Source organism: Thiomicrospira sp. ALE5 (genome assembly GCF_900112445.1).
Classification (GTDB): Bacteria; Pseudomonadota; Gammaproteobacteria; order Thiomicrospirales; family Thiomicrospiraceae; genus Thiomicrospira.
The window spans coordinates 401486-459156 of the sequence record NZ_FOYY01000003.1 but is presented as its reverse complement, the minus strand read 5'-3'; the positions used below and the strand labels follow the sequence as shown (position 1 = coordinate 459156).

The window sequence follows — 57671 nt, the reverse complement described above, 5'->3', positions numbered from 1 at the left end:
TTAGTTGTCTTGCGCGCTGATCATTTAGTGGTTGGAGACTTTTCTGCCAAAAAATTAAACGCTGTAGTAAATAACTTTTTTGATGCCACCGTGTGCCGGGTTTAAAGACGTGGCGCAATGGGCGCAGTAAAACCCGTATTTGAGTGGCTTGGGGTTTAAATAGTAAACGAGGGAGTAGATAGGTTAATTTGAAGATGATTTGGCTTGCGATCAAACTGAACACCAATATCATCACTAGACTTATGGCTGGGTAATCGGGCAAGTTAAATGGCAAGGTGGTTAGTGACATGCCCGCTATTTAGGCCTCAGCTATCAATTTCGGAGTAAGTGACATAATTTCGATCATTTTCCCAGACACGTATTTGGTGCATCTTGAAGAGGTCTTGGTCAAGGCGTTTGGCTAGTTCATTAAACAAGTATTGTGCGATATTTTCTGCTGTCGGATTGGTGCGTTGAAAATGCGGGTGGTCATTTAAATAGCTATGATCAAGTTCGGCGATGACCTCTTTAGCATGATGCTTTACTTGTTTAAAATCAATGACCATACCAATGTCATTTAAAGTATGGCCAATTACAGATACTTCTATTTTCCAGTTATGACCATGAAGTTTTGCACAATCACCGTCGTAGCCAATTAGGCGATGAGCTGCGGCAAAGTCAAGTTGCGTGGTTAGAATAAAGTTTTTTTTCATGGTCTATCTTAGTGCCTGATTTGTAACTGAATATATGCTTAATTATAACGAATTTAGTGCTCACGTTCGCCAATAAATTGAATGATTTCAGCTAAAAAGCGCAGGTCATCGTTAATGGCTGGGTGGGTCTGTAGTTGGGATAAGTATTGAAAGGCTTGACTGATTAATTGGTCGCGCATGATTTTCGAATGCGCTAGACCAAGCAGGCCAGGGTAAGTGCTTTTGCCTAATTCAGAATCACGGCCTTGGGTTTTTCCTCGTTTTTCGGTGGGCGCCTCAATATCTAAAATATCATCTTGAATTTGAAACGCGAGCCCAATAGCGTCCCCCAAACCCACTAAGATAGGTTGTAAGTCCTCATAGTAAGGAGAGGTTATGGCGCCAAATAACAGGCTGACTTTGATCAATGCGCCCGTTTTAAGTTGATGCAGTTGGTTAAGCTGGTCTAGGTTTAAAGGCGTGTTTTCTCCTAGCATATCCAGCATTTGTCCTGCAATCATGCCTTGTGGTCCAGCTGCAGTTAAGAGCGTTTGAGTGGACAGTATTTTTTGGTCGCTAGACAGGTGATTTGATTCAAGCAATGTTTGCAATGCCAGGCCTTGAAGTGCATCACCTGCTAAAATTGCGGTAGCTTCACCAAATGCAACATGACAAGTCGGCTTTCCACGACGAAGTACGTCATTGTCCATGGCTGGTAAATCATCATGTACAAGCGAGTAGGCGTGAATAAATTCAATGGCCGTTGCACAATCAAGTAGTGCGTCATGATTGAGTGCCAGTGCGTCGCCAAGCGATAAGCAGAGTGCGGGTCTTAAACGCTTGCCTCCTTGAGCGCTGGCATAGTTCAATGCCTCTATTAATGGTGAAATTAAAATGTCTTGATCAGTAAATTGCGCTATCTTGACGTTTAGGTGTTGGTTTACCTTGGTTTGTATGCGCGTCAGTTGTTCATGTTGCATACTTAGCGTTTACCTTCACCGCTTACTTTGATGAGTAGTCGATCTAGCCAGCGTACAGGTAATAGGCGGCGTAAAATGTGGAATAGGTGTGTGGGTAAGGTGATAGCGTACTGGGCTTTAGGGCGTTTAGCTCTAAGTGCTTTAAGTGCTACTTTAGCGACCGCCTCGGCAGGCAGCGTAAATGGAGCGGGAGCGGTATTGGCCGTAAGGCGGGCTATCATGTTTTGATAGGTTTGTTCGTGTCTGCTAGGTTGGTCGGCGACCCATCGTATAAAGTTTTGATGGGCATTGTGTCTAAATTGACTCACAATTGGGCCGGGTTGGAGTAGTGCAATGTCTATCGGTTTTGATGCAAGTTCTATGCGCTGAGTGGCGGCCAGTCCTTCAAGTGCAAATTTACTGGCATTGTAGCAGCCTCGAAGACTCATGGGAGTAAAACCTAGCACCGAACTATTGTGTAATATGCGGCCATAGCCCTGTTTAAGCATTTGTTTGATGGCAAGTTGAGAAAGTTGGTGGGTGCCAAAAACATTGGTATGGAACTGCTCTTCTAGCGCAGCTCGACTGATGTCTTCTAGTGCACCAGGGATGCCAAAGCCGGCATTGTTGAATAAGCAATAAATTTGTCCACTTGCAATCTCCAGTGCTTGTTGCCAGGCCTGGTTGACACTATTTTGATCAGCGAGGTCTAATTGGACTAGGCCTGCAAAACCATAGGCTGCTAGTCTTTGTTGGTCATCTGTTTTGCGATAGGTTGCAATAACATGATAGCCATGCCGTTGAAGCAACTCAGCTGTTGCCAGTCCAATGCCTGAAGAGCAACCGGTGATTAACACGTATTCATAAGGCCTAATTGGCCGGCTCGATAGTGTGGGGTACATAGTTTTAAGGTTAAATTTATAATAGGAGCATAATACTAGCGGAAAAAACCAGCTGAAACAATGCGTTGATTTTCAAAGATGGCCGCAAGTGACCGATCAAATTATGTATAATAATGCGCTTAATTTTGGATTGACCATGACTCTACTAAAGCGATATTTTATTGCGGGTTTAATGGTGTTGCTGCCTCTGTGGATCACCTTCGAAGCAATATTATTTTTGATGGGTATTTTTGATCGCAGTTTGCGATTGATACCAGACCAGTATCAGCCTGAAGTGTTGTTAGGTTTCGCTATACCCGGTTTTGGGTTGATTGTGTCATTTGCTATCGTAGTGATGACCGGGATGCTGGTAGCCAATATCCTAGGAAGTCGCATTGTGAGTTGGTGGGAAAGGTTTCTATCTAAGATCCCGCTTGTAAGGTCTATTTACACAGCGGTTAAACAAATTGTTGAATCCTTTGTTGGTACAGGGCAAAAAACATTTCAACAGGTTTACCTGGTGGAATATCCGCGCAAAGGGCTGTGGACGCTTGGATTTAAAACCAGTGGTTTGATGGGGGAGGCGCAAACAAAAACAGGCGCGCCATCTGTTATCAACTTGTTTATACCAACCACCCCTAATCCCACATCAGGCTTTTTTATCATGGTCAATGAACAGGATATTGTTGAACTAGAAATGTCAGTGGATGATGCGTTAAAAATGTTGATTTCAGGTGGTGTCGTCGTCCCACCGTGGCAGCAAGTGCCGTCAGGGTCAGAGCAGCAGCAAGAATTAACGCTTGCTTCGCCAGATGAACGCGCGCTTGCTGGCGAGGGTTCAGCTGCAAAGTTTTAATAGAATGTATTTAAAAATCATATTTCGTTTAAGTTTTATAAATTGAAGGATAAACAATGCGTACACACTACTGTGGTCAGGTAACAGAAGCATTAATTGGTCAAACTGTCAGCGTGGCGGGTTGGGTTCATCGTCGTCGTGACCATGGTGGCGTTATTTTTATTGATTTACGCGATCGCGAAGGTTTGGTGCAAGTAGTCGTAGATCCGGATACCGCAGAAATCTTTGCTAAGGCTGAACATTTACGTTCTGAGTGTGTATTGCGTATCAGCGGGATTGTTCGCGCCCGTCCAAAAGGCACCGTGAATGCTAACTTAGCGTCTGGACAAATCGAGATGCTGGCAAAAGAACTGGATGTGCTCAGCATGGCAGAGCCGATTCCATTCCAGCTTGATGATAAGCAGGTGAGTGAAGAGGTACGCTTGAAGTATCGTTACATCGACTTGCGCCGTGATGAAATGCAAAAAACCTTAATGCTGCGTTATGCGGTAACCCGTTCAATGCGTAATTACTTGGATAATAACGGCTTTATTGATATGGAGACTCCTATTCTCACCAAGTCAACGCCTGAAGGTGCGCGTGATTATCTGGTGCCAAGCCGTACCCATGAACATAAGTTTTTTGCGCTACCACAATCGCCGCAATTGTTTAAGCAGTTGTTAATGATGTCTGGCTTTGATCGCTATTATCAAATTACCCGTTGTTTCCGTGATGAGGATTTACGCGCGGATCGTCAGCCGGAGTTTACTCAGTTAGATATCGAGACCTCGTTTATGGATGAAGACGGGGTGATGGGATTGATGGAAGGTTTGACCAAGACCATTTTTAAAGAAGGCATTGGCGTTGAATTTGATTATGATTTCCCACGAATGAGCTATGCGGATGCGGTGCAAAAGTATGGCATTGATCGTCCAGACTTACGCATTCCGCTTGAACTGGTGGATGTGGCAGATTTGTTACAAGATATCGAGTTTAAAGTATTTGCTGGACCGGCCAAAGATCCAAAAGGCCGTGTGGCGGCATTATATGTGCCGGGTGCGGGCGAGATGTCGCGTAAAGAAATTGATGATTACACCAAATTTGTCAGTGTTTATGGCGCCAAAGGTTTGGCTTACATTAAAGTGAATGATCTTGCCGCCGGTATTGATGGCTTGCAGTCGCCGATTGTGAAATTTTTCCCGGATCAAGTGATGCAGATTCTTGAGCGTGTGGGCGCTAAAAATGGTGATATTGTGTTCTTTGGTGCGGATAAAGCCAAAATAGTTAACGAAGCGCTGGGCGCATTGCGCGTTAAGATCGGTGAAGATCGTCAAATGTTCACCGATAAATGGAAACCAGTATGGGTAGTCGATTTCCCGATGTTTGAAGAAGATGAAAAAACCGCGCGCGTTGCGGCCATGCATCATCCATTTACGCAACCTAAAGCAACCACCGAAGAAATTTTAGCCTCAAAAAATCCAGGGAAAATGTTAGCGCGTGCCTATGACTTGGTGATTAACGGTATTGAAGTTGGTGGCGGTTCAGTGCGTATTCACGATACTAATATGCAGGCAGCCGTGTTTAAGCTGTTGGGAATTAGTGATGAGGATGCGGCGGAGAAGTTCGGCTTCTTATTAAATGCGCTGAAATACGGTTGCCCTCCGCATGCGGGTATGGCGTTTGGTTTAGATCGTTTGATTATGCTGATGGCTGATCGTGAATCGATTCGTGATGTGATTGCTTTCCCGAAAACACAGTCCGCGGCCTGCTTGTTGACCGAAGCACCAGGCCTGGTAGACTTGGCACAATTGCGTGAACTAAACATCCGTTTGAATAAAAAACTAACTGAGAATACAGCGGGTTAATGGCACAGTTAGCAACCGATATTCCACTCGAGCTAGTGGCACGCATTAATGAGCTTGCGGCCAATGCGCCGCGTTTAATGCCGATTAAGCAGACTGAAAAATCGGCTCTAATTGCGCGGATAAAAGTCTTATTAGCCAAGCACCGAGCTCAGTTAGTCGCACATTATTATGTGGATGCCGATTTGCAAGCCTTGGCTGAAGCAACAGGTGGTGTTGTTGCTGATTCGTTAGAAATGGCAAATTTTGGCGCGCAGTCAGACGCTGATGTATTGATTGTCTGTGGTGTGCGTTTTATGGGCGAAACGGCCAAAATGTTGAGTCCAGAAAAAACAGTGCTCATGCCTGATCTTAATGCGACCTGTTCATTAGATGTCGGCTGTCCAAGTGATGAATTTGCGCAGTTTTGTGCGCAGTATCCTGATCGCAAAGTGGTGGTGTATGCCAATACCAGTGTTGAGGTGAAAGCCTTGGCAGACTGGGTAGTGACTTCGGGTAATGCACTGGCGATTGCGCGTCATTTGAAGGCGCAGGGTGAGAAGATTATTTGGGCACCCGATCAGCATCTTGGTCACTGGATTGAGCAAGAAACCGGTATCAATATGATTCGCTGGATGGGGCATTGCATTGTTCATGATGAATTTAAGGCTTTTGAGCTTGAGCAGCTTAAACAGCAGTATCCAAAAGCGAAGTTGTTGGTTCATCCTGAATCTGCGGCGGCAGTGGTGGCTTTGGCCGATGTAGTCGGGTCAACGAAAGTGCTGATTAATGCCGTACAATCCATGCCGGATACGCAGTTTATTGTGGCGACCGATCAGGGGATTTTTTACAAGATGCAGCAGTTAGCGCCCAACAAACAATTAATTGTTGCGCCTACTGACTCAAAAGCGAAGCAATGTATTAGCTGCGCTAACTGTCCTTGGATGGGTATGAACGGATTGGAGAACCTAGCGACTGTTTTGGAGGCGTTAGATCAGGATGATCAGGTGCTGGCTCAGCATGAAATACGGCTTGATGAGCAAAAACGTCAACAGGCTTTGGTGGCATTAAACCGCATGCTTGCGTTCTCGCGTGAACAGGGTTTGGTAAACCCTACCCCAAATACTAATCGATAAAAAAGAGAGATAAGTATGGCAGGACATAGTAAATGGGCGAATATTAAACATCGTAAAGCCCGCCAAGATGCGAAAAAAGGCAAAATTTTTACTAAGCTAATTCGTGAGTTAGTGGTGGCCGCCAAAGCGGGTGGCCCTTATCCAGAAGATAATCCTCGCTTGCGTGCGGCAGTGGATAAAGCCTTGCGTGAAAATATGAAACGCGACACCATTGATAAAGCGATTGCACGGGGTGCGGGTAATCAAGAAGGGGACGACTACGAAGAGATTCGTTATGAGGGCTATGCCCCTGCCGGTGTAGCGGTGATGGTGGATTGTTTAACCGATAATCGCAATCGCACCGTGGGTGAAGTGCGACATGCCTTTACCAAACACGGTGGTAATTTAGGTACAGACGGTTCGGTGGCTTACATGTTTGCAAAACAAGGCTTGATTCAGTTTGAACCAGGCCTGGTTGAAGATGCCATTATGGAAGCGGCTATTGAGGCGGGTGCAGAAGATGTTAAGGCTGACACAGATGGCAGCATCGCTGTCGTAACCGCACCGGAGGACTTGCATAGTGTGGCGGACGCGTTAGCAAATGCCGGTTTTACGGCTGCACAGGTCGATGTAAATATGGAAGCGGATATTAAAGTCAGTTTAGACTTCGATGATGCTCAACGAGTGATGGCAATGATAGATATGTTAGAGGATTTGGACGATGTTCAGCAGGTCTATACCAACTTAGACATTTCTGATGAGGTGATGGCGCAGTTAATGGCCGCTGAATAATGCCAAGTAACCGGCCAAGTCATCGAATTTTGGGGATAGACCCTGGTTCACGCAAAACTGGGTTTGGCGTAATAGAATCCGGTCGATACCATCCAAAATATTTGGCTAGCGGGGTGATTCGAGTCGAAAAATTTGCTGGCACTGAACGTTTGACGCGTATTTTTCAATCAATTGGAGAATTGATCGAGCGTTATGACCCCCATTTTGTAGCGGTTGAAAAAGTCTTTGTTCATAAAAACCCGAGTTCGGCCATTAAGCTTGGGCAAGCGCGAGGTGTAATTCTATGCGCAGCGGCTTTGCAGTCTCGCGATATTATTGAATATACCCCAACACAAGTTAAAAGCACGATTGTTGGTCAGGGTCATGCTGGAAAAGATGCTGTGCAGTTTATGGTGAAGCAGTTATTACGTTTAACTGAAGTTCCGCAAGAAGATGCGGCCGATGCCTTAGCCTGTGCTTTGTGTCATGACCGCTATTTAACACTGGGAATTGATCCAGCGAGTTTGTCAAAAGGCACGCATTTTAAATAATGGCGTTATCCAACACCAAATAGGGTATGAAATGATCGGCTTTTTACATGGTACGCTTGTCGCAAAACAACCGCCTTTATTATTACTCGATGTCAATGGTGTGGGGTACGAATTAGAGGCGCCCATGTCTACCTTTTATGCACTACCGGAAGGGCAAGTGCAGGTCAAGGTATTGACGCATTTGCATGTGCGTGAAGATGCCATGCTCCTTTATGGTTTTGCAACAGACTCAGAACGTCAGTTATTTCGCGAGTTGGTCAAGGTGTCCGGTATAGGCACCAAAATGGCCCTTGCAGTCTTATCAACCTATTCTGTTCAAGATTTTAATCATTATATCCATACGGCTGACACGATAGCGCTTGCTAAGGTACCGGGTATTGGCAAAAAAACTGCTGAGCGAATGGTCATTGAAATGCGTGATCGGCTGCAAAAAGTCTTTGGCAGCAGTTTGCAAGCCACATCGCAGTCAGGTGATACAGCCTCTTCATATCAAGGCTCAAATTTAACCAAGCAATCGGCTATTGCAGCTTTGGTTTCTTTAGGGTATAAAGAAGCCCAGGCGGAATCCTGGGTTAATAAAACCTATGATGATTCGTTGTCACTTGAGCAGGTAATTAAGCAGGCGTTATTACAGGTTAGACTATGATTGAAACAGATCGCATTATAGGTAGCCAAGAACAGGACGACGATCTGTATGCAATGCCTAAAATTCGACCGCAGTTTATGCAGGACTATATTGGGCAAACGGCGGTACGAGAGCAGCTCAGTATGTTTATTGACGCGGCAAAAATGCGTCGTGAACATTTGGATCATGTCTTATTGTATGGCCCACCAGGCTTGGGTAAGACAACTCTGGCTAACATTGTTGCCCAAGAAATGGGCGCGACATTACGTCAAACATCGGGGCCTGTGCTGGATAAGCCTGGCGATTTAGCGGCTATATTAACGCGTTTAGAACCGCATGATGTATTGTTTGTTGATGAAATACATCGTTTGAGCCCAGTGGTGGAAGAAATTTTATATCCTGCCATGGAAGATTTTCAGTTGGATATTGTGATTGGGGATGGTCCGGCAGCCCATAGCGTAAAAATTGACTTACCGCCTTTTACATTAGTAGGTGCAACGACGCGAGCAGGCCTGCTAACTTCACCATTGCGTGATCGCTTTGGTATTGTGCAGCGACTTGAATTTTACAATGAAGCAGAGTTAACTCAGATCGTTTCGCGTTCAGCCAATATTTTGGGTGTAGCCTGTGAACAGCTGGGTGCGACAGAGGTAGCTAAACGGTCACGTGGAACGCCGCGTATCGCAAATCGTTTACTTAGACGGGTTCGTGATTTTGCACAGGTCGAAGGTAATGGTGTGATTACTCAAGCCATCGCCAGTGCCGCGTTAAATTTGCTTGAAGTTGATCCAATGGGATTGGACAAGATGGATCGACGACTATTAGAGAAAATCATCGCACATTTTGATGGTGGCCCTGTCGGTATTGAAAGTATGGCAGCGGCTGTAGGTGAAGAGCGTGGTACCATTGAAGACGTTATTGAACCTTATCTGGTACAGCAGGGATTTATGATTAGAACGCCAAGAGGCCGTGTTGCGACAACAAGGGCTTATCAACATCTTAATATTGCAGCAAAAGAAAAGGATTAGCTGAATGGGTGATCATTCGATTATTGATTTAATGTTAATGGCCAGTCCAATTGTACAATTGGTCATGGCCATTTTGGTATTCATGTCAATCTCTGCATGGGCGATTGCTTTAGCTAAGTCGCATCAAATGCGTAAAGCGAAGCGATGGATGACTGAGTTTGAAACGATTTTCTGGGATTCTGAGGACTTAGGCCAACTGTATCGCCAAGCTGCGCAAAAAGATCCTGCTGAATTAAAAGGGCTAGAGCGTTTATTTGAAGCCGGCTTTCAGGAGTTTGTGCGACTTAAAAACCAAGGTGTACAAGATGCCAATGATTTAATGTCGGCTAGCCACAGGGCGATGAAGATTGCGTTAGGTCGTGAAACGGAACGTCTTGAGCATCGTCTATCCTACTTAGCAACTGTGGGGTCATCTGCGCCTTATATAGGTTTATTTGGAACGGTAATTGGTGTTATTCATGCATTTCAAGCTCTAGGCGATTCACCTAGTATGACGCTGGCCGCTATTGCGCCAGGGATTGCAGAGGCGCTACTTGCGACTGGAATGGGGCTGTTTGCTGCGATACCTGCGGTTATTTACTATAATAGTCTAACTAATCGTGCCGATAGACTTTTGAGTGAGTATGAGCACTTTGCTGAAGAGTTTTTGGCTATCCTACAACGACAAGCTCATGCGAGCTAGAAGGAGCGGTCAGTGAACTCTAGTTTACGGTCCAGTCGTGATAAAAAACGTTTAATGGCGGAAATAAACGTCGTTCCTTACATTGATGTGACCTTGGTGTTGTTAATTATTTTTATGATAAGTGCACCATTAGTACATCAAGCGATCACTGTAGATCTACCTGGCACACCCGAAGTAGATCCATCGGTTGAATCTGTACAGCTCACGCCACCGTTTATCATCACGGTGACACGTGATGGTTTATACCATACCAGCGAAAATCCGAATGAGCACCTGACGGCGGCCGAATTGTCCCTGTTAGTTGCTGAGGTGGTTGCACGTAGTCAGTTAAATGAAGAGTTCTCCGTTATTATTGAAGGCGATCGTGAGGCACCCTACGGTCGGGTAGTTCATTTATTTGTATTGCTTAAAAATAATGCTGTGCCCAATGTATCGCTGATGACACAACCGGAGGAAGAGGCGTGATTGGTTTTATTAAGCGTCATCCTTATGCTGTTGGACTTGCGATTACTTTTCATGCAGTTATTGCTGTATTTTTAATCGGCAATTTCTGGTCTAAACCAATTGTTATTGCGGTAGAAGACGCTGGGCCAGCACTTATCGAACCGAAAGTGGCGCCTCAGATGCCCCTAACTACGATGACAGTGGATCAGGCATTAATTGATCAGCAGCTTGAACGCATTCGTGAGCAAGAGACGCAACGCCAGGCAGAACAAGCACGTCAATTAGCTGAAGCGCAAGAACGTGAACAACGTATTGCACAACTTCAACGCCAGCAAGAAGAGGAATCTCGTCGTGCAGACCAAGCTCGGCGTGAAGCGGAACAGGAACGCCAAAGGATTGCAGCCGAGCGTCAGCGTGCTGAAGCCGAGCAACGTCGCGCTGAAGAAGCGAGACGTGTTGCGGCACAAGCAGAGCAGCAACGTGCTAGAGCCGAGCAAGAGCGTGCTCGCGCTGAACAACAAGCGCGTGAAACGGCGCAACAAGCAGAACGCCAACGCCAGGCCGAAGAACGTCGGCTAGCTGAGTTGACTGAGCTGCAAAAACAAGCTGAAGCAGAGCGAGTAAGAGAAGAGCAACGTCAGCTTGAACTTGCTGAGCAAGCTCGTCAGCAAGAAGCAGAACGAGCACGGCAAGCCGCCATTGCTGAAGAAGAGGCGCGACAGCGAGAAGCCGCTAGGCAGCGAGAAATTAGGAATTTGCGTCAAAGTTATGTTTCCTCCATCACGGCTAAGGTGCGTGAAAATTGGCGAACACCTGCTGATATATCATCAGACGCTCAATGCGAGCTTGTCATAGTGCAAGAGCGAGATGGCAGCGTAGTGAGTGTCAGAACTGAGCGGTGTAATGCACCGGCAACGGAGCAGTTTAAACAAGCGGCCGAGCGTGCCGTATTACGTGCTTCTCCCTTGCCTCAAGCGCCTGTGCCAGAGGTTTATGAGCGTACTATTCGATTCGTGTTTAAACCCTAACATCCTAATAATTAATCAGAGGTACTGATTTATGCGTTATAACGCTGTGCGATATAAGTTTGCAAGCTGGACAGCAGGCCTGGTTATGTTAATGGCGAGCCAGTTTGTCCAAGCGAATTTGGTTATAGAAATTACCGAAGGTTTTGAAAACGCTATTCCCGTTGCGGTCGTGCCTTTTAATGTAGAGGGGCGTGGTGCAGCGCCACAGGATGTTGGAGAAATCATCCAGAATAACCTACGTCGTAGCGGGCGTTTTGCCCCGGTCGCTACCAACCGATTGCCACAGCGTCCAACAGCATTCGAGGCTGTTGTATTTGAGCAGTGGCAGCGTTTAGACGTTGATCATTTAATAATGGGGCAACTTATCTTACGTCCAGACGGTAGTTATGATATCGATGTGCGTTTAGTTGATGTATTACGTCGTCAACAGGTTCTTGCCAAACGTTACCAGCAAGTGCCAGCAAATCGTTTGAGACAAGCTGCGCACCAGATTTCTGATGAGTTATATCATGAATTAACGGGTGTTTGGGGGGCTTTTAATACTCGATTAGCCTATGTCACTGTCCGTGAAGAAGGTAATGAACGCAGCTATTCACTCGATGTGTCTGATTCAGATGGCCATAATCCTCGAACAGTATTGCGCAGCCGTATGCCGATTATGTCGCCACGCTGGTCGCCTGACGGTCGTCAGATTGCCTATGTATCTTTTGAGGCAGGTCGATCTATTATCGTGTTACAAAGTCTTGATGGCCGTTCTCGCGAAGTGATTGCAGAGTTTACAGGGATCAACAGTACACCTGTTTGGTCACCAGATGGGCGTCAATTAGCGATGACGCTGTCAAAAGATGGCAGTGCAAACTTGTATGTGATGAATATGGCTAATCGACAGTTGCGGCAATTAACCAATCACCCCGCCATTGATACTGAGCCAAGTTGGAGTCCTGACGGAGCTGCGCTCTATTTTAACTCCGATCGGCGAGGGCAACCTCAGATCTTTAAGTTAGACTTAGCAACGAATGTCATTACACGCGTGTCTTTTGAGGGGCGTTATAACGCCAGTCCAATGGTATCACCTAATGGGCGCCACCTTGCCATGGTACACGCAAATAACGGTTTTAATATTGGCATTATGGATCTTACTAATGGAGATTTTAGACAAGTAACCCGGACGAGCTTGGCTGAGTCGCCTAGCTTTGCTCCAAACAGTGATATGCTTGTTTATGCAACAAATAACAGGGGGCGTGGAGAATTAGCTGTTATTTCTGTTGATGGGCGCGCTTCACAAGTATTGCGTGTTCAAGACGGTCAAGTTCGAGAGCCTGCATGGGGGCCTTACCTGACACCGCCTCGAATGCAATAAATTTTAGCCTTTTTCAATTGGGACTTATAAATATGAATAGCGTAAAGTTACTTTCAATTTCACTTGTTGCATTTACGATGGTGGCGTGTACAACGCTTCCAGAAGTAGATTTATCTGATGAGCCAGCGCCTGTTGTAGCAGACGATAGACGTGATGGAGGGGGGCTATTAGAGAATCGAGGTATTGAAGTCGTACCTCTAGAAGGCGAGGCTGGCTTCGAGGCGTTGGATCTAACTGATGGTCAAATACCAGGCCTGCTGCCTGACGAAATTACTGCAGAGATGGAGCCGATTGTTTATTTTGGATTTGACCAATACTCGGTAGATGAATCTTCTATGGCGGTGTTACGTTATTATGCTGATGTGATGCTTAATGACCCAGGGTTAACAGTTAAGCTTGAAGGTCATACCGATGAGCGTGGCAGTCCAGCATATAATCTTGCGTTGGGCGAGCGACGAGCTATTGCCGTATTGGATGTCATGAAGGCCTATGGTATTGCAGAGAACAGATTGATGGCCATTTCATTTGGAGAAGAGCGTCCAGCTGTATTTGGTCAAAGTGAAGAAGCCTATTCCATGAACCGTCGCGTTGAATTGAATTTTAGATAGAGGTTGTTATGCATAAGTGGATAGTGGTAGTAGGTTTGATAACGCCAACTTGGGTGTTAGCCCAGACGTTGGATCAACGCGTTGAGCGCCTTGAACAGATTACTAACAATCCCATTACAATTCAATTAGGTCAACGCCTAGATTTTCAAGCTAATGAACTTGCTGAAATACAAGATCGTCTTGATCGTTTGTTGTTTCAAAATCAGCAGTTACAGCGCCAACTTGAACGCCACATCGAGCAGTCTAGTCAGAGATTAGCTGAACTCGAAACAAAATTAGAACTTGCTGGTTCAGTTGTTAAGAATCATGATAGGGTTGACGACAAGCGAATGTCTGCTGTCGAGGAGTGGGGGACTGACTTGGCCGTATCTGATTCTTCTTTAACGGATGACTCTGCTGATGTTAGGGAGGGTTTTGTTCTTGGGCAGCCTAGCCCAGTGGAATCGGGTGATTCAATGGGTGAGATGCCTTCTGCAACAGATTCAATGCAGCAGGAATACGATCAGGCTTTTGCGCTTTTAGGAACAGGCGACTATGAGGCGGCACAGCAAGCCTTAATGGCGTTTATTGAGCGTTATCCAAGTGAAAATTTAACCGCAGATGCGTATTATTGGTTGGGTGAATCTTGGTTGATTCAGCAAGACTTTGGCCAAGCGTTGCAAGCTTTTGAGGTGATTATTAACGACTTTAATGATCATTCTCGATTACAAAATGCACTATTACGTGGTGGTGATAGTTTAGTCGGGTTGAATAACCTAGACCAAGCGGTTGAGTTTTACAATCGTGTGCTTGAATCATTTCCGCAAAGCCGGACGGCACAGAGTGCTCAAGAACGCCTGACGCGCCTGCAGGTGCTAAACTAATGGCGACGGTAGATAAAACCGCCGTCATTTTGTTATCAGGTGGATTAGATTCTGTCACCTTGCTTGCACTAGCACGAAGTGAAGGCTACCAGTGTCATACGCTGAGCTTTGCTTATGGGCAACGTCATACGGCGGAACTGGCGGCGGCGGCAGACCTTTCAATGCAATATGGCGCAAAGTCACACCGAGTCGTGCCAATTGATTTAGGTAGCATTGGTGGTTCTGCTTTAACGGACCACAGTTTATCGGTGCCAGTTGACGGCGTAACCGATCAAATCCCCATTACCTATGTGCCTGCGCGTAATACAATATTTTTAGCCTATGCATTAGGGGTGTGTGAAGTTCTCGATGCCGATGCTTTATTTGTGGGTGTCAATGCCGTTGACTACTCAGGTTATCCTGATTGTCGACCAGAGTTTATTGATGCTTTTCAATCTCTTGCTAATTTAGCGACTAAAGCCGGTGTGGAAGGTCATGGCGTGGTAGTTCAAACCCCACTTATTGCGTTGTCAAAAGCCGAAATTATTAAACTTGGCGTTAGTTTGGGTGTGGATTACAGTCAAACAGTGTCTTGTTACAGTGCTGATGAGCAAGGACGTGCTTGTGGGTTATGTGATTCATGTCGGTTACGCAAGCAGGGTTTTTCTCAAGCAGGCCTGGATGATCCGACGCGATACCAAGCTTAATTCTTGTTAAGTAATTGATTTTTTGTGTCCTCTGGTTCTCGTATTTTTCATAATAAAAAAATGTCACAAAAAGTTAAGAAAAGGCTTGCGCTTCCTAGGTTGGAATGTATAATACGCACCATATCAACGAGGGTCGTTAGCTCAGTTGGTAGAGCAGTTGGCTTTTAACCAATTGGTCGAGCGTTCGAGTCGCTCACGACCCACCACATTTCAAGACCCTATCCATGTTTGGATAGGGTTTTTTTTTACTTCAAATTGTCATTTTTTTGTTATATTTCACATTTAGGCCGGACTTCCGTTTTCAGCAGGCTTCTGAGGGCATCATCCTATGTTAATTACCTTTACGGCGTTGTATTTATTTGTGGCTATTGTGATTGGTTTGTTAGCCGCAACTAAAGTCAAAAATATGGGCGATTACGTATCGGCCGGACGCAGTCTACCTATATGGATGGTAACGGCGATGGTGTTTGCAATCTGGTTTGGCGCTGAAACGGTGTTAGGGGTACCAGCAGAGTTTTTACAAGATGGGCTAGGCGGCATTATTGCCGATCCCTTTGGGGCCGCCTTGTGCTTAATATTGTTTGGGGTGTTTCTAGCGCGTAAACTCTATCGCATGAATCTGTTAACCCTTGGCGACTTTTATCGCATTCGCTTCAATCGTAATGTTGAGTTGATTGCATCAGTGGCGATTGCAGTGTCCTATTTGGGTTGGGTGTCGGCACAGATTATGGCGCTGGGTATTGTGTTTAATGTGCTGTCAGATGGTTCTATTAGTGTTTTTAACGGCATTTTAATTGGCACAGGTGTGGTACTCATTTACACATTATTCGGTGGTATGTGGTCCGTTGCGGTAACGACCTTTGTGCAGATGATTGTGATTGTACTAGGCCTGCTATTTATCGCTTGGTACTTGTCTGGAATGACTGGTGGGGTGATGCCGGTCATTGAGCATGCGGCTCAGGCTGAACGTTTTGTGTTTATGCCTGATTTAAATACCATTGCAATGCTGGCATTTATGTCAGCGTTGCTGACAATGGGCTTGGGCTCAATTGCTCAACAAGACGTGTTTCAACGTGCAAACACGGCAAAGAATGAATCGATTGCGGCCTGGGGTACCATTAGTGGCGGGTTGATTTATTTGGTGTTTGCTGCTGTGCCTATTTTCTTGGGTTATTCGGCGTTCTTAATTAATCCAGACTTGGTTAATCACTTTATGGCGATAGATGCCCAGTTAGTCTTGCCATATTTGGTGAAAGAACATTTACCCTTGTATGCACAGGTTATTTTTTATGGTGCCTTATTATCAGTGATTATGTCTACCGCCTCGGCAACCATGTTGGCGCCATCGGTGATTATTTCTGAGAACATCTTAAAAGACTTCATCAAAGGCTTAAGCGATCGTTATTTATTATTGCTAACCCGTGGTGTGGTGATTGCGTTTGCCTTGCTGGTCGCCATTTATACGCTTTGGTCGCTGGAACAAGAAACCTCTATTCATAAGATGGTTGAAAATGCCTACAAAGTCACCCTGGTGGTGGCATTTGTGCCTTTAGTAGCGGGTCTATATTGGAAGAAAGCCAGTAATGGCGGTGCGTTGTTAGGGATTGCTTTGGGTGTGGTCACTTGGTTAAGTTTAGAATATCTGTTCCCAGGCCTAGAAGAGAGCTTACCTGCGCACTTTATTGGTTTCTTTATGGCTATCGCGGGTATGATTTTGGGGTCCTATTTGTGGCCGAAAAAACCAACACCTGAAGCGGTTCAACCCGCGGATGATGTGACACCAATCTCCTCAGCTCAGCCTGGATGAGCGATTATAAAGTTGATGGATTTGCAGCCACATTAGAGCAAGTGGCGATTATTGAGGCCGCTATGGCAGGCAAAAGCTTTGCGGTGCCTGCCTTTGCTGGCACCAGTAAAACGGCGACGCTTAATGCGATAGCACAACATCAACCGTTTAAAAAAACCTTGTATCTCGCCTTTAACAAAGCGATAGCGCAAGAAGCCCAAGCCTTATTTCCTAATTGGGTGGAGTGTCGAACAGCGCATAGTCTAGCGTATCGTTATGTCGTGCAACCGAGTCAGCCTATGTTGCAAAAGCTGCGTGCCGGCGGCGGTTTTATTCCCTTTCAAGATATTGAAGCCTATGCTGAGAAGACAGCTAATTGGCCCACCTTTGGACGTAGTCGTTTTCAAATAAATCTAGCCATTAGTGAAACTCTGAGTGGTTTTTGCAATTCTGCGGATAGCGAACCCGATGCGTCTCATGCCCCTGAGTCGCTGCAAGAGTGGTTACGAACGCTTAAGCCACATGAGCAAAGCGCATTCTTAACCCCGCTGATTGCCAGTGTACGTGCGCTTGCTCAGGCCATGTTTGATGAAGCCCATCCTTGTGCAATTACCCATGATGGCTATTTGAAGCTGTTTCAGTTACGTCGTCCGCAATTAAGTTATCAGCTGTTATTTTTAGATGAAGCCCAGGATACCAATCAGGTGCTTAAAGCCTTGCTGACACAGCAACAGGCGCAAAAAATTTGGGTGGGTGATCAGCATCAGCAAATTTATACTTGGCGCAAAGCCAGCGCGAGTTTGTTAGGCGAGCCTAAACAGCATTATCCACTGACGCAATCCTTTCGTTTTGGGCAGCATATTGCCAAGCTAGCCAATTTACTGTTGCAACAAACGGGCGAGCAGCGTGAGTTAAAAGGCTTGGCTAAAGACTATCCTGTGAACACGCATTTTGATCCTTATGCCGCCTATACCGTGCTATGTCGTACCAATGCTAAGGTGTTTGAAGTGGCCGAGTTTTGTATTGAACGTAAAATTACCTTTGAAATTAATGGTGGATTGGATCAAGTCGCAAAATTGATTGAATCAGCGTTTGCACTCTATCGGGGTAAATTACAGCAGGTGAAGGTCAGTGATTTGGCGATTTTTACCAGTTGGCAAGAGTTTACTCAGGTGGCGGATGAGGCACAGAAAAATGAATGGAAAAATATTATTAAATTTGTAGAAACCCACCGAGAGCAAACGCTAGCGCGTATTGCACGTTTGCATCAACACTGTGCGTCGGGGTCACGCCAAGCATCACAGGTTTTTATTAGTACGGTGCACAAAGCAAAAGGCTTGGGCTTTGAGCAGGTGCTCTTAGCATCCGATTTTGAGGTGCCGGAGGTCGATGCGCCTGATTATCAAGAGCAACTGAATGTGCTTTATGTTGCGATTACGCGCGCTAAAAAAGTGCTTAAGTTACCCAAGGCACTCAACCAGTTTTTTGCTAAATTGGCTGAACAAGAAGCGACTCAGCCAAAATCCAGGGCTAAAAAGCTGGCTTAATCTTCAACAGATACCATCGGATAAGGGTGGGGTTCGATGGTCACCAGGCCTGTTGCTTCGCTTTGCAGTTGGCCAATTGCGGCTTCAAGTGATTTAACCGTAGCGACGGCGAGCACTTGTGTGCCGCTAAAGATATCAGCGGTGGCCGAGACGACTTCAAACTTATGTTTTTTCTCATTGTCGTCCATTAGACTTAACTCTGACCCCGGTTCAAGATCAACCAATTGGGCGAGCTTTAAGCGAAACATGCGTTTGCTGGGTTGGCTACGATAATGCAAGCGCGCAATAATTTCCTGCCCGGGATAACAGCCTTTTTTGAAATTGATTTGCTCAAGCTTATCAAGATTCAAAAACTGGGCAATAAATTGTCCAGACGTCTGGGCATTAACACTGGGAATGCCAGCTAAGATTTTTAGCAATCGCCAATCCAGAGAGTTGGTCGCTTCACCATTGCGTTTAAGTGCATCCCAGGCTTTTTGTGCTGTTGCAACGGGCGCAAAAATTTCATAACTATGATAGGGTCCGGGTACTTTAATCAAGGTTAGGTCGGGAAAGCCTTCATCTTTTGCTTGGGCCGTATTAAGCAATTTTTTCAATTTAACATCCAGGCGACGCTGAATTTCTAAATCGGCAAACTGGCCGGCATAGCCAATTTTGATCCAGTCTTGGCTGACATCGGTTAGGGTTACTTTAGAGCGCATAATAAACATTTGTAGACGTTTTTGGATGGTGTCCTTGAGGCTGCCATCAAAGCTTAGATAATAGTTGTCGCCCATTTTAAAAACTAACATGATTGCTAGAACCTGACCTTTTGGGTCACAGTAGGCGCTATAGCAGGCCTGGTCCTCGCTAACGAGTTTTATGTCATTGGTAAATTGACCATTTAAAAAACTGAGCGCGTCGTCGCCACTGACTTCAAGCAGCGCATCATGGGCAAGGCTGGTTAATGCCGGACCATGAGTTAGGATAGTCCGCTCTAGTTCAGGAAACTGTAATGCTGTAATCGCACCCTGTTCGTTTAGAGTGGCTTGTTGAGCGGTTAAAAAGGTCTGCCAGTCATTATTAATCATGTGTCTTCTCTATCTGCTTAAAGTTGGACGAAATTGGGTTATGATAACCCTATATGGGTTAATTGCTTATTTTCAAGTTTAGATAGCTAACAAGGTAAAACATTATGAGTCGCAACCAACAAGAATTTTTAACCTTTATGCTCGGGCCTGAGCAATACGCCATCAATATTTTGTGCGTGCAAGAAATTCGCGGATGGCATGAGCCTGATCCCTTACCCAATGTACCAGATTACGTGCGCGGGGTCATTGATTTGCGTGGAACCTTGGTGCCGGTGATTGATTTAAGAACAAAGTTTAAACTTGATGCGTCTTTTACTGTAACCACGGTGGTAATTGTTGTGCAAATGGGGCAGGGAGATGATGTCAGAACACTAGGATTGGTGGTGGATGCTGTGTCCGATGTTAAGACATTTGATACTGAAAACTTGCAACCCGCACCCGATATTTCATCCAATGTCGACCAGCAGTATATCCTTGGATTGACGAGTATTAAAGATCAGCAAGATAAGGCTAAGATGGTTATTTTGTTAAACCTAGAAAAGCTTATTGCGGAGAGTTTGCTAAATCAATTAGGACGAACAGCTTAAACGTAAACCTTTTTGTTGTAGGCTTGGTCTATTACTGTAGTCTTGCCATTGCGTTGAAACCTCAAAAGGGTTTTGCAAGGCTTGGCGTAAATCATCTACCCAATGGGTATCCCCAGATTCTGCTCGCTCAATCGCTTCTTGGGCAATATAGTTTCGTAAAATAAGCTGGGGATTGTTGTTTAAAATCAACATGTTGCGGTCATTTTCTGATGACGTTTCAAAGTCTAGTCTTGCTTGATAGTCCCGCCACCAGGCCTGGTAATCGCTGAGTTGACTGGCTTGTTGTGCTTCAAAATCTTGCGCCAATTCACGCCAAGTGCAGCTCCAATCTAGTCGGTGCTTATCCATCAAAACAATCAGTTTGGCGACTAATTCTTTGTCGCTTGGCTGAGTCTGAGTCAAGCCAAGTTTTTGGCGCATTAAATGGATGTAGTGGTTGTTATATTCACTGACATAGTCATTAATAATGGCGCTACGCGTAGCCTCACTTGGAATCAGGTTGGCAAAGCTGGCGGCTAAGACCTGACAATTCCATAAACCTATTTGCGGTTGTTCGTTGTAGGCATAGCGGCCTGCATGGTCAGAGTGATTACAAATGTAACCTATCTGACAATCATCTAAAAATCCGTAGGGGCCATAATCGAAGGTTTCGCCTAAGATTGAAAAGTTGTCGGTATTCATGACACCGTGATTAAAGCCAACGCTTTGCCATTTAGCAATAAGCTGGGCCGTGCTGACCACAATTTGGCGTAGTAATGCCGCATAGGGGTTGGGTGAATCAGCTAAATGAACAAAATGTTGGGCAATAACGTAATCAGCCAGTTGTTTACTGGCATCGGCACCAACTTCAGCGGCCCATTCAAAATGACCAAAGCGAATATGACTTGGGGTTAACCGTAGTAGCGCTGCACGGGCTTCCGGTCCTTCTCGCCACACGGTTTCTTGATTGCTCACCACGCTTAATGCGCGACTGGTTGGAATGCCAAGTCCGGCCATAGCCTCACTCGCCAAATATTCTCGAATACATGAGCGGAGGACTGCACGACCGTCACCGCCACGTGAAAAAGGCGTACGCCCCGCGCCTTTTAAATGCCAATCATAGGGAATATCATGTTGTTGTGATCCTTGTCCTAACAATAGGCCGCGACCATCACCTAAATCGGGGTTGTAGTATCCAAACTGATGTCCGGTGTATTTTTGTGCAATGGGCTCGTGCGAATCGTCAAGGATTCCACTGGCTAAATTAAGTAGGGTTTTGTCGTCGAAAGCGATGGCGTGTTGTGCAATCAGCGCTTCATTGCGGGCTATCCAGTGGGCGTCAACGAGCGGTTCAGGCTGACAGTGTCGAAAGAATGTTGAGCCTAGTTGGCAAAAGGGTTGTTGAAAGGGTGTAAAAGCTGACATGCTATTTCCGAGTGAATTAGTAGGTTATTGCATTATTGTAGAGTGAATAAGCCCATTTGCAAATAGCATGTTACCTTTTTATGTCTAGCACTCTATTTTTTATCATGTTTAAATAAGAGTACCTGGCCGTTAATGCAGTAGCGTAAATGGGTGGGGGCAGGGCCATCTTCAAACACATGACCCAAATGAATGCCGGTACTGGCACTGCGCACTTCCGTTCTAATCATGCCATGAGAGCGATCTTTTACGAGGCTCACCGCATTGGGCATTACGTCATAAAAACTGGGCCAGCCAGTGCCGCTATCAAATTTGGTATCACTATGGAACAAGGCTACGCCTGACAAAGGGTCAAGGAACCAGCCGCGCCGTTTTTCCGTTAAATAGGGGCCACAAAAAGGGCGTTCAGTACCTTGTGAAAAGGCGATATATTGTTGTTCCTCGGTTAATAGATACTGACCTAACCAGCGCCAAAATGCCTCATAGGGCGCATCATATGGGCCGGTAAATTCACCAACAGGGCGGCCATGGTGTTCAAACTGCAAAGTCAGTGGCGTGTCGGTTGCTGTGTTGCTTGCCGTATTGACGCGGCGTATCTCAAACGGCAAAGGATAGGTTTCAAGTATGGCGTGTAAAAAAGCCTCGGTAGTGTGATTTTTACTGGCGCCATAGATAACTAAACAGCTATTAGGATAAGGATTGAATCTTGTTGCAGAGGGATAGGCTACGCCAGTACCGCCTAACCCGCAATAGCCATTGGGGTTCTTTTGTAAATAGCGTTGGTGGTAAGTCTCGGCGGGGGTGTAGTGAGTTAATCGGGTGATTTCAGTGGTGATCTTAGGCAGGCCTGCTGCAGTCAAAGCCTGTTGATAGGTTGCCTTACTGGCCTCAGCAATCGGCAAGTCTTGGTCACTGGCGGTAAAAATGGCACTGCGGTAATTACTGCCGATATCGTTACCTTGACGATCTCCTTGGGTGGGGTTGTGACTTTCCCAAAATCGCGCTAATACGTGTTCAAGGGTAGTTTTTGCCGGGTCAAACCATACTTTAACCACTTCAACATGGTTTTTTAAATCACTTAATCCTAAGCGCAACTGGCGTTCATGAGCGAGAATCGCCTCATAGCTGGCGGTAATTTCACCATTTGCGTAGCCAGACTCCACATCCATGACGCCCTCAAGCGTCAACATTCTTTTTTCAGCACCCCAAAAGCATCCCATGCCCAGTACGACATAGGGATAGGCATTATCCAGTGAATTATTGCTCATTGTGTTTATCCCGTTTAGTTTTGGTTTAAATCTTTGATTTCATAGTGTCTATATAGTAGCGCGTTTGCCATGACAGGGCGTCGTGAAGATTTTGTAATACTTGTCTCTTAAAACAGTTTTTGGCACTGAGTTTGCTTAATAATCTACATTAGAATTTAGGTGAATAGCTATGTTTGACAATGTATTTGGAGTTCACGAGCAGGCGCTCAGATTGCGCCAACAGCGCACCGAGCTGCTAGCCAGTAATTTGGCCAATGCGGAGACCCCTCATTTTAAAGCACGTGACATTGATTTTCGTGCGGCCATGACAGGTGCCTTAGCAGATCAGAATACCATGGGAATGGCTAGAACACATGGAGCTCATATCGGAAGTGCTGATGGGGGTGCGTCAGGTTTAGTTCAATATCGCATGCCTACTCAGCCATCAATCGACGGTAATACGGTTGAGACTCATATTGAGCAAACATTGTTTACCGACAACGCTTTAATGTACCAAACAACACTTGAGTTTATTGATAATCGTATTCAGCGCATCAAAGGTGCGCTCAGAGGGGATTAAGGTCATGTCATTATTTAATACCATGTCTATTTCGGGTTCGGCGATGCATGCACAAACGGTGCGACTCAATACCATTGCCTCAAATATGGCGAATGTCGATAGTATCAGCAGCAATCAGGAAGACACGTTTCGATCAAAACAGCCTATTTTTGAAGCGGTGTTGCAAGGTGAGAGGGGGTTGCCAAAAGGCGGTGTAAGGGTGCTGGATATTACCGAAAACCCTCAGCCATTGGTAAAAGAGTATTTGCCCAATCATCCTATGGCTAATGAAGAAGGTTATATTTTCCGCCCCAATGTAAATGTAGTTGAAGAAATGGCAAACATGATGGCTGCATCGCGTAATTACGAAACCAATGTTGAGGTGCTTAATACCGTTAAACAGTTGGCGTTGCGTACCATTCAATTAGGAAAATAAGGAATAGATTATGAATACGCTACCGATTAGTACGGGTGTTAAAGAATCCTTGAGTACGCCGAGTAACGCGGGCGCATTTGCGCCAAGTCAGGAAATGGGTCAAAAAGAATTTTTAATGTTACTGACCACGCAGCTTATGAATCAAGACCCGACGCAACCTATGGATCCGACCGCGTTTGTCAGTGATTTAACCCAAATGAGCCAGCTAGAAGCCACAACAGAGTTAAACCGTTCTGTCATGGCGATGACAGCCGGCTTTCAAAACTTGCAATTAATGCAAGCCAGCAGCTTAATTGGCAAAAATGTTCAAGCGCAAGGTGAGGTGATGTCTCATACCGAAGGGCAAGCTAGTGGGATGCGTCTAAGCACTGATCAGAGTTTGAGTAATGTGCAGATTGTGATTACAGATAATCGCGGTGTGGTTCGACAGCTAGATTACCCTGGGTTATTGAATAGTGGTGAAACAGGGTTTAGTTGGGATGGTCTTGACAATAACGGCAGCATGGCACCCAGTAATAATTACCGTGTTGTGGCATTTGGTTTTGATGGTGATGGCGAGATTCAGCCGGTTAAAACGGTGTTAGGTACGCAGGTTCAGTCCGTTAGTGTTGAACCCGACGGCGATATGTTGTTAACCCTATCGACGGGTGAAAGGGTATCTATGAAGGCCGTTCGTGAAATTGGTGGCTAAGGCGGTTAGCCAAAGAATTCGTTTAGAGGAGAAGTATAATGGCGGTTTATTATTTCAATGCTTTGAGTGGTATCAATGCCATGTCGCAAGGTTTGTCAGTTGTTTCTAATAATTTGGCCAACTCACAGACAGTTGGTTTTAAGACCTCGCGTGCTGAATTTGCTGATTTGTTTTCAGGAGCGCAAAACTCACCTGGCAATGGGGTGTTGGTTAATAGAATTGTGCAAGATTTTGGTCAAGGCACCATTACGGCAACGGGTAGGGAATTAGACCTGGCTGTGGATGGGGAAGGTTTCTTTATTTTGGAAGATAGCAGTGGCCAATACAATAACTTATATACGAGAAATGGTTCATTTAAACTTGATAAAGATGGCTTTGTAACTGATCAAACCGGTAACAATTTACTTGGTTTTAACCTTAACCAAGCTTTGTCCACTGAAACCAATCCAGTATTTGAAACTGCGTTAAATCCAATCAACTTGGCCGATCTCAATAGAACACCAAGAGCAACGGATGAAATGACCTACAATATTAACCTTAATGGTCAGTCACTTCGTAATGTTGATCAAAATCTTCAATCAATTGACGATGATGATGATGACCATTCCGTAGGTGCAACAAATAACTTGCAACGCCTGCTAAATCCCACAGGTCCGGATGGTTCGTACCAAGGCTTTCCAGATTTTACTTACCCAACGACTATATTTGATAGTTTAGGTGGAGAGCATGTTCTTCAGGCCAATTTTTTTAAACGTGATGTTGTGCCTGAAGAAGTGAATGGCGTACCTAATTCGGAAGGACAAAAATACACTTCGTGGCTTGTTCAATACACAGTTGCTGATCGAGATGGAAATTTAACAGGTGAACTGGCCTCTACCAATGGCGATCCCTTAGGTGTAGGCGGCTTTAATGGCCAAGTCTATGAGCTACGTTTTGATACGAATGGTCAATATTTAGGCGCGTATCAACCTGTTGATTATGCTGCAGGAGACGACCCTGCAACAGCAGCAGGTGTTGCTGTGTTTGATGAGGATACACCGGTTGACACGCGTGATTTAGCATTAACCGCTGGTTGGGCAGCCGTTCAGGGTCAGCCCACTTTAAATTTTTTAATTAATCCGCTAAATGGTGCAACCGATCCTTTGGGAGGAGAGATTGTAGGTACGCCTGAAAACTTTCAAATCAGCGTCAATTTTAATGATATGACCCAGTTTGCGGGTGATAACTTACTGCGTGGTGTTACACAGAATGGTTTTAGAATCGGTGATTTGGTGGGAGTATCTATCGATTCAAATGGTACGATTGAAGCACGTTACTCAAACGGTCGAAATGTGGCGGTTGCTCAACTCGCCTTGGGTAATTTTAATGATTTAAACTCGCTTGAAAAACTCGGCGGTCAAATGTATGCCGAATCCTTTGCTTCGGGGCCAGTGCAAATCTCGCGTGCTGGAACCGGTACGGTTGGTAATGTTAGAGCGGGTGCACTTGAATTTTCCAACGTGGATGTGGCTGGTGAGCTGGTAAAAATGATTCAGTTACAACGCACCTATCAGGCCAGTGCGCAGGTCATTTCAACATCGCAGGAATTAAACAGAACAATTCTAAACCTCTAATTTTAGACTTGATTTTGTTGTTGGTAAGCCAGAGATCTATCTCTGGCTTTTTTATTGGCTGGTTTTTTAACGCTAAATCGGTCAAAATAGCGCGATTTTATTAGTAACCCTTGTTGAAGGTACTGTCATTGAAACGCCAAGATTTTTATTTTGAATTGCCCGATGAATTGATCGCACAGCAGCCAACAGCTGAACGTCATGCTAGTCGATTATTGGTGCTAGAAGGTGATAGGCTTCAGGATAAGCAGTTTGTTGATATTCTTGATTTTATTGAGCCGCATGACCTTTTAGTCTTCAATAACACTAAAGTCATTCCGGCACGGCTGTTTGGTCAAAAAGCGACCGGCGGGCAAATTGAGTTGCTTATTGAGCGCATCATTAACGATACCCAGGCTTTGTGTCATATTCGCTCATCTAAGTCGCCTAAAGCGGGTGCAAAGTTGTGGATAGAAAATGCGTTTGAAGTCGAGGTAGTGGGGCGCGAAGGGGCGTTGTTTTTAGTGGCGTTTGATCCTGCGAAAACACCACTTGAATGGGTCGAAGCGCATGGCCACATGCCACTGCCGCCTTATATTGAACGGCCGGATACTGACACTGATAAAAACCGTTATCAAACCGTCTATGCCGCCAGGCCTGGCGCGGTTGCCGCGCCCACAGCGGGTTTGCATTTTGATGAAGCCATACTTGCCGCAATCAAGGCTAAAGGGGCGGGCATAGGTTTTGTGACGTTGCACGTCGGCGCGGGCACCTTCAAGCCTGTACAAGTTGATGACATTAGCCAGCATACTATGCACTCGGAGTGGTTAGAAGTGCAACCAGGTCTGGTCGAACAGGTGAAGGCCGCACGAGCCAAGGGTGGGCGCGTGATTGCGGTAGGGACGACCTCGGTGCGGTGTTTGGAATCGGCGTCTAAAAATGGCCAACTTCAACCTTATACCGGCGATACCGATATTTTTATTAGCCCGGGCTATCAATTTCAGCAGGTGGATGTGCTGTTAACCAATTTTCATCTACCTGAATCAACACTGATTATGTTAGTGAGCGCTTTGGCTGGTTATCAACAAACCATGGCGGCCTATCGTCATGCCGTTGAACAGCGTTATCGTTTTTTTAGTTATGGTGATGCGATGTTGGTGTTTAACAAAGCGCTCAGCAGAGAAGAATGAATTTATCAAGTTTTACGCCGTTGAAGCGGAGCCTATGTGCTCCAGCGACGCCTCTTTTGCGCAGCAAAAAGCCGAAGGAGTCGGGGCACATAGGTGTAAGCGCATTGAATAATCTAGTCAGGAATAAGGTTTAAATGAAATTTGAATTAGACAAGCAGGATGGTCGTGCGCGGCGTGGACGACTAAAGTTTGCGCGCGGGACGGTTGAAACGCCTGCCTTTATGCCGGTTGGTACCTATGGTTCGGTCAAGGGTATGACACCAGAAGAGATTACGGATACCGGCGCGCAGATTATTCTGGGTAATACCTTTCATTTGGCGATCAGACCAGGTACCGAGATTATTAAATTGCACGGCGATTTGCATGATTTTATGCATTGGCAAGGGCCAATTTTGACCGATTCTGGCGGTTTTCAGGTGTTTAGCTTGGGTAAGATGCGCAAGATTACCGAAGAAGGCGTCACCTTCGCGAACCCAGTTAATGGTTCCAAAATATTTATGGGCCCGGAAGAATCAATGCAAATTCAGCGCGATTTGGGTTCGGATATTGTGATGATTTTTGATGAATGTACCCCTTATCCTGCTAGTCATATTGAAGCGGATGTATCTATGCGGTTATCGTTACGTTGGGCGCAGCGTTCTAAAGATGCCCATGGTGATAATCCATCGGCCTTATTTGGCATAGTGCAGGGTGGTATGTGTGCTGATTTAAGAAAAGAATCGGCTGAAAAATTACAACAAATTGGTTTTGATGGTTATGCGATTGGCGGTTTGTCGGTGGGTGAACCGAAAGAAGACATGAAGCGCGTGCTGGATGCGACTGAGCCATTATTGCCAAAAGACAAACCCCGTTATTTAATGGGTGTCGGCAAGCCTGAAGATATTGTCGAGGCAGTGCGTCGGGGCATTGATATGTTTGATTGCGTGATTCCTACGCGCAATGCACGCAATGGCTTTTTGTTTACCCACAGCGGCGTAGTTAAAATTCGTAATGCCGTGAATAAAACCAGCCTTGAGCCGATTGACGCTCAATGCGATTGTTATACCTGTAAAAACTATACCCGCGCCTATTTGCATCATTTAGATAAATGTGGCGAAATTCAGGGCGCACGGCTCAATACGATTCACAATTTACATTATTATCAGACGCTGATGCGCGACATTCGCCAATCAATTGCAGAACAGCGTTTTGAGCAATTTGTAGTGGACTTCTATATGGCGCGTGGTCTTGAAGTACCGCCCTTGTAACGCGAGCCAGTTAAATAGGGTTAAAAAAGCTGATTTTTAGGGTAAGTTGTGCCAAAATACGGCGATTGTTTATTTTTGAATTTTAAGGAGTAGGGCATGGATTTTTTTATTAGCAGTGCATTGGCTGATGGCGGCGGTTCGGGTGGAGCAGGCTGGGAAGGCCTTATTCCGTTAATTTTGTTGTTTGTGATCTTCTATTTCTTGTTGATTCGCCCACAACAGAAAAAGGTTAAAGAACACCGTAAACTAGTGAGCGAAGTTCAAAAAGGCGACGAAGTTATTACCTATGGTGGTATTGGCGGGAAGATTCGTGACTTGGATGACGCTTTTTGTGAACTTGAAATTGCGCCGAACGTTATTGTTAAACTAGACCGTCAAAATATTGCACGTCTATTGCCAAAAGGCACCTTAAAAACAGCGGGTGTTGGCGGTAAATCTGCTGATACCGATTCCAAAACAGAGAGCAAATCGGACGACAAAACGGACGATACCGCTGAGTCAGCCGCTACTGAAAATAAAGAAACCAAGTAATGTGACTTGGTTGATGAAAGGGGCATTGGCCCCTTTTTTCATCGCGGAAATATTATGAGTAGCCCACTTTCTATAGCCCAATTTAGCTAAAGGCTTGTTTTATGTTTGAATCGCAACGTCAGATCATCTCAAATCGTTTTCCGGCTTGGAAATATCTGCTAGTTATTGCCGTCATTGTAGTGGGTCTGACCTATGCAATGCCAAATATGTATGGTGACGATCCTTCTGTCCAGATTTCGTCTGTGCAAGCTGACCAATTTAATGCCAATACGACTGAGCAGATTGAACAGCGTCTTGCTCAAGCAGGCCTGGTTTCAAAGCAGTTGAACTTTGATGGTAATCAATATCTGATTCGTTTTGATGATGTTGATACACAGTTGCAAGCAAGTGATTTGATGCGGGAGTTATTTGGTCGTCAAGCTATTGTCGCTTTGAACCTTGCCCCAGCGACACCCAGTTGGTTGCGGGCGTTGGGTGGCCAGCCAATGTACCTTGGACTCGACTTGCGTGGCGGTGTGCACTTTTTAATGGATGTTGATATGGATGCGGCTGTTGCCAACGCCTATCGACGTTTTGATGATGAGGTGCGTAATCTGCTAAGGGATGAACGTGTACGTTATCAAACAGTTGAATATCAAGATGAAACACTACGGGTTATTTTCCGTTCGTCTGAAGCGCGTGACCAGGGGCTTGTAATTATCAATCGTGAGATGGGAGGGGAATTACAAACCCGTGCGCTTGATGAAGAGGGCGAGGCTATGGTTGAAATGCGTTTGGCAGACAGCGTCATTGCTGAGACGAAGCGTTTTGCATTGCAACAAAACATCACAACCTTGCGTAATCGTATTAACGAATTGGGCGTGGCAGAACCGGTCATTCAGCAACAGGGTGAGCGCCGGATAGTGGTGCAGTTACCCGGTGTGCAGGATACCGCGCGTGCTAAAGAAATCCTGGGTGCGACGGCGACGCTAGAGTTCCGCTTAGTGGACGAGCGCGGCGATGCGGAGCGTGCTGAACGCACGGGTGCCGTGCCACCGAATACACAGTTATTTAATTTCCGTGATGGACGCCCTATTCTGCTGCAACGTAATGTTATTGTGACCGGTGAAAGTGTCATTAACGCCCAGTCTGGGATCGATGCCCAACAAGGTTCACCACAAGTGAGTGTAACGCTTGATGGTGCTGGTGGTCGCAGAATGTTAGCGACGACACGCGATAACATTGGTAATCGCATGGCGGTGGTTTTTATTGAAAGCCGTGTTGAAACAATTGAGCGAGATGGCGAAGAAATACGTGAGCGAACTGTTACGCGCGATGTTATCAACGCCGCGGTTATTCGTGATCAGTTTGCAAATCGCTTCCAAATCACTGGTTTATCAAGTTCGCAAGAAGCGCAAAACCTAGCGTTGTTACTTCGTGCTGGCGCTTTGGCGGCACCGATGGAAATTGTTGAAGAACGAACAGTAGGGCCCAGCCTAGGTCAGGACAACATCAATCAAGGTTTGATGTCGGTGATTGTGGGCTTTATTTTGGTGCTTATCGTTATGGCATGGCGTTATAAGGCCTTTGGGATGATTGCCAATGTGGCACTAACTGTAAACTTGGTTGTGATTGTTGCAGTATTATCTTTACTACAGGCAACTCTTACACTACCAGGTATCGCAGGGATTGTATTAACGGTCGGGATGGCGGTGGATGCCAACGTCTTGATATTTGAGCGAATACGTGAGGAAATGAAGAAAAGTTCGATTCAAACGGCCATTCATGCGGGTTATGAAAAAGCCTTTGTCACCATTGCGGATGCCAATATCACCACATTGATCGCGGCCATTGTGTTGTTTAGTTTTGGTACCGGGCCAATCAAAGGGTTTGCGATTACCCTTACGATTGGTGTCGCAACCTCTATGTTTACTGCCATCTTATTAACACGGGCTTTAGTAAACTGGCGTTATGGCAACAAACGTGTTACCAAGCTGTGGATTTAGGAGTGAAGCATGAGTAAGCAATTAAACGTAGCACCCCTTAAGCGTACAGCGGGTTTATCAAGTGAGTCAACGCAAGATAGTCAGATGGATGCCAGTGTTGCGCCGCTAGATTTTGGCAAAATAGATTTTATGAAGGTGCGCCGTCCGGCGGTTCTATTATCCATTCTGTTTATTATCGCATCGGTGTTTGGTCTGTGGTACAAGGGGCTTAACCTGGGTGTGGATTTTACCGGTGGTACGATCATTGAGCTGACATACCCGCAGGGAGCGGATTTAACCGAAATTCGTAGTCACCTAGTCGCGGCAGGCTATGATGAGGCACAAGTACAGCATTTTGGTTCATCCCGAGAAGTATTGATCAGGATTGCGCCACGTGATGATATGGCATCAGCAACACTAAGCAATGAAGTCATTACTGCGCTGCAAGCTGCCACGGATCAGGTTATTGATATGCGTCGTGTTGAGTTTGTTGGGCCTCAAGTTGGTGAAGAGCTAACTACAGATGGTGCATTGGCAGTACTTTATGCCCTGTTTGGTATCTTAATTTATGTCGCGTTGCGTTTCGAGTATCGATTCTCTGTCGGGGCTATTGCTGCCTTAGTTCATGATGTCGTTATTACATTAGGTATATTTGCTTGGACACAGATACAGTTTGATTTAACGGTACTGGCCGCTATTTTGGCCATAATAGGCTACTCCCTTAATGATACCATCGTGGTGTTTGACCGAATAAGGGAAAACTTTAGAACTGTGCGAACGGGCACAGCCGCAGAGGTTACCAACAAAGCGCTCAACGATATGTTACCTCGTACTATTATGACGTCCTTAACGACCTTGTTGGTATTGCTTACCCTTTTTATGCTGGGTGGTGAAATTATCCATGGTTTCGCAACGGCGTTAATTATTGGTGTCATAGTCGGTACCTATTCCTCGATCTATGTTGCCGGCAATACCGCCTTGTTGTTGGGCGTTTCAAAACAGGACTTAATGCCACCGGTTAAAAAAGAGGGCAATGCGGAAGACTTGTCGGAAGATGAACTCTACAAGGACTTTTTAGCACAAGAAGCAAAACGCAAAACGCCCGAATAGTTACCTTGCTTAATGTTTTTAGCAGCAGTCTCAAATCATTTTGAGACTGCTGTTTTATTTTCAACTGTATATTTAGTAGTAGATTGAAGTCATGTCAATGATATTAGAAACCACTCGTCGTCGCACCTTTGCAATCATTTCTCACCCCGATGCGGGTAAAACCACAGTAACCGAGAAGCTATTGCTATACGGTGGTGCGATCCAGATGGCCGGTGCGGTTAAAAGTCGTAAAACTGAACGGGGTGCGACATCTGATTGGATGAAAATGGAACAAGAGCGTGGTATTTCAGTTGCTTCATCCGTAATGCAGTTCCCTTATAAAGATGCCATGATGAACCTGCTAGATACACCAGGGCATGAAGACTTTTCTGAAGATACCTACCGTGTACTGACTGCAGTGGATTCGGCACTGATGGTGATTGATGTGGCTAAAGGTGTCGAAGATCGTACGATTAAGCTGATGGAGGTTTGCCGCTTACGTGATACCCCTATCTTAACCTTCATCAATAAACTCGATCGCGAAGGTAAAGAACCTATTGAGTTGTTGGATGAGGTGGAAGACGTTTTGAAAATCGAATGCGCCCCAATGACTTGGCCGATAGGGATGGGTAAGCGTTTTAAAGGTATTTACCATTTGTATGACGATTCCATTCGCTTGTTTGCACAGGCCGATGGTCAGCGAGCTGGTGAAGGTGAGTTAATTAAAGGTTTAGATAATCCAAGACTGGATGAATTAATTGGCGATATGGCCGATGAGTTGCGTGATGAAATAGAGCTTGTTCGGGGTGCCAGTCATGAGTTTGACTTAGAACGTTTTTTAGCAGGTAAACTGACGCCGGTATTTTTTGGCTCGGCGGTCAATAACTTTGGACTACAAGAGTTGCTCGACGGTTTTGCTTTATATGCACCGCCGCCCAAAGGTCGTGAAACGGAAGACCGATTTGTTAAAGCAGACGAAGACAAAATGACCGGTTTTGTATTTAAAATTCAAGCCAACATGGATCCCGCACACCGAGATCGTGTTGCATTTATGCGCATCGTATCCGGTAAGTATGAAGCAGGCAAAAAACTCAAACACGTGCGGATTGGTAAGGACGTTAAAATTTCCAAAGCGATTACTTTCTTAGCCAATAAACGTGAGCAAGCACAAGAGGCCTATCCGGGTGATATTATTGGCTTACATAACCACGGCACAATTAAGATTGGTGATACCTTTACCGAAGGCGAAATTTTAAAATTTACTGGCATCCCAAACTTTGCGCCAGAGTTATTCCGTCGCGCACGCCTAAAGGATCCGATGAAAATGAAGGCCTTGCAAAAGGGTTTAACGCAGTTGTCTGAAGAGGGTGCCACGCAACTCTATCGCCCCATCAACAATAATGATTTAATTTTAGGTGCGGTGGGTGTGCTCCAGTTTGAAGTCGTGGCACAACGATTAGCTGATGAGTATAAGGTGGCATGCCAGTTTGAACCCGTCAATGTCGCTACTGCGCGCTGGATCATAGGTGATAAAAACGAGATTACCAAGTTTCTTGATAAGGTAAGTGATAACGTCGCTTATGATGCCGCCGAACAACTAGTCTATATTGCACCGACTCGGGTTAATCTGCAATTAATGGAAGAGCGCTGGCCTAAGCTAAAATTTGTGGCAACCCGAGAGCACTAATTGTTGCAAGTTAGGTTATCAATCAATAGGGCATGCGTAATCTATTTACGAATGCCTGCAAGCGCAATGACATGATTACTATATCCATCCTCGTTTTTAAATTCTCGATAACCTTTGCTCATGAAAAAATAGCATAGGTAAAGGGTGTCATTAATCAATACCTCAACGATACCGTGTTCACCTGCCGTAAATTTGGTTAATTTTTCAGGTAATTTAAGCTTTTGACCTGCTTGGACGTTATTCGTATTTGACGAAATAACATGTCCTTTACTGTCTATAAAAGCACTGAAACTTGCGGCCGCTAATGAATCTCTCATGAAGTCGGGCGCAAAATCATCCAGTATGGCTTTAAATTGAGGCTCACTGTCGAATACGATTGCAATCGCGCCAAGATTCTGGTTAGTTTTAGATTCTTTAACCGGTGCATAATAGATATAAGTGGGTTTATTGTCATAATATGGAGAACAGCTAAAGTCAGATACCTTATAAGCTTGAGAACTGGTGATTTTGAAACACTCTTCGAGATCATGCTTGTGCTGGTACTTTGATCCAACCCAGTGAGATTCAGATGGATTTGATACTGCGATAATATTGTGGTCATTATCAATCAAAATAAGGTTGGTATAAACAGTATACAAACTATTAATTTTTGTTAGCGTTTGTTGGGCTTTTACTTGCAGATTTACAAACTCATTCGAGTTGTGAAGGGTTGCACGCAAGCAAGCAATGAGTTGCTCATCAAGTGACCACCAGCGCACATCATTGGCGCGCTCATAGAGATTGCGATCCATTATTTCAGCAGAAAGTAATGCGCTATTCTCGAGCTTGGTGGTGACGATATTCAAAATAACATTATGTAAATGATTGATAAAGCGATTAAATGTGTCAGAGATAGTTTGACTGATTTCTTGAAAACTTTCTAAAACCGGTAAAAAAGCAGAGACCTCGCGTTTTAACGAATTTATTTTGCCGTTAAGGATAACGATTAACAGCAGGTTTTTGACCATTAAATTCGTTTGCGTAAGTTCGTGCAGAAACAGGGGACTTTGCTCATCAATTTGTTCGTTACATTCATCTTGAATGGCTGAACTTTGATGGTTGTGAATAGCGGCCTTAACATCAAGCGATGCCTCTCCCAACCAAGGCAACCCTTTGAATCCTTCATAACCCTTAGTTTCGCGTGCTAAAACTAAAGACGATTGTTGGATAAGAGGGTTTTTTGTTGATTTGGGTTTGCCCTGAGTTTTTAACACAGGGTAAGCGCCGCTGTTATTACTGGCCAGTGTTGTTCCGTGCTGGTCGGTTAATCTCATTTTATAGGCCGAGCTGCCCATATTTAAGGTGTCAAATATGCCTTGCATTTCATCATAAAAGTTGAAATTAAGCATCAAGTAACCCAGGAGGTCATTATCTTGAATAATTGCTTTCACGTAGAGCAGGTGATGTGTGTTTGGCTTATAGAAAGAACAGGGGCCAAAGTATTCCACGAACTGTCCCTGTTGCAGCCGCCTATCTTGTAAAAAAGCATCGTTAAAATGAAAAGTTGTATCGGCCTGCTCTAAACTGTAAGCAAGGGTAAAATTTGGCTTAATTAACGCAATGTCATCGTAAACAGTATACTTGGCAACGTATTCGGCAAGACGTTTATGAATGGCGTGTTTTTGTGTTTCATCGGGGGAGGCGATGGACAAAAAGTCTTTGATTGACTGGTCTTCGGTTAAAAACCCTACGTCAGCCGTTCGTTCAAAAAGATTGCGATTAATGATGTCAATGATGGCCTGTGTTTTGAGTTGTAAATCAGACTTGGCCTGACTTTCATAACGTTCAATAAGCGCAGACATCATTTTGTCACGCAGCCGTTGAAACTCTTCTTGAGTTTCAACTATAGATACCAAAAGCTGCGGGTCAATGTTTTGGTTGTTAATTTTGCCTACCATAGCGACGGTAGTCCACCAGAGGTCTTGGTTATCTAGTTCGCTAAGGTAACCTTTAACCTCGGGTAGTGCAGCAATCAGTTTGGTAAGAATATCGTTGTTGTTTTGATGCTGCATAGGGAGTCCTATCTAACTATGTAAGAAGTGATTCACTTTTCGAGAGATTCTAAGTATTTTTCAACGTCTAGCGCTGCCATGCAACCCGCGCCCGCAGAGGTGATGGCTTGCTTATAGACTTGATCCATCACATCGCCAGCTGCAAAAACACCAGGCACGGAGGTCGCTGTTGCATTGCCATCTAAACCGCTTTTAACCTTAATGTAACCATTCACCATTTCAAGTTGGTCTGCAAAGATACTGGTGTTGGGTGTATGGCCTATAGCAATAAAAATACCTGCTAGCTCTAAATCCTGTGTTTTGTCGCCGTCACGTTCACGAACTCGTAAACCGGTTACGCCCATTTTGTCGCCTAATACCTCATCCACCACATGATTATAAATAATTTTTATATTGCCTTCTTGGGATTTTTTGATTAGTTGATCAGAAAGTATTTTTTCACTGCTAAATTTGTCACGACGGTGAATAACCGTGACCTCAGACGCAATATTGGACAAGTACAAGGCTTCTTCTACAGCCGTATTACCCCCACCGACCACGGCGACTTTTTGATTACGATAGAAAAAACCATCACAGGTTGCACAAGCCGATACGCCTTTGCCCATAAATGCTTTTTCTGAGTCCAACCCTAGATATTTTGCGGACGCACCCGTTGCAATAATCAACGCATCACACGTGTATTCACCGCTATCGCCAGTTAACTTAAATGGACGCTGTGATAAGTCTGCAGTGTGAATATGATCAAATAGGATTTCAGTACCAAAACGTTCAGCGTGTTGTTGCATGCGTACCATTAAGTCTGGGCCTGTTAAGCCCTCCGGATCACCTGGCCAGTTGTCAACTTCTGTTGTTGTGGTAAGTTGGCCCCCTTGTTGTAAGCCTGTTACGATAACAGGGTTGAGGTTAGCTCGCGCAGCATACACGGCTGCTGAATAACCGGCGGGGCCAGAACCAAGAATTAACAGTTTGCAATGTTTAGTGGTCATGATTTTTCCTTTCAATTAGTATCCTGAACAAGTTTAGGTCTTATTATCTAACAAGCTTATGTTAAAATTTTAACAGTTTTTAAGTAACGTTTAACAGTGACATTCCTTAATATTATTTGGGTTTGGCACGGTTTGTAAGAGTATCACTCTAGCAACTTTTCATAGGAAATGCATTGGACTTTAAACAAATAGCCTCGTCTTCATCATCAGACCATACTACCCAGCAAGGTTCACCTTCTCATTGGATGTTAAAAGACATTATCTTTATAGCAGGTTTTGCACTGGCACTGTTTCTGTTGTTAGTGCTTTATAGCTATCACCCAGATGACTTAGGTTTCCAACAGGCAGGTCAAACTGATGTGGTTGCAAACTATGGCGGTGCAACCGGTGCCTGGCTGTCTTCAATGCTATTCTATGTATTTGGTGTATTTGCGTTTGCTTGGTCGTTTGGTTTATTAGTGATTAGTTGGTTAGCCTTAAGGAATCGGCGGAATGAAGAGTTCGATATTGCGCGTATTGCGTTAAGTTTAGTCGGTGTCGCGTTAATTGTAGTCGGTGGTGCATCCTTTGCTAGCTTGTTTGTTAATCCGGATCAAACCTGGGTCACCTTACCGTTTTATTCAGGTGGTGTCGTCGGGTTTGAGTTAAGCCGTTTTTTAGTAGCCCAATTTGATTTACTGGCCACAACGTTAATTTTAATCACCCTCATGGCAGTCGGCTTGAGTCTGACGCTTGCCCGCTCATGGCTATCCATTTTTGAACAGACGGGTGATGGTTTTTGGCAAACAGTCGCTTGGATGAAACCCCGTTTATCAGGCTTGCTACATTATGGGCTGACTCAACAAAAAAGAATTCCTTGGCAATCTATTAGAAATAAAGGACTGGAAAGGTTATATGCCTTAAAAGAGACGGTGGCGGGGCGCAAGGTTCAACCTGCAACTGCAAGTGAAACCCAGGATACATCACAGCGTAGAACGCCGACGATAAAAAATATTGATATGCAGAGCACTGACGAGGCAGCAACAGAAAAGAGCACAAAAGGATTTGATTTTGCCAATCTAAAAGATGTGGCAAAAGGCCTTAAGTCGCCTAAATTATTTGGTAAACAAACAGATTCAGCTTCAGTTGTTACGGAACAACTAAAAACGCCAAAAGTAAGGCTTGTAGCGGATCAGCATAGTCAACCTAACAACACTATAACCAGTGCATCGCCATCCTTAGGTGATGTTACGGATTTAGCAGTAAAACCCACACCTAGTCTAAGACAAGTTGCGGCTGCTAGCCCTAAGCCGGGTGATCTGAACTATCAGATCCCCGGTGTTGAATTGCTTGACCCTCCCAAGGTTTATAAAGATCGCTATACGTCTGAACAACTTTTGGAGCTGTCAAAGTTGCTGGAAACACGTCTACTTGAGTTTGGTGTAACAGCCAGTGTTGAAGCCGTGTTACCAGGGCCTGTCGTCACACGCTTTGAGCTGATGCCGGCACCCGGTGTCAAAGTAAATCAAATTAACAATCTTGCCAAGGATTTGGCGCGGGCGATGTCAGTTCAGTCGGTGCGCGTGGTTGATGTGATACCGGGTAAACCGTTTGTGGGTATTGAAATCCCTAACGACAATCGTGAAATTGTGAGTTTTAAGGATGTGCTTCAGTCTGACGCATTTCAGCACAGTGAGGCGTTGTTAACCTTAGGTTTGGGTAAGGATATTGAAGGTCAACCGGTTGTCGCCAACCTGGCTAAAATGCCCCATGTCTTAGTGGCGGGTACGACCGGTTCGGGTAAATCGGTTGGGGTTAATAGCATGATCATCAGTATGTTGTTAAAAGGGCGCCCAGACCAAATTAAATTCATCATGATTGATCCCAAAATGTTGGAGTTGTCAATTTATGGCGATATCCCTCACCTACTAACCCCGGTGGTTACTGACATGAGTGATGCGGCAAATGCACTGCGGTGGTGTGTGTTTGAGATGGATCGTCGTTATCAATTGATGGCCAAAATGGGCGTGCGTAACATTGCTGGCTTTAACGAAAAAGTCCAAGCAGCCATTGATGCCGGTACGCCAATAGTCGATCCACTGTTTGAACAAGCGGCTAATCATGGAATGGCGATTGCGGACGAGCCTCCTACGCTAACGCCGTTACCTTTTATTGTCGTCATCATCGATGAATTTGCCGATATGATTATGGTAGTGGGTAAAAAAGTAGAAGAGCTCATTGCGCGTTTGGCGCAAAAGGCGCGGGCATCGGGCATCCATTTAGTGCTGGCTACGCAACGTCCGTCTGTTAATGTGATTACGGGTTTGATTAAAGCCAATGTCCCAACACGTATCTCTTTTCAGGTGTCGTCTAAAATTGACTCGAGAACGATACTAGACCAGATGGGTGCTGAAAACTTGTTAGGGATGGGTGATATGCTCTATTTGCCACCCGGTAGCGGATCCCCGATTCGGGTACATGGTGCGTTTGTTTCGGATGATGAGGTGCACCGCGTGGTGGACTTTATTAAGCAGCAAGGAGAGCCACAATATTTGCCGGAAATTACCCATGATCATGAAAATGCGAATAGTGCAGCAGCAGGGGGCGTTGATGCCGATGACGCCGAGTCTGATCCATTGTATGATCAAGTCGTTGCGTTTGTGGTTGAAGGTGGACGAGTGAGCATTTCAATGGTGCAACGTCGTTTTAAAATTGGCTATAACCGTGCGGCGCGCATTGTTGAGGCTATGGAAGCAGCGGGTGTTGTATCCAGTATGCAGGCCAACGGTGTTAGGGAAGTGCTTGCGCCTAAGCCGGATCGATAATCTAAATTGAGCGCTAGTTATCAAATGTTAAGGAATACTATGAGATTTTTACCCACTATGCGTGGACTGTTATTTACGATCAGCCTAATACCAGGCCTGGTGCTGGCACAAACAACGCACCCGCTTCAACAAACGATTGATAAGGTGGTTACTTTTCAGGCAGAATTTGTGCAAGAGCAGCCTGAGGAACAATTTTTTCGGGTTAATCGTGCGTTTGGGGAGTTCTATTTAGCTCGCCCAGGTATGATGCGTTGGAACTATACGCGCCCAGACCCGCAGCAAATTCTAGTTGATGGCCGTCATTTGTGGGTCTACGAACCAGAACTAGCGCAGGTGACTGTACAAAGAGTGAGTGAGATTCAAGGTGATATTCCACTTGCATGGTTATTGTTTGAAGAACCTATAGAGCAAACCTACCGGATTATTAATGCGGGTGAGCGACAGGGATTAACCTGGTATAACCTAAGACCGCGAAGCGCGACTTTTTTCCAGAGTATTGAAGTGGGGCTTAAAGATGACCAAATTAAGGCTGTCTGGATGTATCAAGGCCCTGATGAGGTGACCAAGGTGACCTTTAGCAATATTCAACAAAACCAGCCGATTGCTCATGAACACTTTGAACTCCAACTTGATGGTAATGTCGACTACTTTGGTGAGTTTTAAGCGTGTCGCTGTTTGCAAGCAGGCCTGCTTATCAACCGCTTGCTGAACGGCTACGTCCTCAGCGTTTAGCTGACTTTGTCGGGCAAACGCACTTAGTGGCACCGGGTCGCGCTATCGAACGTGCTTTAGCGCAACAGCATTTGCATTCAATGATTTTTTGGGGGCCGCCGGGAACGGGTAAAACATCATTGGCGCGTTTGATTGCTCAGCAATCGCAACGACTATTTTTGGCTTTGTCAGCGGTATTGGATGGGGTTAAAGAAGTCCGCAAAGCGGTGGAGCAGGCGCAAGCTGAGCGAGAGCTGACCGGCCAATCGGCGCTATTGTTTGTCGATGAAGTTCATCGTTTTAACAAGGCGCAACAAGATGCGTTTTTGCCTTATGTAGAAGATGGCACGATTATTTTTATTGGCGCCACCACCGAAAATCCGTCATTTGAATTAAATCGCGCTTTGTTATCACGGGCACGTGTTTATGTGCTAGAAGCGCTGACACAGGTCGATTTACACCCCTTGCTTGAACGGGCTGTTGCTGTATTGGCTACCGAGTTGGGCCAAAACATTCTACTTGAAGATGACGCTCAAACCTGGCTGCTAAATGCTGCTGATGGTGATGCGCGGCGTTTATTGAATAGCTTAGAGCAAGTAATTGATTTTGCAGTAGATTCGCCAGCAGGCCTGGTGATTAAGGCTGATATTTGTCGCAAAGTAATAGCGCGTGGTTTAGCAGGATTTGATAAGCAAGGTGATGCCTTTTATGATCAAATATCGGCACTGCATAAATCGGTACGCGGCTCTGACCCGCAAGCTGCTTTGTACTGGCTGACGCGTATGCTAGCTGGTGGGGCTGACCCCCGTTATTTGGCACGGCGGTTAATTCGCATGGCATCAGAAGAAATAGGCAATGCCGATCCACGTGCGCTAGCGACGGCGATTGATGCCGCGCAGGCCTATGAACGATTAGGTTCGCCAGAAGGGGACTTAGCACTGGCACAAGCAGCGGCGTATTTAGCGGTTGCGCCCAAATCCAACGCGGTCTATGTGGCCTATAAACAAGCATTAAGCTGTGCTAGAGACACTGGGCATCTGCCCGTGCCCAAGCACTTACGAAATGCGCCAACCGAACTCATGAAGCAGTTGGACTATGGCGAAGGTTATCGCTATGCCCATGATGAAACAGATGCTTTTGCCGCTGGTGAGTGCTACTTTCCGGATGCCATGTCAGAGCAAGCGTTTTATCAACCGGTAGAACGTGGCTTAGAAATTAAAATCAACGCCAAAATGGCAGAGTTAGCAGAATTAAATCGACAATCGCCAATACAGCGACGGTGTGATAGGGGGGAGTAATGACCTTGATGTTTTGGGTAGCGATTGCGGTCGGAAGTGCACTCGGCGGTATGGCGCGCTTTGCGATGTCGCATGCCACTTATGAGTGGTTGGGACGGGATTTTGCCTGGGGTACGCTCGGTGTCAATGTCACCGGTTCATTTTTTGTCGGCCTATTAACCCTGCTATTGTTAGATAAGTGGGCGGTATCGGCGGAGTGGAAAGCGTTTTTAATTGTCGGATTTTTAGGTTCATTTACCACCTTTGCCACTTTTTCTTATGAAACCCTGCAGTTTATTCAGCTCGGTGAGTGGTTAAAGGCCGTGCTTAATATCCTTGCCAGTGTGTTATTGAGTATCCTGGCGGTATTGATCGGTTTTTGGGTGGCTAAACAATTTTTAGTTTTATAACACAGGTAATACAGAGAGTAGTATGTTAGATACCAAACAACTTCGTAATGATATGGATGAGGTCCTAGCTGGCCTGGCCAAACGCAATTTCTCGTTTGATTATGCACAATTTCAAACCCTTGAAGCACAACGCAAACAATTGCAAACGCAAACAGAAACCTTGCAAGCCCAGCGTAACCAAAGTGCTAAGTCTATTGGTCAGGCCAAAGCGCGCGGCGAAGACATCGCTCCCTTACTCGCCTCGGTTGACGATTTAGGCGCACAGCTTGAACGTAATAAACAGGCATTAGATTCAGTGCAACAGCAACTAGAACAGCTGTTATTGTCTATTCCAAATTTACCCCATGATTCGGTGCCAGCAGGCCTGGACGAGTCAGGTAATATCGAAGTGTCACGCTGGGGGACGCCGCGTGAATTTGATTTTTCCCCATTGGATCATGTTGCAATTGCCGAGCAACGCGGCTGGTATGACAATGATGCCGCCACCAAAATTAGTGCCGGGCGTTTTGCGGTGTTAAAAGGGCCGATGGCACGTCTGCAGCGTGCTTTAACGCAATTCATGTTAGATACCCATAGCCACATTCATGGTTATGAAGAAGTCTATGTTCCCTATCTGGTTAATCAAGATAGTTTGTTTGGTACCGGGCAGCTGCCTAAGTTTGCCAAGGATCTATACAAAATAGAAAAAGATGCTGAACATGATACCAGTGACCGTGATTTGTATCTAATCCCGACTGCTGAAGTGCCGATTACTAATCTGGTGCGCGGTGAAATTGTCGATGCAGCAAACTTGCCGTTAAAATTTGTGGGTCATACGCCGTGTTTTCGCTCTGAGGCCGGTTCTTATGGCCGGGATGTGAAGGGTTTAATTCGACAGCATCAGTTTGAAAAGGTTGAGCTGGTGCAGCTGGTTCATCCAAACGATTCCTATATGGCGCTAGAGGCCTTGACTGAACATGCCGCCTCAATTTTAGAAGCCTTGGAATTGCCTTATCGCAAAGTGTTGTTGTGTGCCGGTGACATGGGCTTTTCAGCGGCGAAAACCTACGATTTAGAAGTATGGTTGCCAGGGCAGCAGGCCTATCGAGAAATTTCGTCTTGTTCGAATTTTGAGGATTTTCAAACGCGTCGCATGATGGCGCGTTATCGAGAAGACCAAGATAAGCCGCAACTCTTGCATAGTCTTAATGGTTCAGGTTTAGCGGTTGGGCGCACGTTATTAGCGGTTTTAGAAAACCACCAACAAGCCGATGGGCGTATTGCCATTCCAGCCGCGCTGCAGTCTTATATGGGCGGACTCACGCATATATAAAAACTCGCAAAAAAAGCGGACGGGTGTTGCAAAGTCATTTTTTTGCTCTATAATACGCCCACATAACAAAGGTGGACTGGCTGAGTGGTTTAAGGCGGCGGTCTTGAAAACCGTTGTAGGTTAATAGCCTACCTGGGGTTCGAATCCCTAGTCCACCGCCATTATTCTTAAAAAACCCGACATAGTTCGGGTTTTTTTATATCCTAAACTTCGCTCCATTATTAAAGCCCAACCAATCAATATTGGGAAACTCTTTGCCATGACAAGCCCTCAAACCTTCAATATTGCTGATATTTTATTGTTTGACGCGCTAAAGCATTCAGACGAGCGTGGTGATTTCTGTGAAACATTTCGCCAGGCCTGGTTAACCGAGGCGCTTGGACAGAAGGTGGATTTTTGTCAGCATAATCTTGTCAGTTCTAAACAGGGCGCGTTGCGTGGCTTGCATTTTCAACGTGCGCCTTATGCACAAGCCAAGTTGTTGCAGGTATTAGAGGGTGAAATTTTTGATGTCATGGTTGATTTGCGCCGCTCAAGTCAAACCTTTGGCCAACATCTTGCGCTCAGACTCACTGCTGACCAACCACAAACCCTCTATATACCACCAGGCCTGGCGCATGGCTATTTAGTATTAAGTGGAGCGGCCAAAGTGTTTTATCAGGTGGATGGTTATTATCACCCTGAAGCCGATGCCGGCTTGGCCTATGACGATCCGTGTTTAGCCATAAACTGGCCCAAATTAGCTTGCTCCTATTTGCTATCGGCCAAAGATCAGCAACATCCGACTTTAGCCGAGCTTGATGCGATGGGTGGTTTGTTTGACTAAACGTGTCTTAGTTATTGGTAAAACGAGTCAGTTGGGGCAAGCACTTCAAAAATGGGTCAAACGAAGCTATAACAAGCCAGACTCATGTCATTGCGAGCGAAGCGAAGCAATCTCTCAAACCGTCTATGACTTCACTTTTGTGGGTCGGGAGACTCTCGATTTCGCTCATCCGCATTCAATCCCCAGTTTTTTTGCAGACAAACGATTCGATTTCATAATCAACTGCGCGGCTTACACGGCGGTCGACAATGCCGAGTCCGAACCTGAACTCGCTGATCAAATTAACCATCTTGCGGTTAAACAATTGGCTGAAACGGCCAAGACAAACGATAGTGTTCTGATTCACATCAGTACAGATTATGTATTTGATGGACAGCAGCATCGTCCTTATATCGAAACAGATCCGGTTGCACCACTAGGCATTTATGGCGCAACCAAGCTTAAAGCTGAGCAGGCCTGCTTGAGTGTTAATGCTAAGGGCGTAATTATTCGTACTAGTTGGCTCTATTCGGAGTTCGGCAATAACTTTGTAAAAACCATGCTACGCCGCGGTGCAGAAGGCAATAGCCTAAATGTTGTTTGCGATCAATTTGGCAGTCCCACTTATGCTTCTAATTTAGCCAAGGCTATCATGGCTGCTATTGCGGGTCGCCAATGTGTTGTAGCGAACAAGGTGAAGACTGTGTCCGATATGTCAATTTATCATTACTGTGACGAGGGCGTTTGCTCTTGGTATAACTTTGCTACTACTATCTTTGAGATAGGTGGGGTTAATTGCCATGTCAACCCGGTTACAACTAAAGACTACCCAACTGCAGCAAGGCGTCCGAATGACAGTTCAATGAGTAATGCTAAAATCAAAGCTGATTTTAGCTTGAACATTCCATCCTGGCGAGAGGCATTATCTGTTTGCTTAAACGAGTTAAAAAAGAAATAGGGCTAATCAAGCCCTTGGAACTTAAAAGGCTCGGTTTCTTCAAACAAGTCGTTAGCTTTACCACTTACAAAGGGGCCGTGATCCAGCGTTAGCTTTTTAACTGGCGCGCCCTCACTTAAATCCATTTGTTTTAAATCTACCCATAACACCGAAGGAGTAAGCACGTTTTCAAAGTAATAGACTTTGTTGCGTTGGTCGGAAACGGAGCGCCAACGGGTGTTAGAAATATGAGGCTGATTGGGTGTGGAAATACCATAGGGTACGGATACATTGCGAATAACACTAAATACACTGGCGATGGCTGTTTGCGTATCGGTCGTTTGAGGAATCGCGTTGATGTAGTAAGCGGCACGTACAAAACGATCAGCCGCACGGTTAGAGCCCGGCAGCATAATCGTACCCGGAATAGTGTCCCAGTAGCCTTGAATAGCGAGCTGCTGTTCATATACCGGATCATTGGTCATGACTTGATAAGTGCGATCATGATGAATCACTAACTCGCCGCCCACATATTCAAAAATGGCGCTGTCGCCTGTGGCGTCCGACAAGGATAAATGTACCGTAGTGAATTTGTCAGTGCCGGGAATAAAATCGGTCACAATAACAAACTCTTCTTTGCCGAGTTCAGTGACCGCTTCAGCCACGGTAGCAAAGTTATCCAGTGCATACTGTGCCCAAGCTGCAATCGTTAAGCCGGGCTTATCACCTTTAGGGTTAAATACTGGGTATTCTGAATCAACTAGCCAGAGCAGATTAGCCACTAACCCTTTTTCATTCATGCCATCCGGTGTGGCAATATCCCAAGAGCTCGCGGCAATACTGCCATAGCGTGATGTCCAAGAGATAGAATTAGGCCCCACTTCGCCGTGTCGTGTCATACCGCGAGGAAAGGCCCAAAGATTGGCCGGGATGTCAATGGAGAAGTCCATCGTGCGCCCGGTAATAATGGTGTTATCGGGGCCTTGATAGACCACGCGGGTGCAGGCTTGACTCTCACTGATTGTAAGTGGGTTAAGGCCAACCAGACCGGTTAATCCTATCAGTCCTGCCGCAGCAAGACTTAAACGCATATTACGCAGACGCATGGGACAAACTCCATTAAAGATTAGTGTTGTACGCCGCCATCACCGTGTGCATGCCCATGATCTAATTCTTCAGCAGTGGCGGTGCGAATGTTCATGATTTCAATATCAAAAGTGAGATCTTGGCCCGCCAGCGGGTGGTTGGCATCAACCATGATCATGTCGCCGTCAATGGCTTTGATCACTACCGACTGCATACCTTGGTCAGATTGCGCTTCAAAACGCATCCCCACTTCAATATTATCGACGCCTTCAAACAAATCACGTGGCACTTGTTGAATCAGCATGGGTTCGATTTCGCCATAAGCCTCTGCAGCAGCAATGGTGGCGTTAAATTTAGCCCCCACCTCCTTATCGGCCAATTCAGCTTCTAGGCCGGGAATTAAATTATGGTGACCATGCAGATAGGCAAGCGGTTGACCATTAGACTGGTCTAACACGTCGCCTTCGGCATTGGTCAAGGTGTATTCAATTTGTACAACATGGTCAGCAGCAACTTTCATGGGGTTCCTTTGGTTTTAGGCTAAAATATAACTTTTTATCATAACCCTTTATGGGTGAATTATCAAAAAGGATCGCGTATGTGGGACAGCGGGTATTTATGGTTAAAAGTGTTTCATTTATTATTTATGATGTCATGGATGGCAGGTATTTTTTATTTACCACGAATTTTTGTGCACTTTGTCGATGGTCAGGTGGCTGGCCAGCAAGTGACACGTTTGGCTATTATGGGCCGTAAGCTGTGGAATTTTATGACCATTATGATGGTGTTAACGGTTATTACGGGAGTGTGGTTGTGGCTAGGGTTTGGTTTTAGTGGCGGATGGTTGCATGTCAAATTGTTATTGGTGGCTTTATTAATTGCCTATCATTTTTGGGCGCGCAAAAGGGTGCTGGAAATGCAGGCAGGGCATTTAGACCATTCGGGTATCTATTATCGCTGGGCTAACGAAATCCCGTTATTTTTGACCTTCGGTCTATTGGTGATGGTGGTACTAAAACCTTTTTAGCGTCTTTTTAGCCTGTTGTTTAGTATGTAATGATGCGCGGGTTCGCACTGGGTGCTTAAAAAGAGTAGAATGCGCGTTTATTTTTGATTTAACAGGAACAGTGTTTTGATCTCTACCGCGAATATCACCATGCAGTTTGGCGAAAAGCCGCTTTTTGAAAACATCTCGATCAAGTTCGGCGGCGGTAACCGTTACGGTTTAATCGGCGCCAACGGCTGCGGCAAATCGACTTTTATGAAAATCCTCGGTGGCGATCTTGAACCCACCGCTGGTCAAGTGATGCTCGACCCGAACGAACGTCTGGGTAAACTGCGTCAGGATCAATTCGCTTATGAAAGTTTTAGCGTCATCGATACCGTGATTATGGGGCACGCGGAACTTTGGGAGATCAAGAAAGAACGTGACCGCATTTATGGTCTAGCTGAGATGTCGGAAGAAGACGGTTTGAAAGTGGCTGAGCTAGAAGTCGCCTTTGGCGAAATGGACGGCTACACCGCCGATGCCCGTGCCGGTGAGTTGTTGTTGGGTTTGGAAATTCCGGTCGAAATGCATTATGGCCCGATGTCCGAAGTCGCTCCCGGCTGGAAATTGCGCGTGTTATTAGCGCAGGCACTTTTTTCTAATCCCGATATTTTGTTGCTGGACGAGCCGACCAACAACCTGGATATCAACACCATTCGCTGGCTAGAAAACATCTTAAATGCCCGTAACAGTACGATGATTATTATTTCCCATGATCGTCATTTTTTAAATAGTGTGTGTACTCATATGGCCGATGTCGATTATGGTGAAATTCGGATTTACCCGGGCAATTATGACGAATACATGTTGGCCTCGACCCAGGCACGTGAGCAATTGCTGTCTGATAATGCCAAGAAGAAAGCCCAAATTGCCGAGCTAAAAACCTTTGTGAGTCGGTTCTCGGCGAATGCCTCCAAAGCCAAGCAAGCAACTTCGCGCGCCAAGCAGATTGATAAAATCGAACTGGCCGAAGTTAAACCTTCTAGCCGTATGAATCCGTTTATTCGTTTTGAACAAGAGAAAAAATTATTCCGTTTAGCTGTAGAAGCAGAAAACATCAGCAAAACCTTTGACAAAGCGCCGGTGTTTAAGCGTTTTAGTGCGTTGGTTGAGGCCGGTGAGAAGATTGCGATTATCGGCCCGAACGGGATAGGTAAAACCACCTTGTTACGCGCACTGGTTGGCGATATTGAATTAGATGCAGGTCAGGTTAAGTGGGCGGAAAATGCCAGTATTGGCTATTATGCGCAAGACCATGCCCATGAGTTTGCAATTGATATGAGCCTCTTTGATTGGATGAGCCAATGGAAAAAGCCGACCGATGACGAACAAGCCGTGCGCGCTATATTGGGTCGGATGCTATTCTCGCAAAAAGACATTGATAAGTCGGTTAAGGTGTTATCGGGTGGTGAAAAAGGGCGGATGCTCTTTGGTAAGCTGATGATGGAAAAACCCAATGTGTTGTTAATGGACGAGCCGACCAACCACATGGATATGGAGTCGATCGAGTCGCTCAATATGGCATTAGAAGAGTATCCCGGTACAGTGATTTTTGTTAGCCATGATCGCGAGTTCGTTTCCTCACTTGCCAAGCGTTTGTGGGCGATGTCTGCTGATGGCATTGAAGACTTTAATGATAATTATGAAGCTTATCTTGCTCACAAGGGCTGGGTTTAATAGAGTTGGTTTTAAATTGAGATCGCTTCGGCCTACGGCCTCGCGATGACGTCACTAAAGTCTTACAAGGTGTCATTCCAGTCATATAAAGGAAACACTAGAAAAGATATGCCTTAAATGAGTATGCTGGAGTGAGGAGGAGAGACTAAGTTGTCAATGGCTCAGAGCCACTCGCGATGCGAAAGTCTCTCCTCACTCCGGCGCCCTAAACCTCTTTAAACGGGTGAGGTCAAAGCCTCTTTAACGGATATGACAAGGTAAGGGAACCAGCACTCCAACGCAATAAAGGTATACTACTATGTCACTGAAATCAAAATTTTTTAGCTCATTGGCGCACGCCAAAGCGATTGGGATTGATGTTTCTAAAGCAAAGTTAGATATCTGCTGCTTAACTGAACAAAGCGATATAACAATTGAGATCCACAACGACGCCGAACCCATCCGTGAGTTTGTTGAATGGCTAGTAAAACATCATTACTGCCACAAGATTATTATGGAATCAACGGGGCATTACCATTGGTTAATGGCGGTTGAGTTGTCAAAACACAATTTGGATTTACGGTTAATCAATCCATTGCTATCGAGCAAACATGCCAAAGCCGGCATACGTAAAACAAAAACGGATAAGGTCGATGCCTATCGTTTAGCGACCATGGCACTGACAGAGCGTGACTTACCAGCACGTTGGCATAAGGATGCAAAGTGGGTTGAAATCCGCCATAAAGTTGGATTGCTCAAACAGATGGAGCAGTCGATTCAACAACTCAAAAGTGCGATCAGCGATCATGAAGAAGCCTTGGCCAAGATCGGTGTGCTTGAAGATGAATGGTTATTAACTTTAAAACGCCAAGCTTTTGAGCTGTCAAAAGTGAAGCAAGCGAGTGAAAAAAGCTTAACGGAGTATATGCATAAAAGCCTGAGCTCAGAACGGCAAAAACGCTTCCAATCGATCCCGGGTGTTAGTCCATACTTAGCGGGATTGCTGGATGTATTTATGCAGGATGGGGTCGGTAGCGTCAAGTCTTGGGTCGCTTTTGTTGGGCTTGATATCGGTATCAAACAAAGTGGAAGCTGGCAAGGACGTTCGCGACTGAGCAAGCGTGGTAATGCTTATTTGAGAAAGCGGTTGTATCAAGCGGCTTGGGGCGCAAAACAAAATAATGCAGAGTTCAAAGCGTATTATCAGCAGCTGCGAGAACAAGGGCGCCCTTATGTGGAGTGCTTGCTCATATTGGCACGAAAGATATTAAGAATCGCGTATAACTTGTCGCACAAAAGCGAAAACTATATCGGGAAAATGTGGGCTAAATGTTGACATTTCCCTTTAACGGGCATTGCGAGCGAAGCGTGGCGATCTCAATTTCAATTATTATTTTTTATTCTGGGCTTCAACCAGCGTTTTGATTTGCTGTTTAAGTTCATCCATCTCCGCACGAATATAGTTAATATTTTCGTAATTCTGCCGGTTATGTTCCTCGGCATGCGTTTCCTCTTCTTTCGCCTCATTCATCGCATCAATGATAATCCCGATAAATAGGTTTAGCACCGTAAAAGATGTGACGATAATAAATGGAATAAAGAATAACCAGGATTGTGGATAGACTTCCATCACGGGGCGGACAATCCCCATCGACCAAGATTCAAACGTCATAATCTGAAAGAGCGTATACATACTCGCACCCATGGTACCAAACCACTCAGGGAAGGACTCACCAAATAGATTAGTACTCATGACCGCGCCAATATAGAACAGAATCGCCAGAAGGCCTGCTACCGATACCGCACCAGGGATAGCGCGTAACATACCACTGACGACGCGACGCATACTGGGCACGGCGTTGACTAAACGCAATAGACGCAGAATACGTAATGCACGGAGCACTTCTAGGCTGCCAGAACCTGGTATTAATGCGATGCCAACAATAATAAAGTCAAAATTATTCCAACCGTTACGGAAAAACTGCAAGCGATAGACAAAGAGTTTCATCAGGATTTCGACCACAAAAATGGATAAACACAAGGTGTCTAACCAATCGAGGGCATTAATCACGTCATTTGAGAGACTTTTAGAGGTTTGAATGCCTAAAATCGCCGCATTAAATAGGATGACCCCAATGATAAAGTTACCAAACCATTTTGCTTCAACAATCTGTTGAACACGCAAGGTAAGAGAGCCAGCTGTCTGAGTCATGATGTGTGTAAGTTCCTTATGCTTGAATACGAGTTAATTTTTTTTACAAATTATAGAGATGTTGCGCATTGATGCTAGTGTTATGATTAAAAAAATACTAAACCTACCGAGGACCGTGTCGTGAGAAATCTACTAAAGTTAATGTCGAGTGTTGTTTTGGTGAGTTGGATAACGTTATTCGTTTTGCCTGTTGCCAAAGCGCATAGCGATGCGACTTATCAGTTTGTGATTGAAAGCGGTACCTTAACTCATTTACGGCAGCAGTTAATCCTAGCGCCCCAAACGCTCGAGGTGAAAACCGGTGAGGTGGGACAGATGGGGATTCTGGTGCTTGGCGAAGAGGCTGCACGCGATCAGATTTATGTGTTTGTGGATTTGTTAACCACGACCTTTTATTTTGCCGAACGCGCAACAACACCGAACGAGATTATGCGTGAAGCGCGTCGTTATGGCGGTATTTTGCGTGCATCGGCAGATCGCTTTGATCGACCAGAAGGTCATTCTGCCCACGTCAACACACGCAATACGCGATTGGTGGTTAATGCACGACGGCTGCAGGAGTGATTTATCTCAACCTGGATGCTAAAGGCGTGGTTTGTTTGATTGCGGTCTATAGCTCGTGTGTGATGATCCAGCTAAACCCATTGCGATTACTAAACATGGTAAGCCCTGCGCCGTGCTTGAACCGTTTGATAAGAACAGGGATGGTTTTATGAATGCGCTTGAACAATGGCGTACAAACAATCAAGCTAACATGGTTGATGAAGGTTTTGAGCCGGTTCGCACCGAGGACAAGGGGCGGGAGTTTTCATGGTAGAGGCGAGTTATTTGCTGGATATGAATGTATTATCCGAAGCCGTTAAACCTCAGCCAATCAGCAGGTATTGTCTAATCTAAAACAGGCATCACGCTCAGTTTTGTCGATAGTCAAATTGCCGCTATTGCCATCGTCAACGGTCTAACACTTGTAACAAGAAACGTCATCGATTATCAAGCGATACCGCATTTGAAAATAGAAAATTGGTTTGATTGAAACCCACTTTGAGTCAATTGACGAGCTGGTGAAAGGCGTGGCAAGTCTCAGTCCAAGGTGCTTGTTTGTTCTGGATTTTGATATCAGAGCCGTCTAGCATTTTAGTGAGTAAAAATCCAAATAGGCCTAGTCGTATGTACGGTTTTTGTATATACTTTTATGTATATATAAATGGGGGCAAAAATGGAAGCAAAAATTTTTCAATCCGGCAATAGCCAAGCGGTACGCATTCCGAAAGAGTTTCGTTTTGACGTGACCACTGTCGAAATTTTTAAACGTGGTGATGAAGTGGTGTTAAAGCCTAAACCTAAAAACCTCGGTGAGGTTTTTGATTTGTTTGATGGTGTGTCGGATGATTTTATGGCGAATGGTCGTGGCGATGAATTGCCGCAAGAGCGTGAGGCCTTGTAGCTATGTATATGCTAGACACCAATATCTGCATTTATATCATAAAAAACAAACCGGCAAGCGTGCGGGCGAAATTTGAGCAAATGCAGATAGGGGATGTAGCGATGTCTATGATTACCTTTGGCGAATTGGAATATGGCGCGTTACGCAGTCAGAATGCAATAAGGCAGTTGCAGATTATTGATGATTTATCTCGTTATATTCCTGTATTGGCGATGCAACAAGAGGTCGCAAAAACCTATGCGGAAATTCGTGCTGATTTGACGAGTAAAGGCACGCCGATTGGTAATAATGATTTGTGGATTGCCGCGCACGCACGCACTATAGGTGCAACCCTAGTGAGCAATAATACAAAAGAGTTCGTCAGAGTCGATGGTTTAAAGCTTGAGAATTGGGTTTAAATTAACCTCTTTTTAACCCGACAAAACCTGTCGCTAAATCCTAGGCTCCTGCTAGGATTTTATCCGCTGATTCGTTACATTACCCATCACTTGAACCTAATACGAGTAAAATAATATGCCGGATTTAATGGGTGTCGATTCATTACATTTGGCGCCCCAATTTAAAAGACGTAGGGGATAACTTCTTGATTGATCTTGCTGTAGCGGCCAATGTGAAATTTACTCTAACGAATAACCTAAAAGATTTTAGCAAGGCACAACTTAGGTTTGATTCTTTTTCAATTATCACTATTTGAAGAAGGCCTGCAGTTGCTGGATAAGCTTAAAGCCCCTGAAAACTGACTTTGGTACGCGCAAAAAGCGATTGAAAATAATTGGTCTCGTAATATCTTAGTGATGCAAATCGAATCGAGGTTGCATTTACTCATCTTACCTTATCATGATGTAACGAGTATTTTGAGCAGTGAAATACTATATAGCAGATATCTAGTGCAACTAAACAGGCTTATCCTAAACAGGCTGAGTCTAGGATTTAGGCCTGCCGGATGATTTAGATTTTTATTAACTGCGTCACCACTGGATCAGCACATTGCTACAAACCGAGAACCTGCTTCAAGTGGCGCGCATGGCAGGTCACAAGTCCACCAAGATGATTGAAAAACATTATGGTCATCTTATCCCTGACCGCGCCAAAGCGAGAATTACCATGCGATTAGACCGATTAGCCCAAGGCAATGCGTGAGATTACAAGCAGCTAGATGCCCAACTTTATGAGTTGCGAATTGATGTAGGCAAGGGCTGGCGCGTTTACTGTACACATGAAGGTGACAAAATAATCTTGCTCATGTTGGCGGGTGATAAACCAAAGCAACCCAATGATATACAAACACTAAGGAGCTGGTTAAATGAAAAAACTTGAATCTGTACCCTATGATTCAGCGGATTACCTGAACACTGAAGAGAATGTTATGGCTTATCTCGAAGCCTGCCTAGAAGAAAATGATCCTGAGTTTTTTATCTATGCGTTGGGCGTGGTCGCACGTTCCAAAGGTATGACGGAAATAAGTCATCGCACCGGATTGGGCCGCGAAAGCCTGTATAAGTCATTCGGCGAAGGCAAGCATCCACGATTTGAAACCGTCTATAAAGTCATCAATGCGCTCGGCTTAGAGTTCCGCTTACAGCCGCAAGCAAAGGGTGGCATCGGCTAAAATCTTGGAGTCAATGATAAGTTTTGATTTTATTGGTACGACCGAGTGGATTCGAACCACCGACCTCACCCTTATCAGGGGTGCGCTCTAACCAACTGAGCTACGGTCGTATATTTGGAAGCTATACGGAACTTGTAGTTGGTACCAGTGGGCGGACTCGAACCGCCACGCTTTTAAAGGCACCGGATTTTGAATCGCACTTATTTGGCAACCATTGTTGCTTGAAGTAGGCGCATATTAAACCAAGAATGCCCACGTTGCAAGGGGTCGCATAGGATTTATTTTAAAAAGAGTGCACACCAAGTGCATACCACGTTGGCCAAGTGTGCATTTTTGAGGGGTAATAAAATCAATGGGTTATGAATCGGGGTGCACACCAAGTGCATACCTTTTTAGGTCATTTTGAGGGTTTTTGACTGCCAAAATATCACTTAATTCTAGCCCACGCTGTTGGCAATAGATTTTGCATTTCAAGATAGCTTCGTTTTGAATCTGTCGTACTCGATCCGGTGATATGCCAAGCTGAGCGCCAATTTCTTTACAGGTGAATTCTCTCATTAGTGACAATCCTCTAACCTTATAAAAAACGCCCTTTCGGGCGCTTGGTTGCTAATGCACAAAGGAGTGTTGCCATTAGCTGCCGCGGTTGCTTTGGAACGAGGTGACTCACGGCTAAAACCTCTGCCACGTTATGCGGTTATACCGCCCCTGCGTGGCTCAGGGGACTTGCTATCGCTAGCAATTACACAGGTTTTGAACCCAATACCAAAAACTTCACCGCTTCCGGGTTAGTTACGGCACCGCCTAAGCGCTTACGGGCGTAATACTTAACCCAACCCGGCTTGGTGAATGAATCACGCTGAACGGTAACGCCCAAGCGATCAACCACGGTATACGCTTCGTTGAAATCACCGAACACCGCGCCCACTTCATCAGCGGCCAGGCCTGGCATATCCTCAGCGATAAACACCGGATAACCTAAAAGGCGATCAGGCGCTCCGGCTGTGATAGCAGGCTCGAACAAATAGCGATCTTGGCTGTCTTTCAACTTGCGGATCTTTGACTTCATTGCACGCGTCATCAACCATGACGCACCGTTCAGATAAGCTGATTTCAATGAATCAACCATATCAATTAGCGCATCAGGGTCGGTGATGTCAGCATCTGCACCGCTATAGATTGAACCGATCTGATATTGATCAGGATCAGCGCCCCAAGTGAAGTCATCATTAGCCACGCTGTTGTAGGTCAAAAGCCCACGCGGTTGGCCTAAGCCATCACCAAGCAAGAATGCTGCTTCTTCTTGGCGATTAAAGCGACTGGCTAACTTGCTCTGTAACCACTGCTCAACATTGAAGCTCGAATCTTCAAGCATCTGCAAGGTGACTTCCGGGTTGGCGTAATGCTCATGCACGGTGATTTTGTGACGTGTTAAGAAGCTCGCGTCAGTCTTAGCGCGTGGATCAAGTTCGCCAATCCAATCTGATAGCGGCTCGCCACGATCAACCAATACTTCCAAGCTGTCGCTTGCCGTGGTCATGGTGCTTGCTAATTGGCGCATTGGGTTAGTTTCGCGGATCTGTTTAAAAATCCGGTCAGCCCATTGCGAACGTACTGAAACGCCTTGCCCGTCACTGGTGACGCTCAATTCTTTGCGCTCAATCTCAGGCATTAGGCCTTTCTGCAAAAACTTATGCAGGTCAGGATCTTGTTTCGCTTCATAGCGATCAACGTCACCGCGAACGAATTGGTTTTTCTGTGCAAGCTCAACCTCAATCAGCTTTCTATCTAGCATTTCAAACATCTGTTCAGTTTGATTAAGGCGGGTTGCGATTTCGTTTGAGCGTTGCTCAACAATGGTTTTGATCTCGGTTAAATCAGTCATGATATTTCTCTCTCATAAGTTAAAAGTTAAGTTTTGAATCTCACTCAACTGGTCACATATAAGAGTGCTTGCGCGGCTCTCTTGTGCCGGGTTGCGCGTTGCTGAGTTAAGGCAATGAGTGCTTGCGCGGCTCATTCTGATTGCTAGCCAATCAGTAGAAACCATTTTCCACGCTTACCAACTGGCCAGGGCTGGCAAGGTCTAGGAAATCGCTTCTAGTAGATTCCAACGCTTCAAAGATCAGATTAAAACTTTTCTTATTGGCGCTGATAACTGCTCCGGCCACTGAGTTCACAAGGTCATCATGTGCGCCCGGGGCATGGTCTATGCTGTCTTTACCACTTCGGCTAGTCCGTCTTTCAAGGCTAGTGAATTGGGTCAGGATCTCAGCATGGTCTAACAACTCCACGCGGCCGCTATTAATAAGCGGTAACGTGTCGCGGTATAGGTCGCTTCTTGGTCGGTCACTAATGCGGTATTGAATGCCGGCCTTAGAAAATAGCTCGCGTGGAAATTCACCGGCATAGCGGTCGCCAGTGACTTCACTAATTTTGTATTGCTTGAGTAGTGCCGCGTATTCTTCAACAACGGCCGCGGGGCTAAACGGTGGCTTGATTGAGCGCACCGCATCAAGCACAACAATGTCATCTTCTTTATGTGCAATCGATAGTGTCCACGCGTCTTTTGATCCACCGCTTGGATCTGTAAAAGCCACGTATTTAATTTCGCTAATCGGTTTTAACTCGCGTCGGTTTGGCACGGTGCAAGATTCAACGCTTTCACGTGAAATAAAGCTTTCAACGTCTGTTCTAAATTGTGCCAAGTATTCAGCTTTAGCCGCGCTTGGGTCGCGGTCTAGTGCTTGGGTGACGACTTTCTCAGGCAAGCTTGGATTCATGGTGCGACTAGGTGCTTGGGCGACTAAGATTTCATTGTTTTCTTTGCCGAAATAGCGCTTGTATGAATCCCATAATGCACCGCGTCGGGCATAGGGACTTGATAGCGCAATCATCTTGCCGTTAAGGGTCGCTAATGCGGGTCTAAGTGCGTTTAAAATCTCGGTGTCGGGATTAGATGATTCATCTGAGCGCCAAAATGCCACTTCGTCAGCGATAACGCACGGTATTGTGTAACCACGCACGGATCTGAATGACGCTGTACCAACTTCGATTGCGCATCGGTTGCTGAGTTCGATTGATTCCTTATCTTCTCTCACGATAAGGCTTTTAAGCATCGGGTTTTCATTGAGCAGGCCGCTAATGTATCTGAATGCGCTCCGGGCTTGTTTGCGGTCTGCCGCCACTAACATCACGGTAGCAACTTCACCGGGTGCAAGCTTGGTTGCGTGGTCATTGAATACGGCTTCATATACGGCTAGCAGGGCGCTAATATTTGTCTTGCCGCCACGTCTGCCAACAACTAGCCACAGTTCGTCATGTGGGGCGTTTGGTGCGTTCTCGCGGCCTGTTAAGGCCTTGAATGTGTCTAGTTCGTCGTCTGATAACGGTAGGCCATAGAATCCGCTTAATAATGCTCGCCAAGCGTTCCAAGTGTCACCGCTAAAGGTGTCACCGAATAGCTGAGGGTCGCTCATTAGGTCGCGGATAGTAATCATCAGCTCACCGCCTTAGTCTTAATGTAATCGCTAATATCAACCGCGTGTTTTACACGTGTTAATCCTAAGCGGCCATATAAACCTAAAAGGCTGTTGGTGGCTTGAATCCATCGGTTGGCGTCGAATTCTTGACCGGTCGCAAGCTGTTGTTCCTGTTGCGCCAAAAAATACTCCAACCACAAAGCGCGCTCCATTAATGACCGCTGTTGATAGCTGAGTTTGTCAATACCGCCAAGATCCCGGCTGAGTTCTTC

General features: G+C 45.5%; 58 protein-coding genes, 3 tRNA genes and 1 pseudogene (2 of these 62 running past the window's edge). 45 read left to right on the top strand and 17 right to left on the bottom strand.

From position 1 onward, the window contains the following. The 4 genes in view from BM293_RS02380 to BM293_RS02365 are tightly spaced (at most 53 nt apart) and all read right to left on the bottom strand, a layout consistent with a single transcriptional unit that may run on beyond the window. Nucleotides 1-289 carry the beginning of a prepilin peptidase gene (locus tag BM293_RS02380; RefSeq protein WP_093446533.1) on the bottom strand. The gene continues 518 nt to the left of window position 1, outside the view, so 289 of the gene's 807 nt are visible here — the first part of the coding sequence; its start codon is at nucleotides 287-289; its stop codon lies beyond the left edge, outside the window. Between the two features lie 16 nt (nucleotides 290-305). Then, nucleotides 306-692, bottom strand: coding sequence for a 6-carboxytetrahydropterin synthase QueD (gene queD, locus BM293_RS02375; RefSeq protein ID WP_093446532.1), 387 nt, complete (start codon nucleotides 690-692; stop codon nucleotides 306-308). A gap of 53 nt (nucleotides 693-745) precedes the next feature. Further along, on the bottom strand, nucleotides 746-1651 hold the full coding sequence (locus BM293_RS02370) for a polyprenyl synthetase family protein (protein ID WP_093446530.1): 906 nt from the start codon (nucleotides 1649-1651) through the stop codon (nucleotides 746-748). A gap of 2 nt (nucleotides 1652-1653) precedes the next feature. Continuing rightward, nucleotides 1654-2532, bottom strand: a complete 879-nt coding sequence (locus tag BM293_RS02365) for an SDR family NAD(P)-dependent oxidoreductase (RefSeq protein WP_093446529.1) — start codon at nucleotides 2530-2532, stop codon at nucleotides 1654-1656. A gap of 88 nt (nucleotides 2533-2620) precedes the next feature. Between BM293_RS02365 and BM293_RS02360 the strand changes: the two genes are divergently transcribed. The 17 genes from BM293_RS02360 (at nucleotide 2621) to BM293_RS02280 (ending at nucleotide 18281) form a co-directional block, all read left to right on the top strand. Next, nucleotides 2621-3367, top strand: a complete 747-nt coding sequence (locus BM293_RS02360; protein ID WP_369793691.1) for a DUF502 domain-containing protein — start codon at nucleotides 2621-2623, stop codon at nucleotides 3365-3367. 56 nt (nucleotides 3368-3423) lie between these two features. Next, nucleotides 3424-5211 (top strand): aspartate--tRNA ligase, encoded by a 1788-nt coding sequence (aspS, locus tag BM293_RS02355; protein ID WP_093446528.1) that lies wholly within the window; start codon nucleotides 3424-3426, stop codon nucleotides 5209-5211. After that, a complete protein-coding gene (nadA, locus tag BM293_RS02350) occupies nucleotides 5211-6323 on the top strand; it encodes a quinolinate synthase NadA (RefSeq protein ID WP_093446527.1) in 1113 nt (370 codons plus the stop codon). Before aspS ends, nadA begins: the two co-directional genes overlap by 1 nt. 15 nt (nucleotides 6324-6338) lie before the next feature. Next, the gene (locus BM293_RS02345; protein ID WP_093446526.1) at nucleotides 6339-7094 is read left to right on the top strand and encodes a YebC/PmpR family DNA-binding transcriptional regulator; all 756 of its coding nucleotides are present in this window, start codon (nucleotides 6339-6341) and stop codon (nucleotides 7092-7094) included. Further along, nucleotides 7094-7624, top strand: coding sequence for a crossover junction endodeoxyribonuclease RuvC (gene ruvC / locus BM293_RS02340; protein WP_093446524.1), 531 nt, complete (start codon nucleotides 7094-7096; stop codon nucleotides 7622-7624). Before BM293_RS02345 ends, ruvC begins: the two co-directional genes overlap by 1 nt. 31 nt (nucleotides 7625-7655) lie before the next feature. Beyond that, on the top strand, nucleotides 7656-8270 hold the full coding sequence (gene ruvA / locus BM293_RS02335) for a Holliday junction branch migration protein RuvA (protein WP_093446523.1): 615 nt from the start codon (nucleotides 7656-7658) through the stop codon (nucleotides 8268-8270). Then, entirely contained in the window at nucleotides 8267-9277 is a 1011-nt protein-coding gene (gene ruvB / locus BM293_RS02330; protein WP_093446521.1) for a Holliday junction branch migration DNA helicase RuvB, read from the top strand. Before ruvA ends, ruvB begins: the two co-directional genes overlap by 4 nt. A 4-nt stretch (nucleotides 9278-9281) precedes the next feature. Next, a complete protein-coding gene (tolQ, locus tag BM293_RS02325) occupies nucleotides 9282-9959 on the top strand; it encodes a protein TolQ (RefSeq protein ID WP_093446520.1) in 678 nt (225 codons plus the stop codon). Nucleotides 9960-9971: 12 nt separating this feature from the next. Continuing rightward, entirely contained in the window at nucleotides 9972-10424 is a 453-nt protein-coding gene (locus tag BM293_RS02320; protein ID WP_093446518.1) for a biopolymer transporter ExbD, read from the top strand. Continuing rightward, complete coding sequence (gene tolA / locus BM293_RS02315) at nucleotides 10421-11431, top strand: cell envelope integrity protein TolA (RefSeq protein ID WP_093446517.1); 1011 nt, start codon at nucleotides 10421-10423, stop codon at nucleotides 11429-11431. The genes BM293_RS02320 and tolA overlap by 4 nt, the downstream gene beginning before the upstream one ends. A 31-nt stretch (nucleotides 11432-11462) precedes the next feature. Next, nucleotides 11463-12791 (top strand): Tol-Pal system beta propeller repeat protein TolB, encoded by a 1329-nt coding sequence (gene tolB, locus BM293_RS02310; protein WP_093446515.1) that lies wholly within the window; start codon nucleotides 11463-11465, stop codon nucleotides 12789-12791. 32 nt (nucleotides 12792-12823) lie between these two features. Further along, nucleotides 12824-13399 (top strand): OmpA family protein, encoded by a 576-nt coding sequence (locus BM293_RS02305; RefSeq protein ID WP_093446514.1) that lies wholly within the window; start codon nucleotides 12824-12826, stop codon nucleotides 13397-13399. Between the two features lie 8 nt (nucleotides 13400-13407). Next, nucleotides 13408-14262: a tol-pal system protein YbgF gene (gene ybgF, locus BM293_RS02300; RefSeq protein WP_093446512.1), complete on the top strand. Its 855-nt coding sequence runs from the start codon at nucleotides 13408-13410 to the stop codon at nucleotides 14260-14262. Further along, entirely contained in the window at nucleotides 14262-14948 is a 687-nt protein-coding gene (gene queC, locus BM293_RS02295) for a 7-cyano-7-deazaguanine synthase QueC (protein ID WP_093446511.1), read from the top strand. The genes ybgF and queC overlap by 1 nt, the downstream gene beginning before the upstream one ends. 130 nt (nucleotides 14949-15078) lie before the next feature. Next, nucleotides 15079-15154 (top strand) — tRNA-Lys (locus tag BM293_RS02290). A gap of 122 nt (nucleotides 15155-15276) precedes the next feature. Beyond that, complete coding sequence (locus tag BM293_RS02285) at nucleotides 15277-16755, top strand: high affinity choline transporter 1 (protein ID WP_093446509.1); 1479 nt, start codon at nucleotides 15277-15279, stop codon at nucleotides 16753-16755. Beyond that, complete coding sequence (locus tag BM293_RS02280) at nucleotides 16752-18281, top strand: 3'-5' exonuclease (RefSeq protein ID WP_093446508.1); 1530 nt, start codon at nucleotides 16752-16754, stop codon at nucleotides 18279-18281. Before BM293_RS02285 ends, BM293_RS02280 begins: the two co-directional genes overlap by 4 nt. On the opposite strand, the gene BM293_RS02275 is transcribed toward BM293_RS02280, so the two are convergent. Further along, a complete protein-coding gene (locus tag BM293_RS02275; protein WP_093446506.1) occupies nucleotides 18278-19351 on the bottom strand; it encodes a CAF17-like 4Fe-4S cluster assembly/insertion protein YgfZ in 1074 nt (357 codons plus the stop codon). The genes BM293_RS02280 and BM293_RS02275 overlap by 4 nt on opposite strands. Before the next feature lie 104 nt (nucleotides 19352-19455). Between BM293_RS02275 and BM293_RS02270 the strand changes: the two genes are divergently transcribed. Next, nucleotides 19456-19938, top strand: coding sequence for a chemotaxis protein CheW (locus tag BM293_RS02270; protein WP_093446505.1), 483 nt, complete (start codon nucleotides 19456-19458; stop codon nucleotides 19936-19938). Here the strand turns inward: BM293_RS02270 and BM293_RS02265 are convergent. After that, nucleotides 19921-21342, bottom strand: coding sequence for a protein adenylyltransferase SelO (locus BM293_RS02265; RefSeq protein WP_093446503.1), 1422 nt, complete (start codon nucleotides 21340-21342; stop codon nucleotides 19921-19923). The two genes, BM293_RS02270 and BM293_RS02265, sit on opposite strands and share 18 nt — an antisense overlap. A gap of 92 nt (nucleotides 21343-21434) precedes the next feature. Then, nucleotides 21435-22607, bottom strand: coding sequence for a peptide-methionine (S)-S-oxide reductase MsrA (gene msrA / locus BM293_RS02260; protein WP_093446502.1), 1173 nt, complete (start codon nucleotides 22605-22607; stop codon nucleotides 21435-21437). A 169-nt stretch (nucleotides 22608-22776) separates the two neighbouring features. Between msrA and flgB the strand changes: the two genes are divergently transcribed. From flgB to BM293_RS02210, 10 genes and pseudogenes are all read left to right on the top strand, one after another. Next, nucleotides 22777-23166: a flagellar basal body rod protein FlgB gene (gene flgB / locus BM293_RS02255; RefSeq protein ID WP_093446500.1), complete on the top strand. Its 390-nt coding sequence runs from the start codon at nucleotides 22777-22779 to the stop codon at nucleotides 23164-23166. Between the two features lie 4 nt (nucleotides 23167-23170). After that, on the top strand, nucleotides 23171-23581 hold the full coding sequence (gene flgC / locus BM293_RS02250; protein WP_093446499.1) for a flagellar basal body rod protein FlgC: 411 nt from the start codon (nucleotides 23171-23173) through the stop codon (nucleotides 23579-23581). A gap of 10 nt (nucleotides 23582-23591) precedes the next feature. Further along, nucleotides 23592-24272, top strand: coding sequence for a flagellar hook assembly protein FlgD (locus BM293_RS02245; protein WP_093446497.1), 681 nt, complete (start codon nucleotides 23592-23594; stop codon nucleotides 24270-24272). A gap of 38 nt (nucleotides 24273-24310) precedes the next feature. Next, nucleotides 24311-25885, top strand: coding sequence for a flagellar hook protein FlgE (locus BM293_RS02240; RefSeq protein WP_093446496.1), 1575 nt, complete (start codon nucleotides 24311-24313; stop codon nucleotides 25883-25885). A gap of 128 nt (nucleotides 25886-26013) precedes the next feature. Next, nucleotides 26014-27051, top strand: a complete 1038-nt coding sequence (gene queA, locus BM293_RS02235; RefSeq protein ID WP_093446494.1) for a tRNA preQ1(34) S-adenosylmethionine ribosyltransferase-isomerase QueA — start codon at nucleotides 26014-26016, stop codon at nucleotides 27049-27051. A 134-nt stretch (nucleotides 27052-27185) separates the two neighbouring features. Continuing rightward, nucleotides 27186-28298, top strand: coding sequence for a tRNA guanosine(34) transglycosylase Tgt (gene tgt / locus BM293_RS02230; RefSeq protein ID WP_093446493.1), 1113 nt, complete (start codon nucleotides 27186-27188; stop codon nucleotides 28296-28298). 96 nt (nucleotides 28299-28394) lie between these two features. Beyond that, nucleotides 28395-28712, top strand: a pseudogene (gene yajC, locus BM293_RS02225) (preprotein translocase subunit YajC); the annotation flags it as partial. A gap of 218 nt (nucleotides 28713-28930) precedes the next feature. After that, the gene (secD, locus tag BM293_RS02220) at nucleotides 28931-30814 is read left to right on the top strand and encodes a protein translocase subunit SecD (RefSeq protein ID WP_093446490.1); all 1884 of its coding nucleotides are present in this window, start codon (nucleotides 28931-28933) and stop codon (nucleotides 30812-30814) included. A gap of 84 nt (nucleotides 30815-30898) precedes the next feature. Further along, nucleotides 30899-31903: a protein translocase subunit SecF gene (secF, locus tag BM293_RS02215; protein WP_093447829.1), complete on the top strand. Its 1005-nt coding sequence runs from the start codon at nucleotides 30899-30901 to the stop codon at nucleotides 31901-31903. A gap of 91 nt (nucleotides 31904-31994) precedes the next feature. Further along, entirely contained in the window at nucleotides 31995-33569 is a 1575-nt protein-coding gene (locus BM293_RS02210; RefSeq protein WP_093446488.1) for a peptide chain release factor 3, read from the top strand. A 41-nt stretch (nucleotides 33570-33610) separates the two neighbouring features. On the opposite strand, the gene BM293_RS02205 is transcribed toward BM293_RS02210, so the two are convergent. Beyond that, a complete protein-coding gene (locus BM293_RS02205) occupies nucleotides 33611-35620 on the bottom strand; it encodes a cache domain-containing protein (protein WP_093446487.1) in 2010 nt (669 codons plus the stop codon). A 32-nt stretch (nucleotides 35621-35652) separates the two neighbouring features. Further along, a complete protein-coding gene (gene trxB / locus BM293_RS02200) occupies nucleotides 35653-36606 on the bottom strand; it encodes a thioredoxin-disulfide reductase (RefSeq protein ID WP_093446485.1) in 954 nt (317 codons plus the stop codon). Nucleotides 36607-36779: 173 nt separating this feature from the next. On the opposite strand from trxB, the gene BM293_RS02195 reads away from it, so the two are divergent. The 8 genes from BM293_RS02195 (at nucleotide 36780) to rfbD (ending at nucleotide 44883) form a co-directional block, all read left to right on the top strand. Then, complete coding sequence (locus tag BM293_RS02195; protein ID WP_234968863.1) at nucleotides 36780-39410, top strand: DNA translocase FtsK; 2631 nt, start codon at nucleotides 36780-36782, stop codon at nucleotides 39408-39410. Between the two features lie 39 nt (nucleotides 39411-39449). Next, nucleotides 39450-40073 (top strand): outer membrane lipoprotein periplasmic chaperone LolA, encoded by a 624-nt coding sequence (lolA, locus tag BM293_RS02190; RefSeq protein ID WP_093446484.1) that lies wholly within the window; start codon nucleotides 39450-39452, stop codon nucleotides 40071-40073. Between the two features lie 2 nt (nucleotides 40074-40075). Further along, nucleotides 40076-41419, top strand: a complete 1344-nt coding sequence (locus tag BM293_RS02185; protein ID WP_093446482.1) for a replication-associated recombination protein A — start codon at nucleotides 40076-40078, stop codon at nucleotides 41417-41419. Next, nucleotides 41419-41808 carry a fluoride efflux transporter CrcB gene (gene crcB / locus BM293_RS02180; protein ID WP_093446481.1) on the top strand — a complete coding sequence of 130 codons (390 nt, stop codon included), beginning with the start codon at nucleotides 41419-41421 and terminating at the stop codon, nucleotides 41806-41808. The genes BM293_RS02185 and crcB overlap by 1 nt, the downstream gene beginning before the upstream one ends. A 22-nt stretch (nucleotides 41809-41830) precedes the next feature. Continuing rightward, a complete protein-coding gene (serS, locus tag BM293_RS02175) occupies nucleotides 41831-43120 on the top strand; it encodes a serine--tRNA ligase (RefSeq protein ID WP_093446479.1) in 1290 nt (429 codons plus the stop codon). A 70-nt stretch (nucleotides 43121-43190) separates the two neighbouring features. Beyond that, nucleotides 43191-43281 (top strand) — tRNA-Ser (locus tag BM293_RS02170). Nucleotides 43282-43379: 98 nt separating this feature from the next. Beyond that, entirely contained in the window at nucleotides 43380-43946 is a 567-nt protein-coding gene (gene rfbC / locus BM293_RS02165; RefSeq protein ID WP_093446478.1) for a dTDP-4-dehydrorhamnose 3,5-epimerase, read from the top strand. Further along, nucleotides 43939-44883, top strand: coding sequence for a dTDP-4-dehydrorhamnose reductase (rfbD, locus tag BM293_RS02160; RefSeq protein ID WP_234968862.1), 945 nt, complete (start codon nucleotides 43939-43941; stop codon nucleotides 44881-44883). The genes rfbC and rfbD overlap by 8 nt, the downstream gene beginning before the upstream one ends. A 2-nt stretch (nucleotides 44884-44885) precedes the next feature. On the opposite strand, the gene BM293_RS02155 is transcribed toward rfbD, so the two are convergent. Together BM293_RS02155 and BM293_RS02150 are read right to left on the bottom strand one after the other, a co-directional pair. Next, a complete protein-coding gene (locus tag BM293_RS02155) occupies nucleotides 44886-45968 on the bottom strand; it encodes a linear amide C-N hydrolase (protein ID WP_093446475.1) in 1083 nt (360 codons plus the stop codon). A 20-nt stretch (nucleotides 45969-45988) separates the two neighbouring features. Further along, on the bottom strand, nucleotides 45989-46468 hold the full coding sequence (locus BM293_RS02150; RefSeq protein ID WP_093446473.1) for an FKBP-type peptidyl-prolyl cis-trans isomerase: 480 nt from the start codon (nucleotides 46466-46468) through the stop codon (nucleotides 45989-45991). 78 nt (nucleotides 46469-46546) lie between these two features. On the opposite strand from BM293_RS02150, the gene BM293_RS02145 reads away from it, so the two are divergent. The 3 genes from BM293_RS02145 (at nucleotide 46547) to BM293_RS02135 (ending at nucleotide 49988) form a co-directional block, all read left to right on the top strand. Beyond that, nucleotides 46547-46975 (top strand): CopD family protein, encoded by a 429-nt coding sequence (locus tag BM293_RS02145; RefSeq protein ID WP_093446472.1) that lies wholly within the window; start codon nucleotides 46547-46549, stop codon nucleotides 46973-46975. Nucleotides 46976-47080: 105 nt separating this feature from the next. Then, nucleotides 47081-48673: an ABC-F family ATPase gene (locus BM293_RS02140; RefSeq protein ID WP_093446470.1), complete on the top strand. Its 1593-nt coding sequence runs from the start codon at nucleotides 47081-47083 to the stop codon at nucleotides 48671-48673. 298 nt (nucleotides 48674-48971) lie between these two features. Further along, the gene (locus BM293_RS02135) at nucleotides 48972-49988 is read left to right on the top strand and encodes an IS110 family RNA-guided transposase (protein ID WP_093446469.1); all 1017 of its coding nucleotides are present in this window, start codon (nucleotides 48972-48974) and stop codon (nucleotides 49986-49988) included. Nucleotides 49989-50042: 54 nt separating this feature from the next. On the opposite strand, the gene BM293_RS02130 is transcribed toward BM293_RS02135, so the two are convergent. Next, nucleotides 50043-50864, bottom strand: a complete 822-nt coding sequence (locus tag BM293_RS02130) for an ion transporter (RefSeq protein ID WP_093446467.1) — start codon at nucleotides 50862-50864, stop codon at nucleotides 50043-50045. Nucleotides 50865-50984: 120 nt separating this feature from the next. Here BM293_RS02130 and BM293_RS02125 point away from each other — a divergent pair, with 120 nt between their 5' ends. From BM293_RS02125 to BM293_RS02095, 6 genes are all read left to right on the top strand, one after another. Further along, the gene (locus BM293_RS02125) at nucleotides 50985-51428 is read left to right on the top strand and encodes a hypothetical protein (protein WP_093446466.1); all 444 of its coding nucleotides are present in this window, start codon (nucleotides 50985-50987) and stop codon (nucleotides 51426-51428) included. A gap of 55 nt (nucleotides 51429-51483) precedes the next feature. Then, nucleotides 51484-51681, top strand: a complete 198-nt coding sequence (locus BM293_RS02120) for a hypothetical protein (RefSeq protein WP_093446464.1) — start codon at nucleotides 51484-51486, stop codon at nucleotides 51679-51681. A 399-nt stretch (nucleotides 51682-52080) separates the two neighbouring features. Then, nucleotides 52081-52308, top strand: coding sequence for an antitoxin (locus BM293_RS02115; protein WP_093446463.1), 228 nt, complete (start codon nucleotides 52081-52083; stop codon nucleotides 52306-52308). Nucleotides 52309-52310: 2 nt separating this feature from the next. After that, nucleotides 52311-52706 (top strand): type II toxin-antitoxin system tRNA(fMet)-specific endonuclease VapC, encoded by a 396-nt coding sequence (locus BM293_RS02110; RefSeq protein ID WP_093446461.1) that lies wholly within the window; start codon nucleotides 52311-52313, stop codon nucleotides 52704-52706. 589 nt (nucleotides 52707-53295) lie between these two features. Then, the gene (locus tag BM293_RS10270; RefSeq protein WP_200770591.1) at nucleotides 53296-53448 is read left to right on the top strand and encodes a hypothetical protein; all 153 of its coding nucleotides are present in this window, start codon (nucleotides 53296-53298) and stop codon (nucleotides 53446-53448) included. 163 nt (nucleotides 53449-53611) lie between these two features. Next, on the top strand, nucleotides 53612-53917 hold the full coding sequence (locus tag BM293_RS02095) for an addiction module antidote protein (RefSeq protein WP_093446460.1): 306 nt from the start codon (nucleotides 53612-53614) through the stop codon (nucleotides 53915-53917). A 33-nt stretch (nucleotides 53918-53950) separates the two neighbouring features. Here BM293_RS02095 and BM293_RS02090 read toward each other — a convergent pair. From BM293_RS02090 to BM293_RS02070, 5 genes are all read right to left on the bottom strand, one after another. Further along, a tRNA-Ile gene (locus tag BM293_RS02090) sits at nucleotides 53951-54027 on the bottom strand. Between the two features lie 247 nt (nucleotides 54028-54274). Further along, nucleotides 54275-54475 carry a sigma factor-like helix-turn-helix DNA-binding protein gene (locus BM293_RS10430; protein ID WP_093446458.1) on the bottom strand — a complete coding sequence of 67 codons (201 nt, stop codon included), beginning with the start codon at nucleotides 54473-54475 and terminating at the stop codon, nucleotides 54275-54277. 184 nt (nucleotides 54476-54659) lie between these two features. Further along, nucleotides 54660-55802 carry a phage major capsid protein gene (locus BM293_RS02080; RefSeq protein ID WP_093446457.1) on the bottom strand — a complete coding sequence of 381 codons (1143 nt, stop codon included), beginning with the start codon at nucleotides 55800-55802 and terminating at the stop codon, nucleotides 54660-54662. Nucleotides 55803-55953: 151 nt separating this feature from the next. Then, nucleotides 55954-57417 carry a hypothetical protein gene (locus BM293_RS02075; RefSeq protein WP_200770590.1) on the bottom strand — a complete coding sequence of 488 codons (1464 nt, stop codon included), beginning with the start codon at nucleotides 57415-57417 and terminating at the stop codon, nucleotides 55954-55956. Next, nucleotides 57417-57671, bottom strand: the 3' portion of a protein-coding gene (locus tag BM293_RS02070) for a hypothetical protein (protein ID WP_093446455.1). It continues 99 nt past the right edge of the window; the window shows 255 of its 354 coding nt (coding positions 100-354); the start codon falls outside the window, past its right edge — the gene reads right to left on this strand; its stop codon occupies nucleotides 57417-57419. The genes BM293_RS02075 and BM293_RS02070 overlap by 1 nt, the downstream gene beginning before the upstream one ends.

Coding starts and splice junctions, on each gene's coding strand:
- BM293_RS02245 (WP_093446497.1), top strand. CDS start 23,592: ATGAATACGCTACCGATTAGTACGGGTGTTAAAGAATCCTTGAGTACG.
- tolB (WP_093446515.1), top strand. CDS start 11,463: ATGCGTTATAACGCTGTGCGATATAAGTTTGCAAGCTGGACAGCAGGC.
- BM293_RS02270 (WP_093446505.1), top strand. CDS start 19,456: ATGAGTCGCAACCAACAAGAATTTTTAACCTTTATGCTCGGGCCTGAG.
- nadA (WP_093446527.1), top strand. CDS start 5,211: ATGGCACAGTTAGCAACCGATATTCCACTCGAGCTAGTGGCACGCATT.
- BM293_RS02150 (WP_093446473.1), bottom strand. CDS start 46,468: ATGAAAGTTGCTGCTGACCATGTTGTACAAATTGAATACACCTTGACC.
- BM293_RS02135 (WP_093446469.1), top strand. CDS start 48,972: ATGTCACTGAAATCAAAATTTTTTAGCTCATTGGCGCACGCCAAAGCG.
- queC (WP_093446511.1), top strand. CDS start 14,262: ATGGCGACGGTAGATAAAACCGCCGTCATTTTGTTATCAGGTGGATTA.
- secD (WP_093446490.1), top strand. CDS start 28,931: ATGTTTGAATCGCAACGTCAGATCATCTCAAATCGTTTTCCGGCTTGG.
- BM293_RS10430 (WP_093446458.1), bottom strand. CDS start 54,475: ATGAGAGAATTCACCTGTAAAGAAATTGGCGCTCAGCTTGGCATATCA.
- BM293_RS02145 (WP_093446472.1), top strand. CDS start 46,547: ATGTGGGACAGCGGGTATTTATGGTTAAAAGTGTTTCATTTATTATTT.
- queD (WP_093446532.1), bottom strand. CDS start 692: ATGAAAAAAAACTTTATTCTAACCACGCAACTTGACTTTGCCGCAGCT.
- BM293_RS02205 (WP_093446487.1), bottom strand. CDS start 35,620: ATGCAGCATCAAAACAACAACGATATTCTTACCAAACTGATTGCTGCA.
- BM293_RS02080 (WP_093446457.1), bottom strand. CDS start 55,802: ATGACTGATTTAACCGAGATCAAAACCATTGTTGAGCAACGCTCAAAC.
- BM293_RS02275 (WP_093446506.1), bottom strand. CDS start 19,351: ATGATTAATAATGACTGGCAGACCTTTTTAACCGCTCAACAAGCCACT.
- BM293_RS02365 (WP_093446529.1), bottom strand. CDS start 2,532: ATGTACCCCACACTATCGAGCCGGCCAATTAGGCCTTATGAATACGTG.
- BM293_RS02095 (WP_093446460.1), top strand. CDS start 53,612: ATGAAAAAACTTGAATCTGTACCCTATGATTCAGCGGATTACCTGAAC.
- BM293_RS02210 (WP_093446488.1), top strand. CDS start 31,995: ATGTCAATGATATTAGAAACCACTCGTCGTCGCACCTTTGCAATCATT.
- BM293_RS02280 (WP_093446508.1), top strand. CDS start 16,752: ATGAGCGATTATAAAGTTGATGGATTTGCAGCCACATTAGAGCAAGTG.
- secF (WP_093447829.1), top strand. CDS start 30,899: ATGGATGCCAGTGTTGCGCCGCTAGATTTTGGCAAAATAGATTTTATG.
- ybgF (WP_093446512.1), top strand. CDS start 13,408: ATGCATAAGTGGATAGTGGTAGTAGGTTTGATAACGCCAACTTGGGTG.
- BM293_RS02265 (WP_093446503.1), bottom strand. CDS start 21,342: ATGTCAGCTTTTACACCCTTTCAACAACCCTTTTGCCAACTAGGCTCA.
- crcB (WP_093446481.1), top strand. CDS start 41,419: ATGACCTTGATGTTTTGGGTAGCGATTGCGGTCGGAAGTGCACTCGGC.
- BM293_RS02345 (WP_093446526.1), top strand. CDS start 6,339: ATGGCAGGACATAGTAAATGGGCGAATATTAAACATCGTAAAGCCCGC.
- BM293_RS02075 (WP_200770590.1), bottom strand. CDS start 57,417: ATGATTACTATCCGCGACCTAATGAGCGACCCTCAGCTATTCGGTGAC.
- BM293_RS02110 (WP_093446461.1), top strand. CDS start 52,311: ATGTATATGCTAGACACCAATATCTGCATTTATATCATAAAAAACAAA.
- rfbC (WP_093446478.1), top strand. CDS start 43,380: ATGACAAGCCCTCAAACCTTCAATATTGCTGATATTTTATTGTTTGAC.
- BM293_RS02115 (WP_093446463.1), top strand. CDS start 52,081: ATGGAAGCAAAAATTTTTCAATCCGGCAATAGCCAAGCGGTACGCATT.
- flgB (WP_093446500.1), top strand. CDS start 22,777: ATGTTTGACAATGTATTTGGAGTTCACGAGCAGGCGCTCAGATTGCGC.
- serS (WP_093446479.1), top strand. CDS start 41,831: ATGTTAGATACCAAACAACTTCGTAATGATATGGATGAGGTCCTAGCT.
- BM293_RS02305 (WP_093446514.1), top strand. CDS start 12,824: ATGAATAGCGTAAAGTTACTTTCAATTTCACTTGTTGCATTTACGATG.
- BM293_RS02240 (WP_093446496.1), top strand. CDS start 24,311: ATGGCGGTTTATTATTTCAATGCTTTGAGTGGTATCAATGCCATGTCG.
- BM293_RS02155 (WP_093446475.1), bottom strand. CDS start 45,968: ATGCGTCTGCGTAATATGCGTTTAAGTCTTGCTGCGGCAGGACTGATA.
- flgC (WP_093446499.1), top strand. CDS start 23,171: ATGTCATTATTTAATACCATGTCTATTTCGGGTTCGGCGATGCATGCA.
- msrA (WP_093446502.1), bottom strand. CDS start 22,607: ATGAGCAATAATTCACTGGATAATGCCTATCCCTATGTCGTACTGGGC.
- BM293_RS02130 (WP_093446467.1), bottom strand. CDS start 50,864: ATGACTCAGACAGCTGGCTCTCTTACCTTGCGTGTTCAACAGATTGTT.
- tolQ (WP_093446520.1), top strand. CDS start 9,282: ATGGGTGATCATTCGATTATTGATTTAATGTTAATGGCCAGTCCAATT.
- lolA (WP_093446484.1), top strand. CDS start 39,450: ATGAGATTTTTACCCACTATGCGTGGACTGTTATTTACGATCAGCCTA.
- BM293_RS02285 (WP_093446509.1), top strand. CDS start 15,277: ATGTTAATTACCTTTACGGCGTTGTATTTATTTGTGGCTATTGTGATT.
- BM293_RS02370 (WP_093446530.1), bottom strand. CDS start 1,651: ATGCAACATGAACAACTGACGCGCATACAAACCAAGGTAAACCAACAC.
- aspS (WP_093446528.1), top strand. CDS start 3,424: ATGCGTACACACTACTGTGGTCAGGTAACAGAAGCATTAATTGGTCAA.
- trxB (WP_093446485.1), bottom strand. CDS start 36,606: ATGACCACTAAACATTGCAAACTGTTAATTCTTGGTTCTGGCCCCGCC.
- ruvA (WP_093446523.1), top strand. CDS start 7,656: ATGATCGGCTTTTTACATGGTACGCTTGTCGCAAAACAACCGCCTTTA.
- tgt (WP_093446493.1), top strand. CDS start 27,186: ATGAAATTTGAATTAGACAAGCAGGATGGTCGTGCGCGGCGTGGACGA.
- ruvC (WP_093446524.1), top strand. CDS start 7,094: ATGCCAAGTAACCGGCCAAGTCATCGAATTTTGGGGATAGACCCTGGT.
- ruvB (WP_093446521.1), top strand. CDS start 8,267: ATGATTGAAACAGATCGCATTATAGGTAGCCAAGAACAGGACGACGAT.